Annotated in this window: 36 protein-coding genes and 2 pseudogenes (1 of these 38 running past the window's edge); 19 read left to right on the top strand and 19 right to left on the bottom strand. The window is 70.2% G+C overall.

Going from position 1 to position 57671, the window contains the following annotated elements; translation table 11 throughout:
- Together WAE60_RS21535 and WAE60_RS21530 are read right to left on the bottom strand one after the other, a co-directional pair.
- Positions 1 to 243 (bottom strand): annotated as a pseudogene (locus WAE60_RS21535) (histidine kinase) (its annotated part extends 566 nt beyond the left edge of the window); the annotation flags it as partial.
- The gene (locus WAE60_RS21530; RefSeq protein ID WP_029908031.1) at positions 240 to 959 is read right to left on the bottom strand and encodes a response regulator transcription factor; all 720 of its coding nucleotides are present in this window, start codon (positions 957 to 959) and stop codon (positions 240 to 242) included. The pseudogene WAE60_RS21535 and the gene WAE60_RS21530, both read right to left, overlap by 4 nt.
- Positions 960 to 1258: 299 nt before the next feature.
- Here WAE60_RS21530 and WAE60_RS21525 point away from each other — a divergent pair, with 299 nt between their 5' ends.
- Positions 1259 to 2191 (top strand): helix-turn-helix domain-containing GNAT family N-acetyltransferase, encoded by a 933-nt coding sequence (locus tag WAE60_RS21525; protein WP_337688653.1) that lies wholly within the window; start codon positions 1259 to 1261, stop codon positions 2189 to 2191.
- 105 nt (positions 2192 to 2296) lie between these two features.
- Positions 2297 to 2800: a YcxB family protein gene (locus WAE60_RS21520; RefSeq protein WP_337688652.1), complete on the top strand. Its 504-nt coding sequence runs from the start codon at positions 2297 to 2299 to the stop codon at positions 2798 to 2800.
- 19 nt (positions 2801 to 2819) lie between these two features.
- Here WAE60_RS21520 and WAE60_RS21515 read toward each other — a convergent pair whose 3' ends face one another.
- The 3 genes from WAE60_RS21515 to WAE60_RS21505 form a co-directional block, all read right to left on the bottom strand.
- The gene (locus WAE60_RS21515) at positions 2820 to 3545 is read right to left on the bottom strand and encodes a response regulator transcription factor (protein WP_337688650.1); all 726 of its coding nucleotides are present in this window, start codon (positions 3543 to 3545) and stop codon (positions 2820 to 2822) included.
- Between the two features lie 3 nt (positions 3546 to 3548).
- Entirely contained in the window at positions 3549 to 6791 is a 3243-nt protein-coding gene (locus WAE60_RS21510; RefSeq protein WP_337688648.1) for an autotransporter outer membrane beta-barrel domain-containing protein, read from the bottom strand.
- 229 nt (positions 6792 to 7020) lie between these two features.
- The gene (locus tag WAE60_RS21505; protein WP_337688646.1) at positions 7021 to 9720 is read right to left on the bottom strand and encodes a Tat pathway signal sequence domain protein; all 2700 of its coding nucleotides are present in this window, start codon (positions 9718 to 9720) and stop codon (positions 7021 to 7023) included.
- Between the two features lie 122 nt (positions 9721 to 9842).
- Here WAE60_RS21505 and WAE60_RS21500 point away from each other — a divergent pair, with 122 nt between their 5' ends.
- The gene (locus WAE60_RS21500; protein ID WP_337688644.1) at positions 9843 to 11087 is read left to right on the top strand and encodes an SGNH/GDSL hydrolase family protein; all 1245 of its coding nucleotides are present in this window, start codon (positions 9843 to 9845) and stop codon (positions 11085 to 11087) included.
- A 19-nt stretch (positions 11088 to 11106) separates the two neighbouring features.
- Here WAE60_RS21500 and WAE60_RS21495 read toward each other — a convergent pair whose 3' ends face one another.
- From WAE60_RS21495 to WAE60_RS21485, 3 genes are all read right to left on the bottom strand, one after another.
- Positions 11107 to 12795, bottom strand: coding sequence for a S8 family serine peptidase (locus WAE60_RS21495; RefSeq protein ID WP_337688642.1), 1689 nt, complete (start codon positions 12793 to 12795; stop codon positions 11107 to 11109).
- Positions 12796 to 12827: 32 nt separating this feature from the next.
- A complete protein-coding gene (locus WAE60_RS21490; protein ID WP_337688638.1) occupies positions 12828 to 14762 on the bottom strand; it encodes a S41 family peptidase in 1935 nt (644 codons plus the stop codon).
- Positions 14763 to 14954: 192 nt separating this feature from the next.
- The gene (locus tag WAE60_RS21485) at positions 14955 to 15968 is read right to left on the bottom strand and encodes a substrate-binding domain-containing protein (protein ID WP_029908022.1); all 1014 of its coding nucleotides are present in this window, start codon (positions 15966 to 15968) and stop codon (positions 14955 to 14957) included.
- Between the two features lie 127 nt (positions 15969 to 16095).
- On the opposite strand from WAE60_RS21485, the gene WAE60_RS21480 reads away from it, so the two are divergent.
- The 7 genes from WAE60_RS21480 to WAE60_RS21450 all read left to right on the top strand — a co-directional run bounded on the left by WAE60_RS21480 (position 16096) and on the right by WAE60_RS21450 (position 28661).
- Entirely contained in the window at positions 16096 to 17592 is a 1497-nt protein-coding gene (locus tag WAE60_RS21480; protein WP_337688636.1) for an MFS transporter, read from the top strand.
- 640 nt (positions 17593 to 18232) lie between these two features.
- The gene (locus WAE60_RS21475; RefSeq protein WP_029908020.1) at positions 18233 to 21610 is read left to right on the top strand and encodes a TonB-dependent receptor; all 3378 of its coding nucleotides are present in this window, start codon (positions 18233 to 18235) and stop codon (positions 21608 to 21610) included.
- Between the two features lie 75 nt (positions 21611 to 21685).
- Positions 21686 to 23251 (top strand): tryptophan halogenase family protein, encoded by a 1566-nt coding sequence (locus WAE60_RS21470; protein WP_337688633.1) that lies wholly within the window; start codon positions 21686 to 21688, stop codon positions 23249 to 23251.
- Positions 23251 to 24729: a tryptophan 7-halogenase gene (locus tag WAE60_RS21465; RefSeq protein ID WP_337688631.1), complete on the top strand. Its 1479-nt coding sequence runs from the start codon at positions 23251 to 23253 to the stop codon at positions 24727 to 24729. Before WAE60_RS21470 ends, WAE60_RS21465 begins: the two co-directional genes overlap by 1 nt.
- Before the next feature lie 14 nt (positions 24730 to 24743).
- Complete coding sequence (locus tag WAE60_RS21460; protein ID WP_337688630.1) at positions 24744 to 25769, top strand: cupin-like domain-containing protein; 1026 nt, start codon at positions 24744 to 24746, stop codon at positions 25767 to 25769.
- The gene (locus WAE60_RS21455) at positions 25766 to 26488 is read left to right on the top strand and encodes a DUF6445 family protein (protein ID WP_337688629.1); all 723 of its coding nucleotides are present in this window, start codon (positions 25766 to 25768) and stop codon (positions 26486 to 26488) included. Before WAE60_RS21460 ends, WAE60_RS21455 begins: the two co-directional genes overlap by 4 nt.
- A gap of 127 nt (positions 26489 to 26615) precedes the next feature.
- Complete coding sequence (locus tag WAE60_RS21450; protein ID WP_337688628.1) at positions 26616 to 28661, top strand: glycoside hydrolase family 97 protein; 2046 nt, start codon at positions 26616 to 26618, stop codon at positions 28659 to 28661.
- A 144-nt stretch (positions 28662 to 28805) separates the two neighbouring features.
- Here WAE60_RS21450 and galA read toward each other — a convergent pair whose 3' ends face one another.
- Together galA and WAE60_RS21440 are read right to left on the bottom strand one after the other, a co-directional pair.
- Positions 28806 to 31322, bottom strand: coding sequence for a beta-galactosidase GalA (gene galA, locus WAE60_RS21445; protein WP_337688626.1), 2517 nt, complete (start codon positions 31320 to 31322; stop codon positions 28806 to 28808).
- A 154-nt stretch (positions 31323 to 31476) separates the two neighbouring features.
- The gene (locus WAE60_RS21440) at positions 31477 to 34116 is read right to left on the bottom strand and encodes a TonB-dependent receptor (protein WP_337688625.1); all 2640 of its coding nucleotides are present in this window, start codon (positions 34114 to 34116) and stop codon (positions 31477 to 31479) included.
- Between the two features lie 307 nt (positions 34117 to 34423).
- On the opposite strand from WAE60_RS21440, the gene WAE60_RS21435 reads away from it, so the two are divergent.
- Positions 34424 to 35134 (top strand): DUF899 family protein, encoded by a 711-nt coding sequence (locus WAE60_RS21435; RefSeq protein ID WP_337688624.1) that lies wholly within the window; start codon positions 34424 to 34426, stop codon positions 35132 to 35134.
- Between the two features lie 88 nt (positions 35135 to 35222).
- Here the strand turns inward: WAE60_RS21435 and WAE60_RS21430 are convergent, their stop codons facing one another.
- From WAE60_RS21430 to WAE60_RS21415, 4 genes are all read right to left on the bottom strand, one after another.
- A complete protein-coding gene (locus tag WAE60_RS21430) occupies positions 35223 to 36578 on the bottom strand; it encodes an arabinogalactan endo-1,4-beta-galactosidase (RefSeq protein WP_337688623.1) in 1356 nt (451 codons plus the stop codon).
- Between the two features lie 165 nt (positions 36579 to 36743).
- Positions 36744 to 39056, bottom strand: coding sequence for an acyl-CoA dehydrogenase (locus tag WAE60_RS21425; RefSeq protein ID WP_337688622.1), 2313 nt, complete (start codon positions 39054 to 39056; stop codon positions 36744 to 36746).
- Positions 39057 to 39082: 26 nt separating this feature from the next.
- A complete protein-coding gene (locus WAE60_RS21420) occupies positions 39083 to 39781 on the bottom strand; it encodes a class I SAM-dependent methyltransferase (protein WP_337688620.1) in 699 nt (232 codons plus the stop codon).
- 207 nt (positions 39782 to 39988) lie between these two features.
- On the bottom strand, positions 39989 to 40684 hold the full coding sequence (locus WAE60_RS21415) for a helix-turn-helix domain-containing protein (protein WP_337688618.1): 696 nt from the start codon (positions 40682 to 40684) through the stop codon (positions 39989 to 39991).
- 152 nt (positions 40685 to 40836) lie between these two features.
- Between WAE60_RS21415 and WAE60_RS21410 the strand changes: the two genes are divergently transcribed.
- The 4 genes from WAE60_RS21410 (at position 40837) to WAE60_RS21395 (ending at position 46749) form a co-directional block, all read left to right on the top strand.
- A complete protein-coding gene (locus tag WAE60_RS21410) occupies positions 40837 to 41418 on the top strand; it encodes an RNA polymerase sigma factor (protein ID WP_029907993.1) in 582 nt (193 codons plus the stop codon).
- Positions 41382 to 42332, top strand: a complete 951-nt coding sequence (locus tag WAE60_RS21405; protein WP_337688616.1) for a FecR domain-containing protein — start codon at positions 41382 to 41384, stop codon at positions 42330 to 42332. The genes WAE60_RS21410 and WAE60_RS21405 overlap by 37 nt, the downstream gene beginning before the upstream one ends.
- 75 nt (positions 42333 to 42407) lie before the next feature.
- Positions 42408 to 45212: a TonB-dependent receptor gene (locus tag WAE60_RS21400; RefSeq protein ID WP_337688615.1), complete on the top strand. Its 2805-nt coding sequence runs from the start codon at positions 42408 to 42410 to the stop codon at positions 45210 to 45212.
- 73 nt (positions 45213 to 45285) lie between these two features.
- On the top strand, positions 45286 to 46749 hold the full coding sequence (locus WAE60_RS21395) for a CehA/McbA family metallohydrolase (RefSeq protein WP_337688614.1): 1464 nt from the start codon (positions 45286 to 45288) through the stop codon (positions 46747 to 46749).
- Between the two features lie 146 nt (positions 46750 to 46895).
- On the opposite strand, the gene WAE60_RS21390 is transcribed toward WAE60_RS21395, so the two are convergent.
- The 3 genes from WAE60_RS21390 to WAE60_RS21380 all read right to left on the bottom strand — a co-directional run bounded on the left by WAE60_RS21390 (position 46896) and on the right by WAE60_RS21380 (position 50862).
- Positions 46896 to 48659 (bottom strand): chloride channel protein, encoded by a 1764-nt coding sequence (locus tag WAE60_RS21390; RefSeq protein WP_337688612.1) that lies wholly within the window; start codon positions 48657 to 48659, stop codon positions 46896 to 46898.
- Between the two features lie 192 nt (positions 48660 to 48851).
- Entirely contained in the window at positions 48852 to 49364 is a 513-nt protein-coding gene (locus WAE60_RS21385; RefSeq protein WP_029907986.1) for a methylated-DNA--[protein]-cysteine S-methyltransferase, read from the bottom strand.
- Complete coding sequence (locus WAE60_RS21380; RefSeq protein WP_337688610.1) at positions 49354 to 50862, bottom strand: DNA-3-methyladenine glycosylase 2 family protein; 1509 nt, start codon at positions 50860 to 50862, stop codon at positions 49354 to 49356. Before WAE60_RS21380 ends, WAE60_RS21385 begins: the two co-directional genes overlap by 11 nt.
- A 327-nt stretch (positions 50863 to 51189) precedes the next feature.
- On the opposite strand from WAE60_RS21380, the gene WAE60_RS21375 reads away from it, so the two are divergent.
- Entirely contained in the window at positions 51190 to 52227 is a 1038-nt protein-coding gene (locus tag WAE60_RS21375) for a hypothetical protein (protein WP_337688608.1), read from the top strand.
- Between the two features lie 338 nt (positions 52228 to 52565).
- Complete coding sequence (locus WAE60_RS21370; RefSeq protein ID WP_337688606.1) at positions 52566 to 53597, top strand: hypothetical protein; 1032 nt, start codon at positions 52566 to 52568, stop codon at positions 53595 to 53597.
- A gap of 102 nt (positions 53598 to 53699) precedes the next feature.
- Here WAE60_RS21370 and WAE60_RS21365 read toward each other — a convergent pair whose 3' ends face one another.
- Both WAE60_RS21365 and WAE60_RS21360 read right to left on the bottom strand, forming a co-directional pair.
- Positions 53700 to 55007, bottom strand: a complete 1308-nt coding sequence (locus tag WAE60_RS21365; RefSeq protein WP_029907982.1) for an acyl-CoA dehydrogenase family protein — start codon at positions 55005 to 55007, stop codon at positions 53700 to 53702.
- Positions 55008 to 55120: 113 nt separating this feature from the next.
- Positions 55121 to 56110, bottom strand: a complete 990-nt coding sequence (locus WAE60_RS21360) for a transporter (RefSeq protein WP_337688604.1) — start codon at positions 56108 to 56110, stop codon at positions 55121 to 55123.
- Positions 56111 to 56341: 231 nt separating this feature from the next.
- Between WAE60_RS21360 and WAE60_RS21355 the strand changes: the two genes are divergently transcribed.
- On the top strand, positions 56342 to 56932 hold the full coding sequence (locus WAE60_RS21355; protein WP_337688602.1) for a GNAT family protein: 591 nt from the start codon (positions 56342 to 56344) through the stop codon (positions 56930 to 56932).
- 193 nt (positions 56933 to 57125) lie between these two features.
- Positions 57126 to 57671, top strand: a pseudogene (locus WAE60_RS21350) (hypothetical protein); the annotation flags it as partial.

Raw genomic sequence — 57671 nt, 5'->3', positions numbered from 1 at the left:
CAGGGGACGGTCGCTGTCGTTGTCGGGCACGGCGCCGCGCAGGCCGGAGGCGATGTCGGCCAGACTGTGGTGCATCGCCGGAGCCGGCGGCAGCAGCAGGGTCAGGCCCAGGGTCACGGTCTGGGCCACCATCAGGGCGGCCAGCAGCAGGGCCAGGATCTGCACGGCGATCGGCGGGCTGGGCCACCGCCTGGACAGTCCGGCCAGGAAGGAGCCCCTCGAAGCGCCCCCCCGGGCGATCATTCGACCGTCACCCTGGCGTCCAGCATGTAGCCCATGCCGCGATAGGTGCGGATCAGCGGGGCGTCGGACTGGGCCTCGATCTTGCGGCGCAGGCGGCTGATGTGCAGGTCGACGCGGCGGCCCAGGTTCTCGACCGTCTCGCCGGCGATGATGGTCAGGAGCTCGTCGCGCGACACCACCGAGCGGGCGTGGTCGGCCAGGGTGGACAGGATCGTGAACTCGCCGGGCGTCAGCAGCAGCAGCACGCCGTTGGGCGCGGTCAGCTGGCGGGCGGCGACGTCCAGGCGGAAGCCGGCGAACAGGCGCACGTCGCTGCGCGGACCCTGGCCCCCGGCCCGGCGGCGCAGCAGGGCCTTGACCCGGGCCAGCAGCTCGCGCGGCGGGATCGGCTTGACCACGTAGTCGTCGGCGCCCAGCTCCAGGCCGACGATGCGGTCGACCGGATCGCCCAGGGCGCTGAGCAGCAGGATGGCCGGGCCGTCGGACCCCGCCACCTGGCGGCACAGCGACAGGCCGTTCTCGCCGGGCAGGTTGACGTCCAGCACCATCACGTCGACCGAGCGGGTCTCCATCACCTCGCGCGCGGCGGCGACCGTGGGGGCCTCGCGGACGGTGTAGCCCTGGGTGTCCAGATAGCCGGCCATCTCCTGGCGCAGCACGTCGTCGTCCTCGACCAGCAGGACGGTGGCGGTTTCGGCGAGTGCGCGCAAAGTCATGTGGGCCCCATACAGCCAGATTATGGCCGCGGCTGGACCTTCGCCATGAGCGCCATGGGCGGGTCGTGCGTCCCATCTCCTAGGAGGACCGCGTTTGTTTCGCCCGGATTTCGGGTCGCGCCTCGAGGGCGGGTCATTTGTATCGATTGGTGTCGAGCGTGAAAAACAACGCCTGGATTCAGCGGTTTCGGGGGCGCGGCCGAACGTCGCGGCGGCCGGCGATCGCCTCCGTCGCGATGTGTTGACTCAGTCAAGATATCGATTATTTGACTCAGTCAATATACACCGAGGAGACAGCCATGGTCCCGGAGACGGAAATCGCCGCCCTGCGCGCGTTCAACCGGCTGTACACGCGCCGGCTGGGCCTGCTGAACCCCCGGCTGGACAACAGCTCGTTCTCGCTGACCGAGGCCCGGATCCTCTATGAACTGGCCCACCGCGACGAACCCAGCGCCGCCGAGATCACCCGGACCCTCGACCTGGACCCCGGCCAGTTGAGCCGCACCCTCAAGCGCTTCGAGACGCGGGGCCTGGTCGAGACCGCGCCCCATCCCGGCGGCGGGCGCAGCCGGTCGATCCGGCTGACGACCGCCGGCAGCGAGGCCTTCGCGGCCCTGGAACGCAACACCCGCGGCGCGGTCGGCGAGCTGCTGGACGGCCTGCCGGCGCCCAAGCGCGAGACCCTGCTGGCGGCGACCCGTTCCATCCGCCGGGTGTTCGACGAGACCCCCGACGCCGAGGCCTCGTCCGGCGTCGTGCTGCGCGACCTGCGGCCCGGCGATCTGGGCTGGATCATCCACCGCCAGGCGGTGCTCTACGCCCAGGAGTACGACTGGAACCAGGACTACGAGGCCCTGGTCGCCCGCATCCTCGCCGACTTCGTCCAGGCGTTCGATCCGGCCCGCGAGGCCGCCTGGATCGCCGAGGCGGACGGCCGGGTGGTGGGCTCGATCTTCCTGGTGCGCGGCGAGACGGCGGACACCGGCAAGCTACGGCTGCTCTATGTCGAGCCCGACACCCGCGGCCGGGGCGTGGGCGCGATGCTGGTCCAGGCCTGCATCGACCGCGCCCGGGCGGTCGGTTGCCGCCGCCTGGAGCTGTGGACCAACAGCGTGCTCGTCGCCGCGCGGCGGATCTACCAGCGCGCCGGCTTCGTCCTGGTCGCCGAAGCGCCGCACCAGTCGTTCGGCAAGGACCTGGTCGGCCAGACCTGGGCGCTGGACCTGGGGTAGGAGCCGCAACGCGCTTCCCGCGGGCCGCGTCGTGAGCTAGACGCGTCGGAGGGGGACGCGATGGAAGCTTCAGGGATCATCTTGGCGGGCGAAAGCGCGTCGGCCATGGCCTATATCAAGGCCCGCTGGGGCCTGTCGCCGCGCCAGGCCAAGGCCATCATCATGGTCTGCATGCTGGGCGTCGGCGTTCCCCTGTCCGTGTGGGCGTCGGGATCGTGGTTCTCGGCCTTCATGTCGGTCGAGTTCGCCATCGGCGGGCTGGTCGTGGGCATTCTCGTGGTCCAGAGACTGTCGGGCCCGAGCCTGCGGAAAGCGCTCGGCAAGCGGGGACAGCGGGCTGACCTGGCGCTCACCCTGCGCCTGACGCCCGAGACCATCGTCTATGACCTGGCCGACCTGACGACGACCGCCCGCTGGTCGTGCGTCACCGACCTCTATCGAACCCGCAAGCACTGGGTCTTCCTGGTGCAGAGCAGCGCCATGGTCCTGCCTCGGCGCTTCTTCGCGACTCCGGAGGCCGAGCGCGACTTCATCGCCGAAGCCCTGTCGCGCATGACGGACGCGGCCCGCGCGAGAAGCCCGGATGCGGTCGGGATGGTCGACGGCTAGCTGGCTTCCCGCCCGCCCCCTACTCCTGCACCCGGTCCACCCGGGTCGCGAAGATGTAGCCGACGTGGCGCACCGTGCGGATCAGGTAGGCCCCGCCGTCGACGCGGCCCAGCTTGCTGCGCAGGCGGCTGATGGCGACGTTGACCTGCTGCGGGGCGGGGCGCGCGTGGGCGTCGGGCGGACCCTGGCGCAGCTCGTCGCGGGTCAGCACTTGGTTGGGCCGATCGACCAAGGCCCACAGCACCAGGAACTCGGCCGTCGCCAGCGGCACGGTCCCGCCGCGCGGGTCCAGCAGGGTCTGGGTGGCGACGTTCAGCCGCCAGCCGTCGAAGCTGAAGACCGGGTTGGCGTCGCGCGCCGGCTCGTCGGGGCGGCCGTCGTCGTGACGGCGCAGCACCGCCCGGACCCGGGCCAGCAGCTCGCGCGGGCGGTAGGGTTTGATCACGTAGTCGTCGGCCCCCAACTCCAGGCCCACCACCACGTCGCACTCCTCGCCCGAGTCCGAGACCACCATGATCGCGGGCGGGGAGGGCAGGGTCAGCAGGCGCGAGCAGACCGACAGGCCCGAGGCGTCGGGCAGCACCATGTCCAGCATCACCAGGTTGACCTGGGTCTCGCGGAGGATCTGCTCCATCTCGCGGGCGGTGCCGGCGCCTAGGGCCGTCAGGCCGTAGCCCGAGAGGAGGCCGGTCATGTCGTGACGGGCGACGGGGTCGCCGTCGAGGATGAGGATGCGCTTTTCCACGGGCTAGAACATCGCCCTCCCTGTCAGCCGCATGGTGTATTTGGTCTGCTTGTGCGAGGCCTCGGCCCCGCCTTCGAGGGCCACGTAGGACAGGGCCGAACCGGCGCGCAGGGCGAAGCCTAGGGTCACCGCCCCGTCCCGGTCGTTGTCGGCCAGCAGGGTGAAGGGCGTGCCGCCCGTGAAGCTGGCGATGGTGTCGCCCATGGCCCCGGCCAGGGTCTTGCGATAGCCGACCCGCAGCTCGGGCCGCACCCAGACGTCCTTGCCGTACGACTTGCCCAGCACCAGGCCCACGTCGCCGCTGAGGTTGTCGGCCTCGCGCGAGGCGACGGTCAGGTCGAAGCCGGCGCCCCCGCCGTGCTCCTTGCGCTCGCCTTCCCACAGCCAGACATAGTCCAGCCGGCCCTCGGGGCGCAGGTAGACGTCGCCCAGCCGCGCCTCGTAGGCCACGCCGGCGAAGGCGTTGGCCACCATGCCGTTCCAGGCGGCGGTGTTGGTAATGCTGACGTCGGCCGTGCCGTCGCCGTCGACGTCGGCGGTGACCAGGCCGCGGTCGCCGTTGAAGCGGCTGTAGCCGGCCCCGCCGCCGAGGTTGAACCGCCAGCCGCCGACCGAGCGCCGCCAGTAGAGGCCGGCCTGCAGGATCGAGGCGGTGGTCTTCTCGCCCAGCTTGGCGACCGTGTCGTGTTCTTCCAGGCTGACCGCCGCCAGGGTCACGCCCAGCGCCCCGCCGGCGTCGCCCATCGCCTCGTAGCCGGCGACCATGCCCAGGGCCTGGGTGTCCGACCCCTGGGTGTCGCCGTCCTCGCGGCGGACCAGGACGTTGATCTCCTGGAGCCAGACGCTGTCGGGCCCGTAGCGGTCGCCGGGATCGGGACGGTTGGCGGTGGCCGCAGAGATTTGCTGCTGCACGGTCTGCAGGGCCGCGAACAGGCCCTCGCCCTGGCTGGGCAGCATCTGGTCGTAGACGCTGAGGAAGCCGTCGCGGGTGCTCTGGTTCAGGAAGGCAGTGGCGATGTCGTCGTCGTTGGACAGGGCCGCGAACACCGCGTCGTAGGCGGCGGTCTGGCTGCGCGACAGCGAGGCCTCGGCGGCCGTGCGCCGCCGCACGTCGATATTGACGTCGTTGCCCGAGGCGTAGCCGTTGGCGACGTACATGTAGGCCACGTGGCCCAGCAGGTCCTGGTCGATCGTCCCGGCGGTCAGGTTGTTCGCCTGGATCACGGTGTAGGTCGTCGGCGTCGTCAGCAGGCTCTTGAAGTTCAGGCCCAGCGAGGCGCCGGTCTCGACCGTGGCGGTGTCGGCCACCAGCTTGGTCTGGGTCCCGGCCGCCGGGTCGACCGTGAAGACCAGCACGCTGTCGGCGCCCAGGGTCAGGCTGGTGGCCTTGATGGTCTCGGTATTGGTCAGGCCCAGCGAGCCGTTGCCCACCTTGATGTCCAGCAGGCCGTCGCTGTCGTGCAGGGCGCCGATCATGTAGCCGGTGCCGTCGATGGTCAGCTTGTCGGCGCCGTCGCCGAACCAGACGTCGCCGATCAGGCCGCCGTTCAGGATCGACAGGCTGTCGGCGCCCGAGCCCAGCACCACCCGGCCGCGGATCATCGGCTCGTCGGCGTCGTCCACGCCGTCGCCGTCCGTGTCGGTGTCGGCCACCCCGTCGTCGCCGTCGTCGCCGTCGTTGACCCCCGACTGGACGATGGTCACGCCGGTGGTGTTCTTCGACACGTCGATGGCCGTGGCCAGGCCGTGGATCACCTCGTTGCTGGCGTCGGTGTCGTCGTCGTCGGTGTCGTATTCGTCGTCCGTGGCGACCACATAGGCCGCGATCGAGCCGGTGTTGGTGATGGTCTTCAGGCCGCCGGTCTCGTCGATGATGGCGTAGGACGAGCCGCCTTCGCCGCCGACGGTGGCGCTGATGACCCCGGCGTTGGTGATGCTGGTCATCACCGACCCGGCGCCGATGCTGACGGCCTTGGCCGTGACGGCGGTGTCGCCGGTGACCGAGGCGGCGATCGAGCCGGTGTTCCACAGGGTGTCGGCCACGGCGCCGGCGTTCAGCTTCAGGGCGACGGCGTCGCCCTCGTAGGCGCTGGCCGCGATCGAGCCGCTGACCTTCACCCCGCCGGTGATCAGGGTCGACTGGCCGGCGTCGCCGCCCAGCTGCACGCCGGTGGCGCTGATCCCGTCGTGGACGCCCGCCGCCGTCACCGAGCCCCGGATGATCAGGCCGTAGGCGTCGTCGCCGGTCCCGACCGCGCCCAGGGTGACGGACCGGGTGTCCGAGCCGATCAGCAGGGCCGGGGCCGAGCCGTAGGCGGTGATCGCGGCCGAGCCCTCGCTGCTGTCGGTGGTCCCGTCGCCGTCCTCGTCGTCGGAGGTGTCGTCGTTGGTGTCGGTGGGCGGGACGTCCAGCAGCACGCCGCCGGCGACATTGGCCGTGACCTTCACGCCGCCGCCGCCCTGCAGCAGGTCGTCGGCGTCCAGCAGGGCCTCGTCGTCCGGATCGGTGTAGCGGCTGGTGACGCGGTAACCGGTCGAATAGATCGTGCCCTGGATGGCGAGCACGCCGCCGACGTCGCCGTCGACCGCCAGGCCGACGTCGCCGGCGCCGGTCACGCTGATCGAGCCGCTGCTGGTCAGGTTGCCGCTGATCGTCCCCGTCGTGTGGACGCCGTAGCTGCGGTCGCCGACCACGCTGATCGTCCCGGCGTGCAGCAGCGAGCCGGTCAGGGCCGTCTCCAGGCTGATGCCCGCCGAGTCGTTGCCCTCGATGGTGATCGCGCCCGTCGAGTCGTTGGTGATCGTGCCGACGAACGGATCGGTCCCGGTCACCCGGATGCCGTAGCGGCCCGAACCCTTGGCGAACAGGCCGTCATAGTCGCCGTCGTCGTCGTCGTCGGTGTAGTCGTAGTCCTCGGTCAGGCTGATCGTGGCGCTGTTGAGCAGCGTGCCCGTATGGCCGCCCAGCACCAGCACGCCGATGGAGTCGTTGACGCCCACGCTGCTCAACGAGCCGGCGTTGGTCAGGGTGTTGTCGCTGTCCAGCGTGGCGATCGCGCCCGAGCTGGAGAGGGTGATCGCGCCGTCGCTGGTGATCTTGACGTCGTCGGCCGCCCCGGAATTGGCGGTGGAGGTGGCGATCGGCGTGGTGCGCGAACTGCTGGTGACCTGGGTTTCGGCGACCGCCTTTCCTCCGCAGATCAGCAGAGGGGCCAAGGCGGCCGTAGCGAGGAATTTGCGGGACATGGACGGCCTGTGCTGCGTGCCGTCCCTGGCTAGAGCGCCGCCGTGGCTCCTGGATGACCCCTCGGTATCGACGTCGATAAGCTGGGCTGTCCGAAAGCGATGAAGTGTTTCGGAAGTGTGTCGCTGGATACCGAGCCGAGGCTGGGGACGCGCCCTTGCGGCGTGTCCCCATCGTCAAGCGCGGCGCCTGGATTTGGGGGCACGCCGCAAGGGCATGTCCCCGGCTCAGTTACCCCTCGCTCGCCGGAAGGGCGTCGGCCACCAGGGCCAGGTTCATGATCGCCGCCAGGCCCCATTGCGCCGTGCCGTTGGTGGTGACCCCGGCGGCCTCGTCGATGGGGTTGAGGACGTCGGGTCCGGCGTAATGCCTGGTGGCGGTCGACAGGTTCAGGTCCTCGACCACGCCGCGGCCGAAGAACTCCTTCCAGGCCCGCTGGGCCAGGGCCTTGTCGCCCAGGCGCGAGGCGGCGTAGGCGGTAAGGCGGGAATGCCCCTGGCGCAGGCCGTTGCCGCCCAGCGCCTGGCCGAACTGGGCCGTCTGCTCCTCGCGCGAGGCGTTGTACCAGCGGCAATAGTCCAGCCACGCCTTGTCGTAGGCGGGCTCGCGGATCAGCGACAACATCTCGACATGGATCTCGGGGGCGCCGAACGCCGCGTTCAGATGCGAGACCGCCAGCTTGTCGCCCGCCCCGGAGAACCTGCCGGTCTTGACGTCGTAGGTGGCGCTGCCGGCGAACCACTGCTTCTGCAGGGCGGCGATGGTCTTCATGCCGCCCACGATCCGGTCGCGCCAGCGCGGGTCGCCGGTGCGTTCCCACTCGGTGAACCAGGCGCCGCACAGCGAGCTCCAGTCGGTGCCGAACGAGGCGCGGACCTCGCCCTTGGGCCAGCCGTCGTCGCCCAGCTTGCGGCCGATGTCGACGCGGGTCAGCGACTCGTCGCCGTCGGTCAGGGCCCGCATCAGGTCGCCCACTCGCTCGTCGGCGGTCAGGTAATAGTAGATGCGGCGGTAGATGGCGTTGCTGACCCGGGGCTGCTTGGAGCTGTCGCCCCAGTGCTGCACGCCGTGCCGGGTGCCCAGGCCCCGGTAGGGACCCACGTGATAGACGTCGACCTCGCCGGTGTGGCGGGTCATGGCCTCGGCCATGCGGAACACGTCGGCCCGGCCGCCGCGCAGGTAGCTGAGCCACAGCCACAGGTCGGTCGACAGTTCCGAATTGTCCCAGGCGAAGCCGCCGATGTCGTAGCGCCAGACATGGCGGTCGACGTCGTAGCTGTGCATGAAGTCGCCGTAGTTCCAGAAGCCGTACCAGCGGCGCTGCTCGATCTGGCCCAGATAGTAGTTCAGCAGCTGGTCCTGGCGGTCCTCGATCCGGGCCCGGGCCGGCGTGCTGCGGTCGACCAGGCTCCAGGCGCCCAGCACCCCGGCCGCATGGAGGCGCTCGGGCGTGGTCATCAGGCGGGGCGGCTTGTCGTTCAGCTGGGCCATCTTCGGGAACTGGTCGCGGGCCGGCGTGGTCTCCAGCGCCCACAGCCGCAGCTCCGAGGTGCGGGCGACTCCGGTCGGCGTGCCCCAGTTCTTTTCGTAATCCTCGTAGGTGATGTTGAGGCCTTCGGTCTCCTGGGCGTGCGTCTCCATGCCCATGCCGTCGTGATAGAACCGGGTGTCCATCACCGGGGCGTCGGGCGACCACAGCCAGGCGGTCAGGCGGGCGGTGTCGCCGGCCGCGCCCAGGACCTCCAGGGCGGTGGGCGGGGCGCGCCAGAAGTTGCAGAGGCCGATCGCCGCCCCGCCGCCGGCGCCGCCCACATAGGCCACGCCGCTGGCCCGCTGGCCGCCGTCGGACGGGATCCAGGCGTGGCCGGGCGCGGTGCGCTTGCGGATGGTGAAGCCGTCGGCGGTGGGCTGCGACAGCAGGAAGTCGCCCCAGTCGGGGATCAGGTGCAGGGACGAGCGCACCGGGGCGGCCATCTGGTCGAGGGCCGGGACCTTGCGGCCGGCGATCTGGGCGTCGCGGAACGCCTTGCCGGGATCGCGGCGCAGGCCGGTCAGCGGCTTGACCGCCTCCGCCCACAGGCCGCCGTCCTGGCCGGTGAAGCGGACGTGCCGGTCGTAGGCCGCGTCGGTCATCGGCACGTCGGCGGTGACGCCCAGGCCGCAGATGAAGTCCTTGGCCGCGTCGCCGTCGAAGATGAAGGTGTGCAGCATCCGCAGGGAGTCGGCGCCGGCATAGGCGTAGAACCGCACGATGAACGGGGCCCAGGCGCGACCTTCGTTCTTGTGGCGGCCCTCGATCCGGATCACCGCGCGGACGGGACCGGACTGCTCCACGGTCACCTTGTCGAGCACGCTCTCGAAGGTCTTGCGGCCCACGGGTGACTGCTCGATCTCGGGGGCGTCCTGGGTCTGGAGGACGAGGCGGACGTTGCGCAGCACTTCGCGGCCGCCCCGGGTCGCCGAGGCGATCAGGGCCGAGCCGTCGCGCGGGAAGCGCCAGGTCGCCGGGCCGGTCGAGACCTCGACGGCGGCTGGGGTCTCGATTACGCGGACGCCGGCGGCCGCAAGGCCGGTCTTGCCCGGCGCGATCGTCAGGCGCTGGCCCAGGTCGCCCGCCGGGACCGCGTGGCCGGTCCACTTCAGCGAGCCGTCCGGCCAATAGGCCAGGGGCCAGGTCTGCAGGGCCACCTCGGCCCCGGCCGCGTCGCGGGCCAGGAACGGCTGCTTGGGCTTGAACGCGCCCTGCGGCCACGGGACGCCCCAGGTCTGGCCGGCGTTCAGCCCCGGCGCCTGGCCGTCGATCCAGCGGACCTCGGTCGGCGGGAGCGGCGCGCCTTTGGCCGGGGCGGCCAGGGCCTTGCCCGAAAGGCTGACCAGGGCTCCGGCCAGGGCGGTTTGCACCAGCACGTCGCGTCGTGTGGGGGTGTTCATGGCGCGCTTCCTCTTCGTGCGCCGTCTTCGGCGCCGACGGCCGGAAAGCGCGATCTTGCCAGCGACGCTAATTCCATATTCTGTGACGTCAATCCATTTTATGAGATATCGGGGAGGGCGCGATGCGTCGGATCGGTTCGGGTCTTCTGGTTCTGGCCCTGTGCCTGGGGACGGCCTGGCCGGCCGTCTCGGCGTCGCGCTGGATCGGCTCGTGGACGACGGCCTCCGTGCCGTCCGAGGCCGCGGCGACCCTGCCGGGATCGCCGAGCGGCGAGGTCACCCTGCGCCAGGTGGTGCGGCTGACGGCGGGCGGCCCCCGCCTGAGGCTGCGGGTCTCCAACCAGTTCGGCACGGCGCCGCTGCGGATCGACGGCGCCCACGTGGCCCTGTCGGCGGCGCTGGCCGGCTCGGCGGTCGCGGCCGGGACCGACCGGGCGGTCACCTTCGACGGCGGCCAGGCCGGCGTGACCGTGCCGCCCGGCGCGACCTGGCTGTCCGATCCGGTGGACCTGCCGACCCAGGGCCTGGCCCGCGTCGCCGTCAGCCTGCGCCTGCCCCAGCCGCCCGACCGGATCACCGCCCACCGCGCCGCCCGCACCACGGCCTATGTCGCCGCCGGCGACCAGCTGGCCGCGCCGGACCTGCCGGGCGCGGCCACGTGGCTGCAATGGGCCCAGCTGGCGGGCGTCGATGTCGAAGGGGCGGAAAAAAGCGCGGGCGCGATCGTCACCCTGGGCGACTCGATCACCGACGGCACCGGGGCGGGCGTCGACGTCTACGAGCGCTGGCCCGACGTGCTGGCCGCCCGCTTGCAGGCCGATCCGCGCACGCGGGGCGTCTCGGTGCTGAACGCCGGCATCGGCGGCAACCGCCTGCTGACCGACAACACCAGCCCCAACGCCCTCTCGCGTCTGGAGCGCGACGTGCTGGCCCAGCCGGGCGTGCGCGCGGTGATCGTGCTGATCGGCATCAACGACATCGGCGGCCTGTCGCGCGAGGGCCCGGTCACGGCCGAGAAGCGGGCGGCGGTGGTCGCGGGCTTGATCGCCGGCTACCGCCAGGTGATCGCCCGGGCGCACGAGCGCGGGATCCGCGTGGTGGGCGCCACGATCCTCCCGTGCGGCGGGACCAAGGTCTACCGCTCCGACGCGGACGCCGACGCCGACCGCCAGGCGGTCAATGCCTGGATCCGGACCTCGGGCGCCTTCGACGCGGTGATCGACTTCGACGCCGTGACCCGCGACCCGGCCCATCCCGAACGGCTGCTGCCGGCCTACGACTCCGGCGACCAGCTGCATCCGTCGGCGGCGGGCTACAAGGCCATGGGCGAGGCCGTGCCGATCGCGGCGCTGCTGGCGGCGAGGTAATGCGCCGTCGCCGAGCCGGCTATCGGGCCAGGTCCCTCAGCCTGGGCTTGCCCGCCAGGGCGGCCTCCAGGTCCGGAGACGGGGGCGGGCCGTTGAACCGTGTCAGCTGGACGCCGCCCATCGCTCCGATCACGTCCTGGCCCGCGATCGCGGCGGTCCGGTCGCGGGCCGAGCCGCGATAGAGCCGCCACAGCGCTTCGGCGGCCAGACCTTCGTCGAGGCCGGCCGCCTCCAGGCCCGCCAGGCCGTCGATCTCGGACGCCGTCGGGCCCAGGAACCGCTTCAGCGGCGTGACGTGGTCATCGGCCAGCGGCACGTCCGCCAGGAGCGCCGCGGTCTCGGGCAGCGGGCGCGACAGCAGTTCGCCGGCGTTCACCAGCCCCGCCCCCATGCCCTTCGGCCATCCGCCGGACGGCTTGCTCGCACTGGCGGCGATCAGCCGGTTGAACATCGCCTGCACGGTCGTGCCGGCCGCGGCCGCATGGGCCTTGAGGGCCGCGCGCCCGCCGTGCCGGGCGACCCAGAGCGCGGCGACGCCGGCGGTCAGCGACGTGGCCAGCGTCGTGCCTTCCGAGCGCGCGACGGCGTTGTTGGGCGAGGCCTGGTCCCGTTTGCGGGCACCCCACACGGCCTCGCCAAAGGCGCTGACGGTGACGGAGTCGCCCTTGGACGTCCGTTCCCAGGGGGCCTTCAGATAGTCGACGGCGGCGACGGCGGTGGATAGTCCCAGGGGCGCGAAGCGGGCCGGGAACACCACCAGGCCCACGCAGTTGCCGGCGGCGCAGACCACCACGATCCCCTGGCGCACGGCGGCCCGCAAGGCCACCTCGACGGGTTCGATCGGGAAGGGGCTGCCGAGGGCCATGACGATCACGTCGCAGTTCTGGGCGATCGCGTGCTCGATGGCGGCGGGGATGCGCGACTGGCGCAGGTCCACGACCGACCGGATGGCGCGGATGGGCAGGATCTCGGCCTCGGGCGCCGCGCCGGTGATCTCGCCGGGCCCCGTGGTGTTCCCCTCGGCGTCGATGTCGCCGCGGCTGGCGGCGACGCTGGCCACCAGGGTGCCGTGGCCGGGGTTGTTGAACGGGACATTGGTCGAGAACGGGTCGCGCGCGTTGGCGTTGTTCTCGACCAGGTTCAGCTGGGGCTTGGCGCTGATCACGCCCTGCAGCTCGACGTGATCGCTGTAGCCGGTGTCGATCGAGGCGATGGTGACGCCCGCGCCCTTGCCGTGCGCGTCCCAGGCCGCCTTGACGCCCAGGGCCCACGGCGCCCAGCCCCGGGCCTCCGGACCCATGTTGTCGCCCTTGCAGGTGAAGAAGCCCACGAGGCCCGCGGCGCCGGCCACGGTGGGATCGACCATCGCCTGGCCGATCAGGGAGTCGACCAGCACGGGGCGGCAGGACTCCAGACCCAGCTCGCTGGCCAGGGCCCGGGCGACCTCGAAGGCCAGGGTCTCGCCCCGCTGCGCGTCCAGGTCCGGGAAGGTGAGGATCCAGAAGCGGCCGCCGGTCTCCTCCGCCAGCGCGCCGAGGAAGGCGGGCGTGACCACGGGGTCGTGGCCCGGTGCGGCGGCTTCGACGAGCGCCTGAAGCGCGTCGGCCGTCGTCTCCCTCCCCGCGACGATGGAGAATTGCGCCGCGCCGTCCTCGGCGGGCGGGCCGAGCGTCGCCCAGCGGGCCAGCAGTTCGTTCAGGGTCGCCATGGGGGTTCCTCCGGTCGGAAATGGGGACGGGTTCAGATCGTCAGAAGCCGCACGGCGGCCAGCTGACCGTTCGCAAAGCCGTCGATCTGCAGGGTGGACCCGACGGACGCCGGCACGGTCAGCTGCGTCGAGGCGGTGGTGACGTCCTTCGACAGGTTCGGGCGCCGGTCGACGAAGATCTCCAGCCGGTCGATCCCGGTCGTGACGATGTCCAGGGTGACGGAAGCGCCGTTGCGGGTGATCGTGACCGGCAGGCCGGCGGTCGAGGTTCCGGACAGCACCAGGCACGCCCGGTCCAGCAGGTCCCTGTCGTCGTGGAGGATGTCGTCGAGGGTCGGCTGGTGGATGATGTCGGACGGCGCGCCGAGGTCCTCGATCTCGGTCCCGGCTTCGGGGCCTACGCGCAGGGTTCGACGGATCGCCACCCGCATGCCCACTCCGGCGTCCATCTGCGCCAGGGGCGTGGCGACGCCCGCGGTGAGGCAATGCTGCCGCACCAGTTCGTGGTCCCAGACATTGGCGCCGCCCGCGCCCGTGGTGGCGTCCAGGCCGATGATCTGGCCGATCTCGTGGTCCAGGAAGCCGCAGGCGAACATGTCGGTGGTGCTGTAGCAACGGGCGTCGGTCAGCAGCACGGCCGGACCGAAGTAGCGCTGGCCGATGTCGTTGCAGCGCGCGAGGTCGGTGATCGGGAAGGCGGCCGAATAGATCGCGCCGGTCTCGAAGGCGCGCGCCATCGACGGCTTCCACGCCTCCAGGATCGGATCGGCGCCGCAGAGCTCCACGGCCAGCGGCGTGGCGACCAGCTGGGCCCGCGTCGGTTCGATGCGGCGGGACGTGAACAGCTGCAACAGGCGCTCGCCCGCCCAGATCAGCCCGCCGCCGTTGCCCCGCACGTCCAGGATCACGCCGGTCTTCGGGAACAGCGGGTGCTCTAGCAGGCGGATCGCCTCGACCAGGCACGCATCGTCGTCCACGTCGAAGGTCTGGATACGCAGGTAGCCGAAGGTCTGGCCGCCGTGGCTGACGGCCGCCGCGGTGAACACTTCCGGCAAGTTGGACTTCAGGCCGCTGGCGGCGCTTGCGACATCGCCGCCCGCCGCCTCCGCGACGGCGGCCCGTCGCTTCGCCGCGGCCGGGGCATAGAGCAGGGTGGTGAGACGGCGCCGGGAGTCGCCTTCCAGGTCGATGCCCATGAACTCCGCCATCGCCGGCGCGGCGGCGACGCTTTCCGGGCGGCGCGGCAGTTTCATCACATTCCACTCGACATTGACCTCCCGCGCCTGGTTGTTGGCGTCCAGGTAGCCGACGATCACCCATTCCTCGTCCGGGGGCGGCCACAGGTTCATGGCGCGCGTGGTCAGCAGGTCCACGCCCCGGGCGTGACGGGCGGCCGGATTGCTGCCCGCGTGGTAGCTGGCGGCGATCTCGACCGCGCGGTCGATCGGGATCGCGTTCCAGTGGGTGAGCTTCACACCGGGCCGGAAGTTGGGGTCCGAGACGCCGGCCACCAGGTCGGACACGACGTACTGACGATCGCCCCGATGGTAGCAGGGTTTGACCTTGAACGGCAGGAAGGCCACCGCATCGGCGAAGTACTTCGGCAGGATATAGTTGGTGTGCAGGTCCCGCAGCGAGGTGAAGATGGTCGTCATCTCGTGGTGGAACTGGACCTCGGACTCCACCATGTGCAGGCGGCGCTTCAGGAGTTTCAGCCGCTGGATCGGATCCACGGCGTGCATCGCGCGCTTGAGCGGCAGGTGGGCGTAGAAGCCCTCCAGCAGGCAGATGGCCTGCTCGACGATCTCGACGCGGGCGGCATGGTCCAACTCGTCGATGGTGTTGAGGAACTGGCGCAGGCCGTGCGCGCCGACCAGGGCGCCGCGCACGCTGTCGTCGGCGCCCGCGATCAGATCGCTCAGCTGGTAGCGGCGCGTGGCCGGCGGGTCGTTCAAGGTCAGGTCCATCACGAATCCTCTCCGCGAGGTGAGCTGCGACGCCGCGTTCCGGGCGCCCGCGCCAAGGCGGAGGCAGGCCGTTCGACGTCCGCCATGGGAATGGCCAGCTCACTCTGGGAGCGTCGGCCCCAGGCGGCGGTGTCGAACGGCACAGCTCGTTGGTGAGTTTCGCCACACTTCGGCGAGAAGGCTCCGGCTGGCCTAGCCCCCGCAGCTTTCCCGCACGATCAGGTCGGTGGCGAGGCGCTCGGGCCGGTGGTCGCCGTCGGCGTCCAGCACGCGGGCCACCAGCAGGCGGCCGGCCTTGTAGGTGTCCTGCTTGATGGTGCTGAGCGCGGGGGTCGACAGGCGGCTCAGCAGCATGTCGTCGTAGCCCACCACCGAGACGTCTTCGGGCACGCGCATGCCGGCCCGGCGCAGGGCGCGGATGGCGCCCAGGGCGATCAGGTCGCTGGAGGCGAAGATGGCGTCGAAGGCGGCCTTGCGGCGGACCAGGGTGCTGACGGCGGCCTCGGCCGATTCCAGCTCGAAGTCGACGGGGCAGATCAGGGCCGGGTCGGCCTCGAGCCCGCTCTCCTTGAGGGCCTCCAGATAGCCGGCCTTGCGCTGCAGGGCTTCCGGCTCGGTCTCGCCGAGGAAGACGATGCGCTTGCGGCCCAGCCGGGCTAGGTGCAGCGTCGCCCGCCGCCCGCCCAGCAGGTTGTCCGAACCGATCGAGCAGTACCTCTGGCCCGGCAGCTGGGCGCCCCAGACCGCGAAGCGGGCGTCGGCGGCGGCCAGTTCGTTGAACGCCTCGTGCAGGTTGCTCTGGCCCAGGAAGATCACGCCGTTGGCGCGGCTGGTGGTGGTGACCGTCAGCAGGTCGTCGTAGCTGGCCGGGGCGGTGTGGCTGACCGTGAAGTCGCAGCCGCGGTCGCGCGCCGCCTCGCCGATGCTGGCCAGCAGCTCCAGGAAGAACGGGTGCGACAGCGGCAGCGGGCGGCCGTGGGTGCGCGGCGTGACGATGGCGATCGAGCCCTCCGACCCGATCGGCCCCGCCGGCATGTAGCGGCGGAACGGATAGTCGTGCTCCTTGGCCAGGGCCCAGATGCGCTGCTTGGTGCGGGTGCTGATGGACGGGTGGTCGTTCAGGGCGCGCGAGACGGTCGAGGCCGAGACGCCCGACAGCTTAGCCAGATCGTCCAGCGTCGTGCTGTTGTTGCTACCGCTGCCCATTGCGTCCAGATACTGTCAGGAGAACCACGTTCTGCGCCTTAATGCACATCGAAGGAAAGCCTTTGCAAGGCAGCCGCCAAGACCTCGCCCCCCAAGACTTTTTTGGGCGACGCGGGACCCGCGCCGCATGACGAAGGCGCGGCTGTCCTTTGCGCAGATCTGGAACATGTGTTGCGGTCTGTTCGGGGTGCAGATCGTCTGGGGTCTGCAGAACGTCAACACCAGCCGGATCTTCCAGACCCTTGGCGCGGACCTCAACGAGCTGGCCATCCTGTGGATCGCCGCGCCCGCCACGGGCCTGCTGGTCCAGCCGATCATCGGCCATCTGAGCGACCGCACCTGGGGCCGGCTGGGCCGGCGGCGGCCCTATCTGTTCTACGGCTCGATCCTGACGGCGGTGTCGCTGTTCCTGATGCCCAATGCGTCCAGCGTGCTGACCGCCAGCCTGATGCTGTGGGTGCTGTCCGCCTCGATCAACGTGGCCATGGAGCCGTTCCGCGCCTTCGTCGCCGACACCCTGCCGGAGGAGCAGCGCACCACCGGCTTCGCCATGCAGGTGTTCTTCATCGGCGCGGGGGCGGTGTTCGCCTCGGCCCTGCCGTGGGTCCTGACCCACTGGTTCGGCGTGTCGGGCCAGGCCGTCGCCGGCCAATTGCCGCCGTCGGTCCACACCGCCTTCTACGTGGGCGGCGTCACCCTGCTGGTCGCGGTGATGTGGACGGTCTTCACCACGCACGAGCATCCGCCCGAGACCCTGGCCGACGGCGCGCGGGTCCAGCCCGAGCACCGCACGCCCAGCGCCGAGGGCGCGGCCCTGATGCTGAAGAGCGGGGCGCTGTGGACCATCGCCGGGCTGGTGGCCTGCGCCCTGGCCTTCGCCAGCGGCTGGGCGCGCGAGGTCTACGTGCTGGCCGGCTCGGCCACCGCCTTTGGCGCCGCCCAACTGGCCGCCACCTGGCTGCGCCGCCAGGGCAAGGCGTCGCTGGGCGTGCTGGAGGTGGTCGAGGACATGCTGCACATGCCCCAGGTGCTGATCCGCCTGGCGGTGGTGCAGTTCTTCACCTGGTTCGGCCTGTTCGCCATGTGGATCTACACGACCCCGGCCGTGACGGCCCGGCACTACGGCGCGACCGATCCGGCCTCGGCCGCCTACAACCAGGGCGCCGACTGGGTGGGGGTGCTGTTCGCCGGCTACAACGGCGTGGCCGCCCTGGTCGCCCTGCTGCTGCCGGCCCTGGTGGCGAGGATCGGGCTGCGGGTCAGCCACGCCCTCTGCCTGGCCATGGGCGCCCTGGGCTTCGTGGGCTTCGTGGTGATCGACGACCCGGCCCTGCTGTGGATCCCGATCGTGGGGATCGGCGTGGCCTGGGCCTCGATCCTGTCGGCGCCCTACGCCATGCTGTCCAGCGCCGTGCCGCCCCACAAGATGGGCGTCTACATGGGCATCCATAACCTGTTCCTGGTCCTGCCCCAGCTGATCGCCGCCGTGGTGCTGGGTCCGGTGGTCGGACGCCTGTTCAAGGGCGAGGCGATCCAGGCCCTGGGCCTGGCGGCGGGCGCCTTCGCCCTGGCCGCGATCAGCGCCCTGGCCGTCCGCGATCCCGCCCGAGATCCGATTCGATAGCCGGACGCCCCGTCCGGCGGGGCGGGGCAAAGCTTGCACGCGCGTCGTGGGGATTGCGCTCATCCCTTCGCCTTTCGAATTTACGCAAGAATTGCGTGGAATGAGCCGCTCCGCAAGGCCTCTCGAGAAAATCCATCGTTCCAAAAATGCCACAACTGGCGATTCTGCGGGAAAGTTAGCGCTAACGGCACGAAATTTCGCAAAACAACGCTCTTGCGTTTGACGCAAAAGAACGCAAGATTGCGCAAGTCGAACGGTTGGGCGGCGCGCGGAGGCTTATCCGCGTCCCTTTCCAGGCGCTCGGCGCCGCAAATCTTGCGAGAGTCGGCCCCCGAGGGGCGGCGCTGGCGGCGGACCGGACAACGGCGAACGCCGTGACGAAGAGGAGGGGAGGAGGGGGATGACGGGGCCGAGCGCCCCGCGAGCGATCCCGGTCGGGGAGACCGGACGCTCATCGCGTCGAACGCGCCGCGCGGCGCCGACGCCTTTCAACGGAAATCACCGGTTCGACGCGTCCCCCGCGGGGCGCGGACGGGACCGAGGGTGCAGGGGTCTCCGCGACGCTCCGGGAGGGACGGCGCGGCTTCATCAAAAAAACCCCGCGCGACCAAGGCGCGGGCAGAAAATTAGGGAGAACGGGATGAGCAAGTTCAATGTCCGCCGCAAGGCGCTTCTGCGCGGCGGGGTGTCGCTGGCGGCGATCGCGGCCCTGGGCGTCCTGGGGGGCGTCATGGGCGCGGCCGCGCCGGCCTTCGCGCAGGACAAGTCCGCCAACGACGCCGCCACGGTCGACGAGGTCGTCGTCGTGGGCGTGCGCAAGTCGCTCGAGACCTCGCAGCAGATCAAGAAGAACGCCGACACCGTCGTCGACTCCATCACCGCCACCGACATCGGCGCCTTCCCCGACAAGTCGGTCGCCGAGGCGCTGCAGCGCGTGCCGGGCATCACGGTGTCCCGCCTGCAGTCCAGCGACGACAGCTCGCACTTCTCGGCCGAGCCGGCCGGGGTGCTGATCCGCGGCCTGACCCAGGTGCGCACCGAGTTCAACGGCCGCGACAGCTTCTCGGCCGACGCCGCCCGCGGCCTGAACTTCAACGACATCTCGCCGGAACTGATGGCCGGCGTCGACAGCTACAAGAACCAGACGGCCGAGATGATCGAAGGCGGCATCGCCGGCACGGTCAACCTGCGCACCCGCCTGCCGTTCGACGCCAAGGACCAGGTGATCTCGCTGTCGGGCAAGGCCAACTACGGCGACCGCTCCGACAAGGTCACCTACGAATATTCGGGCATCGTCAGCAAGAACTGGGACACCGACTTCGGCCGCATCGGCGTGATGGCCGACTACGCCTATTCCCACGTGCTGACCCAGACCGAAGGCGTGGTGATGCAGCGCATCGGCACCTTCTGCTCGGCCGGCATGAACGACTCCAGCGGCAAGGCGATCGTCAACGCCGACGGCTCGATCCCCTGCACGGCCAACCCCTACGGCGGCACGGGCTGGGTCTACATGCCCGACCAGGTCAACTACTCGCAGGTCGAGTATGACCGCGTCCGCAAGGGCACGGCCCTGGCCGTGCAGTACGAGAACAACGACGGCACCGTCCGCTTCAAGGCCCAGTACAACAACTCCAAGTACAAGAACGCCTGGCTGGAGCGCAGCACCAACGTCGTGCTGTTCGGCCTGTGGGCCGCGTCGGCCTATTCGCCGCAGACCTCGGCCGTCATCGCGCCCGCCCAGGGCTCGCCGGCCTTCACCTTCGGCCCGAACGGCATGCTGACCTCGGGCATCCTGACCCAGCCGACCGGCGACTGGGGCACCAGCACCCAGGACAACATCAACCGCGGCTCGGCGGTCCCCGGCCTGCCCTTCGTCAACTACTGCGGCGCCGGCTCGGCCTGCGCCACCCAGCGCGAAGGCCTCTACATCGAGAACCAGGCGCGCAACTTCGACCACTCCGAAGGCACCAGCGACTTCTCGGCGAACCTGCAGTGGGACGTCAACGACCGGCTGCACACCAGCTTCGACGTCCAGTACATCGACGCCAACACCAACAACTACGACATCCTGGTCGCCAACCGCACGATGGCGGACGCCCAGTACAAGGTGAACGACAAGGGCACGCCGCAGATCACCCTGCAGCCGGGCTCGAACGTCAATTACGCCCCGGGCTTCCTGTCGAACCCGCACAACTACTGGATCCCGTTCATCCAGGACCACTACGAGGACAACGACGCCCACGAACTGGCCCTGCGCGCCGACGGCGAGTACGAGTTCAACGAGGGCGGCTGGCTGAACTCGCTGAAGGTCGGGGTGCGCTACGCCGACCGCAAGCAGAAGGTCCGCTACTCGACCTACAACTGGTCGCCGGTGGCCGCGCCGTGGAACTGCAACGGCCCGGGCTTCAACGTCGACAACACCACGCCCCAGCCCTATCCGGCCGCCTGCGGCCACGCCGGGAACTTCCAGGGTTACGGCGCCGGCATCTGGAGCGTCGCCGGCCTGGGCGACTTCTATGACGGCAAGGTGTTCCCCAACAACGACCTGGTGTTCCTCAGCAAGGGCACGCTGGCCGACCACGACGGGCTGATCAAGGCGCTGAGCGGCGCGACCACCAACTCGCCGATGGCCTGGACCCCGCTGTGCCAGCGCGCCAACAACACCGAGGGCTGCTTCATCGATCCGGAAATGGTCGATGTCGAGGAAGAGACCATGGCCGCCTACGGCATGTTGCGCTTCGGCGGCGACGACATGACGATCTTCAACGGCATCACTGTCCAGGGCAATGTCGGCCTGCGCTTCGTCCAGACCAAGACCACCAGCTCGGGCGGCGTCGCGTTCCCGACCAGCACCTGGTACACCTCGGCCGCCACCACGCCGTGCAACGCGCCGCTGGGTCCCAACTCGGTCACCAACATCTCGTGCTGGCTGACGCCCGACCTGCTGAACTTCAGCAACGGCGGCGGCGCGGACAACGACTTCAGCGGCAAGCACGACAACTGGCTGCCCAGCCTGAACGTCCGCTTCGGCCTCAGCGACAAAAGCTTCGTGCGCTTCGCCGCCTCGCGGGCCATGTCGCGGCCTGACTTCGGCCTGCTGCGCAACTTCGTCGGCATCCAGGTGCCGTCGACCGACACCTCGCCGAACTCGCAGTACGTGATCTGGAACGACCCGAACGCCCCGCACGTGGCGTCCAACGTCAAGGGCTTCAACTTCCAGTTCAACGCCGACTCCGGCTTCGGCGCGCTGAAGCCGATCACCGCCGACCAGTTCGACCTGGCCTTCGAGCACTACTTCACCGAAAGCAGCTCGTTCACCTTCGACGTCTTCTACAAGAAGCTGAACGGCAGCATCGCCTACGGCGAGTTCCTGCGCTCGTTCACCAACAACGGCTCGACCCAGAACGTGCTGGTCCGCGGCCCGCGCAACGGCAACGGCGGCGGCGAACTGACCGGCTTCGAAGTGGCCTACCAGACCTTCTTCGACTTCCTGCCCAGCCCGTGGGACGGCCTCGGCATCCAGGCCAACTACACCCACACCAAGCAGGAAGACATCCACAACTCCAACCTGGCCACCCAGCCCGGCTACGCGGCCGGCGGCACCGTCGCCTTCGGCGGCGGCCTGCAGGTCAACGGCGCGGTCATGGACAGCCATCGCCTGGCCGGCATCTCGGACGACGCCTACAACATCGTGGGCCTGTACGAGAAGGGCCCGATCGCCATGCGCCTGGCCTACAGCTGGCGCTCGGCCTTCCTGACCAACAACCTGGACTGCTGCATCGGCCTGCCGATGTACCAGAAGGGCGCGGGGTTCCTGGACGGCTCGATCCGCTACCAGGTCAGCGACAACATCGAAGTGTCGCTGGACGGCTCCAACCTCCTCGACACCACCACGGTCTTCCAGCAGCAGGTCTTCGGCGACTCGGCCCTGACCCCCGGCGCCAAGCCGGTGAAGATCGACTCGTCGTGGATCCGGAACGACCGCCGCATCCAACTGGGCATCCGCTTCAAGTACTAATCCCCCGATCGGACCACGCCGTCGCGGATCCTCCGCGGCGGCGTCGGTTCCGGCGTAGACGGGAGGCCAGGACCAATGCACACGGACAAGGGCGCGACCCTCAAGGTCGTGATCGTCGGCGGCGGCACGGCCGGCTGGATGTGCGCGGCCGGCCTGGCGCGGCTGCTGGATCCCAAGGCCTACGACCTGACCCTGATCGAGTCCGACGAGATCGGCACGGTGGGGGTCGGCGAAGCCACCCTGCCGCACATCAAGACCTACAACGACATGCTGGGGATCGACGAGGCGCAGTTCCTGCGCGAGACCCAGGGCTCCATCAAGCTGGGCATCGAGTTCCGCGACTGGAACCGCCCCGGCGACCGCTACATCCATCCGTTCGGCACGTTCGGCGAGCCGTGGAACGGGGTGGACTTCCAGCATCACTGGGTGCGGGCCAGGAACGCCGGGCGCGAGGTCGCGCCGCTGCAGGCCTATTCCTACGCCGTGGCCGCGTGCCGGGCGAACGCCTTCGAGTTTCCCAACCAGGACGACAAGTCGATCCGCTCGACCTACGCCTACGCCTACCATTTCGACGCCGGCCTCTATGCCGGCTTCCTGCGGCGCTGGGCGACCGCGCGGGGCGTGACGCGTATCGAGGGCCTGGTTTCCGACATCGCCCGCGACACGGCCGGCGGCCAGGTGCGCAGCCTGACCCTGAAGTCGGGCGCCGTGATCCCGGGCGACCTCTTCATCGACTGCACCGGCTTCCGCTCGCTGCTGCTGGCCGGCCAGATGGACGTGGCCTGGCAGGACTGGGGCCATTGGCTGCCCTGCGACCGCGCCCTGGCCGTGCCCTGCGCCACGGGCGGCGACGGCCTGACGCCCTATACCCGCGCCAGCGCCGACCTGGGCGGTTGGCGCTGGCGCATTCCGCTGCAGCACCGCACCGGCAACGGCTACGTGTTCTCCAGCGCCTTCCTCGACGAGGACCAGGCGCGCGAGACCCTGCTGGCCAAGCTGGACGGCCCGGCGCTGGACGAGCCGCGCCTGCTGCGCTTCAAGGCCGGCCGCCGGGTGCGGGGCTGGAGCGGCAATGTCGTGGCCATGGGCCTGTCCAGCGGCTTCCTGGAACCCCTGGAGTCGACCAGCATCTTCCTGATCCAGGCCGCCGTGATCGACCTGGTCAACCTGATGCCGACCCCGGGCGAGGGCGACCGCATGGACCCGCGCCTGGTCGCCGAGTTCAACCGCCTGTTCGAGATCCAGTACGACCGGGTCCGCGACTTCCTGATCCTGCACTACCGCGCCAACAGCCGGGTCGGAGAACCGCTGTGGGACCATGTGCGGACCATGGCGATCCCCGACAGCCTGGCGGCCAAGCTTCTGTTATTTGAGCGCCGCGCGGCCCTGCCCAACTACCAGTACGGCCTGTTCTCGCGCGACAGCTGGCTGTCGGTGCTGGAGGGGCAGGGGCTGGTTCCGCGCGCGTATGACCGCCTGGCCGAGAGCCTGACGCTGGACGACCTGGAGGCCCGGCTGGCCGACCTGAAGGCGCGGATCGACGGCAATGTCGCGACCATGACCAACCACGCCGACTTCCTGGCCCGCTACGCGCCCGGGGACCTGGGCGGACCGGTCCAGGCCGTGCGGGCGGTGTCGTGATGAGCGCGCCCGTCAGCATCGTCGTGGTGGGGCGCGATGCGGCCCTGTGGCTGTCGGCCTGCGTGCTGCGCGCGGCCCTGCGGCCGGCCGGGGTCGGCGTCACGGCGGTGGAGCTGCCGACCCGCCTGACGCCCGCCGACGTCCACGCCAGCCTGCCGCCGCTGGAGGCCCTGCACGGGATGCTGGGCCTGGACGAGGCGGCCCTGCTGCGCGCCACGCGCGGCGCCTTCTCGCTGGGACAGAACTTCGCCGACGTCTCGGGCGCGACCCCGGCCTTCTTCCACGCCCACGGCGCCTATGGCGCGCCGATCGACAACCGCGACTTCTTCCCGTTCTGGCTGAAGGCCCGGGGCCTGGGGCTGAACGTGGCGCTGGACGACTTCTCGCTGACCGCCGCCGCCGCCCGCCAGGGCCGGGTGCTGCTGCCCGACGAGGAGACCGAGGTCTTCGGCCGCACCGACTACGGCTACCACCTGCCGGCCCTGGCCTACGCCGCGGCGCTGAAGGGCCTCGCCAAGCGGCTGGGCGTCGAGCTGCACCAGGCCCTGTCCGTCGCGCCGACCCTCGACGCCGACGGCGAGATCGCCGCCCTGGACCTGGGCGAGGGCCGCAGCGTGCGGGGCGACCTGTTCGTCGACGCCACGGGCGGCGAGGCCGTGCTGATGACCGCCCTGGGCGTGGCGCGCGAGAGCTGGCGCGGCCATTTCCCGGCCGACCGGGTGCTGCGCGCCCAGGGGCCGCGCTTCGCTTCGCTGCCGCCCTACGCCGACATCCGCGCCTGGGCGCGCGGTTGGGTGGGGCTGCACCCCAGCCAGGCGGCGACCCATGTGGTCCAGGCCTATGCCGGCGATCTGTGCACGGACGACCAGGCCCTCGAGATGGCCGGCCGCATCTCGGGCCTGGCCCTGGCCGACGCCGTCGTCTCGGTCAGCGATCCGGGCCGTCGCGTCCAGGCCTGGAGCCGAAACTGCGTGGCGGTGGGCGAGGCGGCCTGCGCCTTCGATCCGGTGCACGGCGTCGACCTGCAGGCCGTGCAGCTGGGGCTGGTGCACCTGCTGCCGCTGTTCCCGGTGGCCGCCGACTTCGACGCCGAGCGGGCGACGTACAACGCCACGATGCGCGAGGTCTACGAGCGCCTGCGCGACTTCCAGTCGGCCCACTACGTCGCCAACCGCTACGCGAAGGCGCCGTTCTGGGAGCGGGCGCGGGCGGCCACGGCTTCGGACGTGCTGGCCCACAAGATCGCGACCTTCCAGGCGCGGGGCGACATCCCGCCCTCGGAACACGAGACCTTCGTCGCCGACAGCTGGCGGGCCCTGCTGACCGGTCACGGCGTGACGCCCGAGACCCACGCGCCAATGATCGACCGCACCTCGCCCGAGGTCGTGAAGGGCGAGTTCCGGCGCATCCTGTCCTTCATCAAGGACCAGGTGCTGAAGCAGCCGAGCCATGACCTCTATCTGGAAAGCTTCTGCTGATGGACGGCGGCGGCATGATCCAGCCTTGCGACATCGACGCCCTGCCGCGCGTGGCGACGGCCGCCTGCGCCTCGCCGGCGGACTTCGACGCGATCGTCCGCGCCGAGCGGCCGGTGGTGATCAAGGGGCTGCTGGAGGCCTGGCCCGCCCTGGCCGCCGGCCGCCAGGGACCCGCCGCCCTGAACGCCTACCTCAAGGCCATGGACGCCGGCGCCCCGGCCCCGGTCATGGAGGCGCCCGCCGCCACCGGCGGCCGCTTCGGCTACGGCGCCGACCTGCGCGAGTTCGCCTTCTCCAAGCGCCAGGCCGGGATCGGCGAGACCCTGGACCGCATCGAACGCCTGCTGGGCGAGCCGGACGCCCCGTTCGTGGCCATCCAGATGCTGCCCCTGGCCAGCCACATGCCGGAATTCGTGCGCCGGAACCCCAGCCCCCTGCTGCCGCCGCAGGTCATGCCGCGCCTGTGGGTGGGCGGGGCCGTCCGCACCCAGACCCACAACGACCGCGACCACAACCTGGCCGGCGTGATCGCCGGCCGCCGCCGCTTCGTGCTGTTCCCGCCGACCCAGGTCGCCAACCTCTATGTCGGCCCGCTGGACAATCCGCCGCCGCTGTCGCTGGTCGATCCCGAGGCCCCGGACCTGGCCCGCTTCCCGCGCTATCGCGACGCGTACGCCGCGGCCGAGGTCGCGTGGCTGGAGCCGGGCGACGCCCTGTTCGTGCCGAAATACTGGTGGCACCACGTCACCTCGCTCGCGCCCTACAACGCCATGGTCAACTGGTGGTGGGGCGACACGGGCGCGGGGCTGGAGCGGGCCAACGACGTCTTCCTGACCGCGCTTCTGGCCTTCAAGGACCTGCCGCCGGGCGAGCGCGCCTACTGGAAGGCGATGTTCGAGGCCTATGTCTTCGCCGGCGACGGCGAGGCGACGGCCCACATTCCGGACGGTCTGAAGGGCGCGCTGGGGCCGATGAGCCCGTCGTTCCGCGCCAACCTGGCGCGCCAGCTGAAGATGGCCTTCCTGAAGGGCGGCGCATGACCGCAGCCATCGCCGTTCCCCCCTTGCTGCTCGGTCGCCAGATCCGGCTCCAGCTCCTCCACCTGGGCGAGGAGCGCCAGCCGCTGCTGGTGGTCGACGACGTGCTGGACGATCCGGACGCGATGATCGAGGCCGCGCGCCAGGCCGACTTCTACAGCCCGCCGCACACCAACTATCCGGGGCTGAACGCCAACCTGCCGGAGTCGTACTACCGCACCGTGGTCACCGCCCTGCGCGGGCCGATCGCGGCGGCCTTCGGCCTGCCCAGCGAGGTCTACGTCAAGTATTTCGGCTATTTCGGCCTGGCCACGACCTCGGCGCGCGACGCCCAGCCGGTGCAGAAGATCCCGCACCACGACGGGCCCGACCCGAACCGGCTGGCCATGGTCCACTACCTGAGCCGGGGCGATCACGGGGGCACCGGCTTCTTCCGCCACAAGGCCACCGGCTTCGAGAGCGTCGACCAGAGCCGCCATGCGACCTACGTGGCCGTGGCCCAGGCCCAGCTGGCCGAGCGCGGCGTCGGCACGGCCGTCTATCCGGGGGCCGACATGGCCGACTACGACCTGATCGGCCAGGCCGACGGCGTGTTCAACCGGCTGATCGTCTATCGCAACCACGTCCTGCATTCGGCCCTGCTGAGGCCCGAGGCGGGCAAGGCCGATCCGGCCCAGGGCCGGCTGACCGCCAACGGCTTCATCGAGGCGGTGAGCTCCTGATGCGCCGTTCCTTCTCCCTCATCGTCGTCCGCGCGCGGGCGACGCGACCAGTCCTCCCCTGCGTCTCGGCTTTGGCCTGCGGAGCCGAGACGCCCTTTTTTCTTCTTCTGACGAAAGAGACCGTTCGATGATGTTGCGAACCCCGGCCCTGTTCGGCGCTCTGCTGAGCGCCCTGGCCGCCCCTGCCGTCGCGGCCGCCGCTGACCGCGAATGCGCCCAGTCGCCGGGCAAGGTGATCGAGGTCTGCGTCTTCACCAAGGACGGCTCGGCCTTCTACGAGGTGTCGCGCGGCGGCAAGCCGGTGCTGGCGGCCGCGCCCCTGGGCCTGACCTTCGCCGGCGAGCCCGCCGCGCGGATCACCGCCCTGACCGGCGCCAGGCGCTCGGCCTCCGACAGCAGCTGGGAGCAGCCCTGGGGCGAGCAGCGGGTGATCCGCGACAACCATTCGGAGTTGACCGTCTCGCTGGCCGGCGACACGCCGCTGAGCAAGACCTTCGACGTCACCTTCCGGCTGTTCGACGACGGCCTGGGCTTCCGCTACGCCTACGGCGCCGTTCCCGCCGGCCAGAACGTGTCCGTCACCGACGACCGCACCGCCTTCAAGCCCGTCGGGGCCTATGACGCCTGGTGGTACGAGGGCCTGGGCCAGGAGCGCGACGAGTACCTCTACAAGCAGACCGACGCCCGCCGGATCACCCTGGCCGAGACGCCGCTGACCCTGAAGCGCACGGCGGGCAACGAGGCCGGCGGCCTGTACCTGTCGTTCCACGAGGCGGCCCTGGTCGACTTCCCCAGCATGCTGCTGGCCGGCGACGGGGCGGGGACGCTGAAGGCCCGGCTGATGCCCTGGCAGGACGGGACCCTGGCCAAGAAGACCGGTCCCTTCACCACCCCCTGGCGCACGGTGCTGATCGGCGAGACCGCCGGCGCCCTGGCCGACAGCCGCATCGAGCTGAACCTCAACGAGCCCAGCAAGATCGCCGACACCTCGTGGATCAAGCCGGGCAAGTACGTGGGCATCTGGTGGGAAATGCACCTGGAGCGCTCGACCTGGGGCAGCGGTCCCAAGCACGGCGCCAACACCGCCAACACCAAGCGCTACATGGACTTCGCGGCCAAGTACGGCTTCGACGGCGTGCTGGTGGAAGGCTGGAACGAAGGCTGGGACGGCGACTGGATCAGCAACGGCGAGAAGTTCAGCTTCACCAAGGCCTATCCGGACTTCGACCTGAAGGCGATCACCGACTACGGCAAGTCCAAGGGCGTCAAGCTGATCGGCCACAACGAGACGGCCGGGGCGGTGCCCAACTACGAGGCCCAGCTGGAAGACGCCATGAAGCTCTATGAGAGCGTCGGCATCTCGCAGGTGAAGACCGGCTATGTCCGCCACAGCGGCACGATCCTGGACCAACAGGGCGAGCAGCAGTGGTTCGCCGGCCAGTACATGGTCCGTCACAACCTGCACGTCGCCCAGGTGGCGGCCCAGCACCACATCTCGATCGACGCCCACGAGCCGGTCAAGGACACCGGCCTGCGCCGCACCTGGCCCAACATGCTCAGCCGCGAAGGCGCGCGGGGCCAGGAGTTCAACGCCTGGGGCAACCCGACCAACCCGCCCGAGCACACGGTGATCCTGCCGTTCACGCGCATGCTGGGCGGGCCGATGGACTTCACGCCGGGCGTCTTCGACGTGGTGCACGGCAAGACCGAGCTGACCCGCCGCGGCCAGTCGACCCTGGCGGTGCAGCTGGCGCTGTACGTGGTGCTGTACAGCCCGATCCAGATGGCCGCCGACCTGCCGGAGAACTACGAGGCCAGGCCCGACGCTTTCCAGTTCATCCGCGACGTGCCCACCGACTGGGAGACCTCGAAGACGCTGCAGGGCGAGATCGGCGACTACATCGTGACGGCCCGCCAGCCGCGCGGCGGCAAGGACTGGTTCCTGGGCGCCCTGACCGACGAGACGGCCCGCAAGCTGACTCAGAAACTGGACTTCCTGGCCCCCGGCAAGCGCTACGAGGCCCAGATCTACGCCGACGGTCCGGGCGCGGACTACATCACCAACACCACGGCCCTGACGGTGTCGAAGAAGGTGGTGACCAGCAAGGACACGCTGGAGTTCGACATGGCCCCGGGCGGCGGCGCGGCGGTGCGGTTCAAGGCGCTGGATTGATCGCACAATCCGTTGTCATCCCGGAAAGCGCGCAGCGCTTGTCCGGGCCCCAGGGGCGGCTGCACGACCTAGGCCCAGTCACCTGGGTCCCGGACAGCCTCTGCGAGGCTTCCGGGATGACAACTTTTGTTGAGGTCAGAGTCTCTAGGTGCCCGCCGTCAAGCTGACGCTTGCTGTCTTCAGCCCCGGCGCCGAGGCCGCCACCCGCACTTCGCCCGCCTGACCGCGCCGCGTGCGGACGATCGCCTGGCAGAGGCCGTTGAAGGCCTTCCTCTGGCTGGCGACGTCGGCCTCGTGGCTGGTGGGATTGCCGTTGCCCACCCCGATCACGTCGCCAGGACCCGCGACCGCGAAGGTCACCAGGTCGTCGGCGCGGGGCACGATGCGGCCCTTGGCGTCCAGCACCTCGACCTTCAGCACAGCCACGTCCTGGCCGTCGGCGGCGTAGCGCGAGCGGTCGGCGGTCAGTCGCAGGGCGGCGGCCGGGCCGGCGGTCTCGCGGCGCTCGCGCAGTACGACCTTGCCGCCCTTGTAGCCGTGGGCCTCGATTACGCCGGGCGCGTAAGGGACCGACCATTCGACGTGGTGGTTGGGTTTCACGTCGCGCACGCCCTGGCTCTTGCCGTTCAGGAACAGCTCGACCTTGTCGCAGTTGCTGTGCGCCCAGACCGCGATCGGCTGGCCCTCGCGGCCTTCCCAGTTCCAGTGCGGCAGCAGGTGCAACAGCGGCTCGGGCCGCCACCAGGCGCGGTAGTAGTAGTAGTTGTCCTTGGGGAAGCCGCAGGTGTCGAGCGCGCCGAAGTGCGAGCTGATGCTGGGCCATTTGTTGAAGGGTGTCGGTTCGCCGCGATAGTCGAAGCCGGTCCAGATGAAGCCGCCCGCCACCCACGGACGGTCGGCCGCGTGGCTCCACCACTTTTCGGCCGTGGTCGCCCACCAGGGGTGCTCGGTGTCGTAGGCCGGCACGTAGAGCTTGGCGTCGTCGCGGGCGTATTCGCCGCGCGTGGCCACGGTGCTGGCGCTCTCGGTGCCGATCACCGGCACGTTCGGGAAGCGGGCGTGGAACTCGTCCATCTTCTCGTGGCGGTAGTTGAAGCCCTGCACGTCGATGACGGCGCTGATGCCCTCGCCGAAGCCGGAGTCCATGGCGGCGATGACCAGGCGGGTCGGGTCCAGGCGGTTGACCAGTCGCTTCATGGTCGCGGCCACCTTGGCGCCGCGGGCGGTGCCCTGCTGCGGCTCCTCGTTGCCGATCGACCACAGGATCACCGACGGGTGGTTGCGGTCGCGGCGGACCAGGCGCTCCAGCTCGTCCATCGACGTCGGGTCGCTGGACATCCGGCGGGTCTCGTCGATGACGACCATGCCCAGGCGGTCGCAGGCGTCCAGCAGCTCGGGCGTCGGCGGGTTGTGGGCGGCGCGATAGGCGTTGCAGCCCATCGACTTCAGCTGCTCCAGCCGCCAGACCTGCAGGGCGTCGGGAATGGCCGCGCCCACGCCGGCGTGGTCCTGGTGGTTGCAGGTCCCCTTCAGCTTCACGCTCTGGCCGTTCAGCAGGAAGCCCTTTGCGCCGTCGAAGGCGATCGACCGGAAGCCGAAGCGGGTCGCATGGCGGTCCACGACCGCGCCGCCGACCTTCACCTCGGTGACCAGGGTGTAGAGGTGCGGGGTCTCCAGCGACCACAGCACGGGATTGTCCAGGGCCACGGTCAGGGACAGCGACTGGCGCTCCCAGGCCGGCAGCCGGTCGGAGGCGGCGGCGGGGGTCAGCACCGGCTTGCCGGCGGCGTCCAGCACGGTGTGCAGCAGTTCGAACTCGGCGCGGGCGTCGCCGTCGTTGACCAGATCGGTGTCGATGGTCAGGGTCCCGTCGACCTTGGCGCGCACGAACACGCCCCATTGCGGCACGTGGACCGGGGCGGTCTTGACCAGCCAGACGTGGCGGTAGAGGCCCGCCCCCTCGTAGAACCAGCCCTCGCCCAGGCTGGCGTCGACGCGCACCACCAGACTGTTTTCCTGGCCGATATTGGCGATGTCGGTGATGTCGACGCGGAACGGCGAATAGCCGCTGTCTTCCTGCTCGAGGATGTAGCCGTTGACGATGACCAGGGCGTCGCGCATCGCGCCGTCGAACTCGATCGACAGCCGCTTGCCGGCGTCGGCGGCGGGCAAGGCGAAGGTCTTGCGGTACCAGCCGACGCTGGTCTCCGGGAACTCGCGGCCCAGGGGCTTGTAGCCGTGGGCGGCGCGCAGGTCCTCGTCGTCGGGCTTGCCGGACGGCACATAGGCGGGGTTATCGACGAAGGGCAGCTCGACGGCCCAGTCGTGGGGCAGGGTGACCGGCGCCCAGGCGCCGGCGTCGAAGGCGGGGTCGGACAGCCGGCTGACCTGCCAGTTGGCGGCGGTCGCGCCGGCCTTGGCGAAGGTGCGCTGGTTGGCTCCGAAACCGAAATCCTTGGCCGGGTCCTGGGCGTGGCCCAGCTTGAAGCGCCAGTCGAAGTCCAGCGACAGGCGCTCGCGCGGGGCCAGGTCGATGACGGGAAGGACGGGGCGGGAGGACGCGGCGGGCGCGCTCTTCGGCGCGGCGCGGGCGGACGCGGCCGCGAGGGCGGCGGCGCCGGCGGTGGCGGCCAGGGCTTGGCGGCGGCTGAAATCGACCATGGGGTCCTCACGCGGAAAGCAAAAAAATGGGGAGGAAGCGCGGATGGCTTCCTCCCCAGGTGCAGGATGTCATCGGGGAGGTGTGATGAATCCCAGCTTGGCAAGACGAGCTTGCCGCCGCCACCCCCGCAGGACGAAGGGGTGGCGGAAAGGGTTAGAACTTCAAGGTCACGTCGGCGAGGTAACGACGGCCGTAGACGTCATAGCGACCGATCCGGTTGGGATCGTTGTCGCGGTACATCCGCAGTTCCTCGTTGGTCAGGTTGTTGGCCTGGAAGCGGACCGTGACGTGGTCGTTGATGTTGTACGACGCGCTGAAGTCGAGGGTCTTCTCGCTCTCCAGGGTCTGCAGGTCCGCGCCGTTCCAGCCGTAGATGACCGTCATCGGCGAGTGGTACTTCCAGCCCAGGCGCGCTTCGACCGGACCGTTGGCGTACCAGAGGTCGACCGTGGCGGTGTGCTTGGCCAGGCCGGTCATGTCGAGCGGGTTGTTGACCGGCGAGAACTCCTTCAGGTCGGAGTCGACATAGGCGTAGTTCGAATAGACGCCGAACTTGTCGAACGGACCCGGCAGGAAGAAGAACGGCGTCTGGAAGGTCAGTTCCAGGCCCTGGATGTAGCCGTCGCCGCCGTTGGTCGGGCTGGAGACGGCGTAGGTGGTGCCGCCGTAGGCGATCGGGGTCTGCTTCCAGCCGATGTAGGAGCTGACGTCCTTGTAGTAGTACGAGGCCGCGATCAGGGCTTCCGGACGGAAGTACCACTCGGCCGAGGCGTCGAACTGCACCGCCTCGAACGGCTTCAGCGTCGGGTTGCCGGCGCTGCCCGTGTAGGGCGACCAGGTGGTCAGGGTGCGGCTGGCGCGCAGCTCGTCCAGCGGCGGACGGGCGATCACCTTGGCCAGGCCCAGGCGGAACACCTTGCCGTCGCCGAAGTCGAACTTCACGTTCGCCGAGGGCAGGATGTCGGTGTAGTCGTTGTCGATGGACACCGGCGAGAACACGCCCAGGGTGTCGGCCTGCTGACCGTCGCTGCTGGTCTCGGTGTGCACCACGCGGACGCCGATGTTGCCGGTCGCCCACGAGCCGCCGATGCTGTCGGCGGCGAAGTTCAGCTTGCCGTAGCCTTCGAAGACCTTCTCGTTGACGCTCCACTGCTGGGCCAGGTTCTCCGAGCCGTGGCTGGGGTCGAAGGCGTTCGCGCCGTACAGGACCGCGGCCAGGGCGTCGAAGTCGCCCGTGACGACCGCCGGCACGTCGAAGGCCCTGACCTTGTAGTAGCTGAGCATGCTCGCCGGCACGACCGTCCCGGCGTTGGCCCAGGGGTAGAACTGGAACATGCTGTGGTCTTTGGTGCGGTTGGAGGCCCGCGCGCCGAACTGGACGCTCTTGAACGCTCCGCCCGCCAGGTCGCGGGTGAAGTCCAGCGCGCCGGCCGCCAGCTCGTCGTTCAGGTGTTCCGGACCGTCGTTCTGGCCGCCCTTCCACGAGTTGTACTGCGGCAGGGTGGTGATGTCCTGGGTCAGCTTCACGGTCGGCTTCACGCCGGCGCGGGTGTCGAACGACATCGTCGACGGATAGGTTTCCAGGCGCACCGCCGCCCAGTTGTTCTCACGCTCGGCCTTCGAATAGGACAGGTCGCCGACGACGGTCCACGCGTCGTTGGTCCACTTGCCGTTCAGGCCGGTGACGAACAGCTTCTTGTCCTCGGTGTAGCGCGCGATCACGCTGTGCACCGCGTTGTTGGACACCAGGTTGGCGGCCACGACCGTGTTGTTGATCAGGGTGTAGGACGCGCCCGGGGCGTTGTAGTCGCCGGCGTTGCCGTTGGCCCAGTTGCCCCAGTTGTTCCAGCCGTAGATCGCCTGGTCCTGGTTCTCGTTGATCTTGATGTCGGAATAGAGGGCGTCGAACTTCAGTTCGAAGTTGTCGCTGGGCTTCCACTGCAGGCCGGTGGAGACGCCGTTGCGCTTCTGGTTGAGCTTCTTGACCTCCAGCTGCGCGCCCCACGGGGTGGCGTCCAGCTTGCCGTCGCCGTTCAGGTCGCCGCTGGAATCGCTGGCGCCGGCCGGCTGGCGGATGGTCGAGTCGTTGTAGCCCCAGCCCTGGAACGAGACGTAGCCGTTCTTCTGCTTCTGGCTGGTCAGGCCCAGCACGATGGCCAGGTCGTCATTGATCTTGTGCACCCACGAGCCCGAGGCGCGGTAGCCGGTCTGGTCGTAGTTGGGGATGTCCTTGCCGCCGTCGTAGAAGACCGGGCCGGCGCGCAGGACGAATTCGGGGCCCTTGTAATCGAGCGGGGCGATCGTATCGATGTTGATCGTCGCGGCCACGCCGCCGGCGATCAGGTCGGCCGACTGCGACTTGTAGACCTGGACGCCCTGGACGACTTCCGAGGGGTAGATCTCCCAGCGGACGTTGCGGTCCGGCTCGGACGAGGCGACTTCGCGGCCGTTGACGGTGCCCAGCACCAGGCGGGCGCCCAGGCCGCGCACGACGGCCTGGCTGTCGTTGCCGCGGTCGCGGGTGGCGTTGACGCCCGGCAGGCGGGCGATGGATTCGGCGATGGTCACGTCGGGCAGGACGCCGATGTCCTTGGCCGAGATGGCTTCGACGACCTTGTCGGAACCACGCTTCACGTCGAGGGCTTCACGCAGGCTCTTGCGCACGCCGGTGACGACGACTTCGTCGACCTGCGACGAGTCGGAGGCCGGGGCCGGCGCGGTTTGCGCATGGGCGCTGGCGGCGGCCATCAGGGCCAGGCCGCTGGCGGCTGCAAGCAATTTGTAGTGGGTCATCGTTGGTTCCCCCAGGGACGACGGCGCCGCGTTCGCAAAGACGCGGCTGCTCTGTGTTTGTGATGCGGTGAACTCTCCGGCGCGAAAAAGGCGGCCGGTTCGAGGTGGGCGCGGGGTCCGCGCCGTTGCGCTTCTGGCGAGCGCTCCCGTCCTGGCGCGAGCGCCAAGCGGAGCCTTTATTTATCATATCAATCACACATGACAAGCCTCAGCATGTGGGACGGCCGATTTGTCGGACCGCTGTGTCGCAAAGAACCCACCTCGCGCGTCTTCAGTTATGTCGACATCAGAAACGGAGGCCGTCGCCATGGACGCCCGACCAACCCTCACCCCCGCCGCCGAGCTCGCCGCGCGCAGCCCGGTGCGGTTCCCCAACGAGAGCCCCGAATACCGGGCCGCCCGCACCGCGCTGCTGGCCGAGGAGCTGGAGCTGCGCCGCCATCTCGAGCGCGTCGCCCAGCAACGCCGCGACCTGCCGCCCGGCGGCGAGGTGCGGGGCGACTACCAGTTCGAGGGCGAGGAGGGCCGCGTCGACTTCGCCGGCCTGTTCCGCGACAAGCAGACCCTGGGCGTCTACAGCTACATGTTCGGACCGCAGCGCGAGCGGCCCTGCCCGATGTGCACGGCCCTGCTGGGCCCGCTGGACGGCAACGCCGCCGACCTCGACCAGAAGATGTCGCTGGCGGTGGTGGCCCGCTCGCCGCTCGACAAGCTGCTGGCCTTCAAGCGGGAACGCGGCTGGCGGAACCTGCGGCTCTACACCGACCTGAACGGGAACTACTCGCGCGACTATTTCGGCCTGCTGCCGAACGGCGACGAGATCCCGGCCTACAACGTCTTCACCCGCCGCGATGGGGTGATCCGCCACTTCTGGTCCGGCGAGATGACCGGCGACAGCGCCGATCCCGGCCAGGATCCCCGCGGCGCCCCCGACTTGGTCCCGCTGTGGAACTTCCTGGACATGACGCCGGAGGGGCGCGGCGGGGATTGGTATCCGAGCCTGGATTACAGGAAGTAGCGGGGTTCACCCAAAACCGTTGTCATCCCGGACAGCCCCTGCGGGGCTTCCGGGATGACAACCTTTGAGTGGCTGAGGGGAGGGGTATTTACTCCCCCACCCGCACCACGCTGGCTCGCTGTCCCACCGTCGCGGTGACCGCCGAGGCGTCCGCCACGCCCGCCGCCGTCGTCGCCGTGGCCACGGTCACCGAGGTCCCGGGCGCCAGTCGCGTGCGGTAGACGAAGGCGTCGCCCTCGCGGGTCATGGGCCTGGGGCCGACGCCGGCCAGGAAGTCGCCGTCGATGAAGGCGGCTTCGCTCGTCGCCTTGGTCTTGAACGTCACCTCCACCGGCAGGACGTAGGCGTGCTTCAGCCAGGCCTCGGCGCTGCCGTTGTCCTGGCCCTTGTAGTCGAACACCGCCGCGTTCTCCCAGTTGGAGCCCTTGCCCCAGCGGGTGCCGCACGACTTGGTCGAGACCCAGGCCGGCTCCCAGTAGAAGACGCCCGTGCCGCCGCTGGACAGCACCAGCTGGGTCAGGTCGACCAGATATTTCTGTTGGCCCGCCGGCGTGGCCGGATAACCGGCGATCAGCGAGTCCTCGCCCAGCAGGTTGGGCGAGGTGTCGGCGTTCTCGGTGGTGAACGGATAGGCCGTCTCGACCACCAGGACGTCGGCCGCGTAGGTGTGGCGCAGCCGGTCGATCGTCTGGCCCAGCTGGGCCATCGAGCGCTTGGACCACTTGCTGTAGTAGCTGAGGCCGATGATGTCGTAGTCGGTGACGCCGGCCTTGGTCGCCGCCGCGAACCAGGGCTCGGCGTTTTCGGGCTGGGCGATATGCAGCATCACCCGGGGCGGCTTGCCCGTCTCCTTGCCGGCGTCGCGCACGGCCTTGATCCCGGCGTTGAACAGCAGGGCGTTGCGGTTCCAGTGGATGGGTTCCTTGGCCTTGGCCAGGCTGGAGACGATCTCGCCGTTGGTCTCGTTGCCCACCTGCACCAGCTCGGGCATCAGGCCCTCGCGGTCCAGTTCGACCAGGGTGTCGTGGGTGAAGGCGTACAACGCCTTGGCCTGGTCCTGTGTCGAGAGCTTGGCCCAGGCCTTGGGGGCGATCTGCTTGTCGCCGTCGGCCCAGTCGTCGGAATAGTGGAAGTCCAGCAGCACTTGCATCCCGGCCGACTTGGCGCGTTTGATGCTGCGCTTCACGTCGGCGAGGTTGGAGTACTTGGTCCAGTCCGGATCGTTCCAGATGCGGATGCGCGCGACGTTGGCGCCCGCCGACTTGAAGAACCGGAACTGGTCGACGCTCGCGCCGCCGGATTTGTAGACCGCGCCGCAGTCGTCCATCTCGTTGGCGTAGGAGATGTCGACGCCGAGATAGATCGGGGGCTCGGCCGCCTGGGCGACGCTGAGGCTCAGCAGGCTGGCGGCCGTCCCGGCGATGATGAAGCGGTTGCCCCGCATGACGTTCTCTCCCGACGTTTACGCGCCTCGCTGAGGAGGCGGGCGGAAGGTCGCCGCAATTATATTATAAATCAAGCGCAGAGTTTGAAGGCGGGGACACACACTCACCCTGAGACCTTGCCGACCTGGCGAAGCCCATGGGTGAGTGTGTGTCCCCCAAGTCGTCTACGGCCCCACCCCGCTGAACGTCCGCTGCTCCTCGAACCCCGGCCGCGGCGTTACGCCGTCGGTCCAGATCGGGGGCGCGGGATGGGCGTCGGCGACGCTCCGGGTGCTCAGCCCGTCATGCGCGAAATCGTCGACGGCGATCACCGCCGCCACCGCCTTGTCGGCCGCCTCCAGGGCCGCGATCTCCTCCGCCGACACCCAGCCCTGCTCGACCCCGTCCCGCCAGTGGCGGACCTTCTGGGCGCGCAGGCGGTCGTGGATCGGCTGGGTGGCGACCACCCGTTCGAAGGCGTCGATGAGCTGGCCGACGGCCTCGTCCTGGCCGCCCACATAGACGTTCTCGATCAGCCGGTCGCGGGTCTCCGACGGGTGCAGCAGCAGCTCGGCGCAGGCGCTGGTCACGCGGTCCGACGGTCCCCGGCGGCGCGGCCCCAGCGGCAGGATCGCCGCCCGCAACAGCCAGCCGGCGAGCTGGTTGGGCAGGTTGGCGAACACCTCGTCGAAGCGCTGCTCGATCGTGGCGAAGCCGGTGTCCATGCACCATTGCAGCAGCGGGAAGTCGGCGTCCTGGCGGCCCTCGTCCTCCCAGCGCTTGAGGGCGCCCGACAGGAAATAGAGCTCGGCCAGGATGTCGCCCAGGCGGCCCGACAGCATCTCCTTGCGCTTCAGGGCGCCGCCCAGGGTCAGCAGGGCGATGTCCGAGGTCAGGGCGAAGGCGGCGCTGTAGCGGCCCATCCGGCGGTAGAACTGACTGGCCCGCCCAGCGTCCGGCGCCGGGGCGAAGGCCCCGCCGGTCCAGCTGCGGCTCCAGGCCCTCAGCCCGGTGCGGATGCTGTGGGCCACGTGCTTCCAGAACACGGCGTCGAAGTCGGCCAGGCCCTTGGCGCGGTCTTCTTCGCCGATGGCCAGGATCTCCTGCAGCAAATAGGGATGCGCCCGGATCGCGCCCTGGCCGAACACCATCAGGCTGCGGGTCAGGATGTTGGCGCCCTCGACGGTGATGCCCACCGGGATAGCCCGGTACTGCGAGCCCATGTAGTTGCGCGGCCCCTCGATCACCGCCTTGCCGCCGTGCACGTCCATGGCGTCATTGACGACCACCCGCATCCGCTCGGTGGCGCCCGACTTCAGCAGGGCCGAGATCACCGACGGGTGATGGCCCAGGTCCAGGCCCGCGCAGGTCAGGCGGCGGCCAGCGTCCAGCAGGTAGGCGTTGCCGGCGATGCGGGCCAGGCGCTCCTGCACGCCCTCGAACTTGCCGATCGGCACGTTGAACTGGCTGCGGACGCGGGCGTAGGCCCCCGTGGTCAGGGCGCTGAAGCTGGCCGCCGCGCCCGACAGGGCCGGCAGCGAGATGCCCCGACCCGCCGCCAGGGCGGTCATCAGCATCTTCCAGCCCTGGCCCACGCGCTCGGCCCCGCCGATCACCAGGTCCATCGGAATGAAGACGTCCTTGCCCCAGTTGGGACCGTTCTGGAACGTCTGGAAGGCGGGCAGATGGCGGCGGCCGATCTCGACCCCGGCGGTGTCGGTGGGCACCAGGGCGCAGGTGATGCCGATGTCCTCCTCGCCGCCCAGCAGGCCGTCCGGGTCGCGCAGCTTGAAGGCCAGGCCCAACACCGTGCAGACCGGTCCCAGGGTGATGTAGCGTTTGTGCCAGTTCAGGCGGATGCCGAGGACCTCCTGGCCCTTCCATTGCCCGCGGCAGACCACGCCCTCGTCGACCATGGCCCCGGCGTCGGACCCCGCCTCGGGGCTGGTCAGGCCGAAGGCGGGCACCTCGCGACCGTCGGCCAGGCGCGGCAGCCAGTGGTCGCGCTGGGCCTGGGTCCCGAACTTCATGATCAGCTCGCCCGGACCCAGGCTGTTGGGCACCATGGCCGTCACCGCCGCCGACACCGAGCGGGTGGCGATCTTGCGCACGATCTCGGCGTGGCCGAAGGCGCTGAAGCCCAGGCCGCCGTAGTCCTTGGGGATGATCATGCCGAAGAACTTCTGGCTCTTCAGATAGGCCCAGGCCTGGGGCGGCAGGTCGCGCGTCTCCCAGGTCATGGTCCAGTCGTCGAGCATGGCGCACAGGGTGTTGACCGGCCCGTCGATGAAGGCCTGCTCGTGCGGGCGCAGCTTCGGCGTGGGGAAGGCCAGCAGTTCGTTCCAGTCCGGATCGCCGGTGAACAGGGCCGCGTCCCACCAGGTGTCGCCGGCGTCGATCGCCTCGCGCTCGGTCTGGGACAGGGCGGGCATGACGCCGCGCGCCCATTGCAGGATCGGCCGGGAGATCAGGTCCCGGCGGAAATCGAAATCGGTCATGACGCCACCTCGGAAACAGATGGACGTCAAACGCGGGGAAGGGCTTTGGGCTCCGGTCTGGTCGCCAGGTAGAGCGAGATCGAGCCGGTCAGGGTGGGGACCACGCGCCGCTCCTCGACGCCCGCGAAGCCGGCCTGGGCCATCAGCGACGGCAGCACGCCCTTGGCGTTGGGCTCGGTCAGGGCGAAGCCGTCGACCATCTGCACCTGACGGAACAGCAGCCGCATCAACGCCGTGCGCTGCAGGCCGTAGTCGCCGACGATCATCGCCCCGCCCGGCTTCAGCGCCGCGTGCATGGCCTGGAGAATGGCCAGCTTCATCGGCAGGGGGCACTGGTGCAGCACCAGGCTGGAGACGACCTTGTCGGCCGATCCCGTCGGCGCGACCTCGGCCAGCCGGTCGCCCATGGCCCGGCGCCAGTCGATCTCGACCCCCGCCCTGCGCGCCTTGGCGGCCGCCAGGGCCAGGACGGCCGGGTCGGGATCGGCGCCGACGATCCGCGCGGCCGGGCAGGCGGTCTTCAGCATCACCGCCAGGGCGCCGGTGCCGCAGCCGACATCGAGGATGGTCTCGCCGGGCCGGGGATCGATCAGGGCGACCAGGGCCGAGCGCCAGGTCCGCTCGCGGGTCGCCAGGGCGACGACGTGGTCGTAGAGACCGGTCAGTTCGGGCCGGCCGAGGGCGGGGACGTAGGGGCGGGTGTCCGGGGGGCGGGTGTCGATCATGAGGGCAGCATGGCCGGCGGCGGAGGAGGACGATTGAACGTAGCGGCTAGGGGGCTCACTTAGCCGCCATCCCACGGTTGTCATCCCGGAAAGTGCGCAGCACTTGTCCGGGACCCAGGGGCGGTCGCACAGCATTCGCCCAGTCCCCTAGGTCCCGGACAGCCTCTACGAGGCTTCCGGGATGACAACGATTTTGGTGCGGCGGCCTCAAACCGGGATCTGCGTCGCCGTCACCCCGAACATCCCCTTCAGCGTGCGGGCGAAATGGGCGGCGTCGGCGAAGCCCGCCAGGTGGGCCGAGGCGGTCACGTCCTCGCCGGACTTCAGCGCCACGAAGGCCCGCTGGACCCGGCGCCACAGCAGGTAGCGGCGATAGGGCAGGCCCAGGGCCTCGACGAACAGGTGGCGGTAGCGCTCGGGCGACAGGTTCGCCGCCCAGGCCGCCACGGCCAGGGGCACGGGTCCTTCGGCCAGCCGCGCGTCGATCACGGCCAGCGAGCGCGCGAGGGCCTCGGGCAGCGGCGCGGCGTCATGCGGTTCGGGATCGGTCAGGATGCGCCGCCAGGCCTGGAGGCGCGGATTGGGCGAGCTGAGGACCAGCGCGTCGGGCAGGGGGCGCAGGGCCGTCAGCATGGCCACGGCCTCGGCGCTGGGGGCCATGGCCTCGACGAAGACCTGGCGGGCCTGGTCGTGCGGCTCAAGGCGATGCTGAACCAGGGGATCGACCAGCACGGCCCGGGCCTCATGCCGCCGGCCCAGGCCGTCCACGACGCCCACCGGCGTGTCGCCCAACACCAGCTGGGCGGCCAGGTGGCGGTGCGGGACGCTGGCCCCGATGGAGCCGGTCCACACCGCCCAGCGGTCGCCGAGGTCCAGTTGGCCATGCCAGAGCCGATCGCTCACCACCGGGGTCCCTCGCGCTGCGCCGCCCCTCACACCTAAGCCCATCCGCGCCGTCGGCAAGGCCCCGGGGCGCTGTCAGCAAACCGACACACGATGCGGCTAGTTCAGCGCCTCGAGGATCCGGCGCAGCGATGAGGGGGCGGACGTCTTCCATGGCTTGGCTACGCGACATCGACCGCTGGTTCGCCGCCAGCGTCCTGCCCTACGCGGCCAACTACCGGGCCTACGCCCGCAAGCTGGTCGGCGACGAGGGCGACGCCGAGGACCTGGTGCAGGAGGCCTACGCCAAGGTGCTGGGCGTGGCCGAGTGGCGACGGCTGGAGACGCCCGAGCGGTTCGTGATGACGATCATCCGCAACCTGGCCTTCGAACGCTTCCGCCGCGCCAAGGTGGTGGGCATCCGTCAGATCGGGGTGCTGGAGATGGACGCTCTGCCCGACCCGGCGCCGGACGCCTATGCGGTGACCAGCGCCCGCCAGGAGCTGGACCTGGTGCTGGCCGCCCTCGAGCGGCTGCCGGTCCAGTGCCGAAAAGTGCTGACCTTGCGAAAAATGCACGGCCTTTCGCCCGGGCAGATAGCGGTTAGGTTGAACTTGTCCGTCTCTACAGTCGAGAAACACCTCGCCAAGGGCCTGAAGCTCTTGACCAAGGCCCTGGCCACGGGCGATGGCCGCAGTATCGGGAAACGATCGAGTTCATGGGCAAACCGGGCGATCAAGACAGAGACGCGCTGATCGCCGAGGCCTCGCTGTGGCTGGCGCGCCTCGACGCCGGCCGTGCTTCCGAACAGGACCTGGACGCCTGGCGCGAGGCCGATCCGCGCCGCGCCGCCGCCTTCGCCGAGGTGGCCACGGCCTGGAGCCGCCTGGACGCCCTGCGCGAGGCCGAGGACGAGGCGACGCCGCGGCCCAGCCGCCGCGCCTGGCTGACCGGCGGCGGGGCGGCCCTGGCGGCCGGCCTGGCGGGCGCGGCCTATCTAGGGCGTGATGTCCTGCTGCGCGACCGCGTGACCACCGGGGTGGGCGAGCGCCGCACCCTGGCCCTGCCCGACGGCAGCTCGGTCGAGCTGAACACCGACACCGAGGTCTTCTGGCGGTTCGACCGCAAGCGGCGGCGGCTGTGGCTGTCGCGCGGCGAGGCGGCGCTGATGATCGCCCACGACCAGTTGCGGCCGTTCGAGCTATTCACGTCTCAAGGCCTGGCGCGTCTGGCCGCCGGCCAGTTCAACGCCCGCCTGCGCCCGGCGGGGCTGGACCTGATCGTGCTGGCCGGCCAGGCGGCGGTCGAGACCGCCTCGGGCGCGGCCCGGGCCCAGGTGGTCGGGCCCGCCGACGCCCGCCAGGCCCTGGAGGTCACGCCGCACGGCGTCGCGGTTGTCGCCACGCCCGAGGACGAGGTCCAGAGCGTCCAGGCCTGGCGGCGCGGCGAGATCGTCTTCGAGGGCCAGCCCCTGTCGGTCGCGGTCGAGGAGTACAATCGCTACCTGACCCGCAAGCTGGTGATCGCCGACGACAAGGCCGGGTCCCTGCGCCTGGGCGGCCGCTTCCTGACCGGCGATCCCGACAGCTTCCTGGACGCCCTGCGCATGACCTTCGGTGTACGGATCGTCGAGGACGGGCCGTCGCGAATTCTTCTTAAATCTCGATAGGGGTTTTGCCCCGCTCCCCCGTCTTGCCGTTCGAGACGCCGATCACGGCGATCAACGACAACAGGGGGCTCTCCTATGATCAAGACCTTGGGTCTGCGCCTGGGCGCATGCGCGTTGCTGGCCACCACGGCGCTGGTTTCCGTCGTCCCGGTGAAGGCCGTGGCCCAAGCGGCCGCGCGGGTGACCTTCGACATCCCGGCCGGCGACACCGCCACCGCCCTGAACGCCTTCTCGCGCCAGGCCGGCGTGCAGCTGATGTTCCCCTACGACGTCGCCGCTCGCCACCGCACCGCCGGGCTGAAGGGCGCCTACGGCCGCGAGGAGGCCCTGCGCCGGCTGATCGACGGCGGCGAGCTGGAGATCGCCTCGGCCAACGCCCAGGTCATCACCCTGCGCGAAAAGGGTTCGGCCCCTTTGGCCGCCGGCTCGGCGGCCGCTGACACCGTCGCCGAGATCATCGTCACCTCGCGCGCCGGCTCGGACGCCCGCACCCGGCTGGAGACCAGCTACGCCGTCACCACCATGAACGAGGAGTCGCTGCGGATGCGCGCCCCGATGGGCGTGGCCGACGCGCTGAAGGCCGTGCCCGGCTTCTGGGTCGAGGCCTCGGGCGGCGAGGCCAGCGCCAACATCCGCGCCCGCGGCATCCCGCAGGAAGGCTATTCGGCCATCGCCCTGCAGGAGGACGGCGCGCCGATCCAGCACGACGGCGGCCTGGGCTATCTGAACGCCGACCAGTCGTTCCGCCTGGACGAGACCATCGACCGCATCGAGGTGGTGCGCGGCGGCCCCTCGTCGATCTTCGCCTCCTACGCCCCCGGCGGCACGGTCAACTTCATCACCCGCAAGGGCGGCGACACGCCGGAAGGCATCGCCAAGGTCCAGATCAGCGACTACGGCACCAAGCGCGTCGACCTGTTCTACGGCGGCCCGCTGGCGGCCGGCTGGCACGCTTCGATCGGCGGCTTCTGGCGCGAGGAAGACGGCATCCGCGACCCGGGCTTCGACGCCAACAAGGGCTATCAGTGGCGGATCGAGGCCGGGCGCGACTTCGAGCGCGGCAGCATCGAGTTCAACCTGAAACACCTGGACGACAACGTCATCCTGTTCGCGGGCGTGCCGCTGAAGTTCAACGCCGCCGGCGAGCCCAGCGCCGCCCCCGGCTTCGACCCGCTGACCGGCACCCTGGCCGGGCCGGAGACCGCCCACCTGACCCTGCGCGGCCCGACCGGCCCGTTCAACTGGGACCTGACGCGCGGCACCGAGGTCGAGCTGACCCAGGCCACGGCGGTGTTCAAGTACGAGCCGTTCGACGGCTGGCATTTCCAGGACACGCTGCGCTACCGCACCTCGGAGTCCAAGCGCATCGGCCTGTTCCCCAACACCCCGGTGCTGGGCAGCGCCCGCATCGCCCAGTACCGCGCCGCCCTGCTGGCCGCCACGCCCGGCGCCACCGATGTGCAGCTGCGCTACACGACCAGCGGCGAGGTGTTCAACACCGCCGGCGCCGGCCAGAACGGCAACGGCCTCGTGCTGGACGGTTCGCTCCGCTACGTCTCGGTGCCGCTGGACGAACTGATCAACGACGCCCGCTTCCTGCACAAGTTCGAGTTCGGCGAGCAGAGCCATGACGTGGCGTTCGGCGTCTACACCGCCCACGTCGAGGAGGCCTTCAACCGCTACTCGGCCAACGCCCTGCTGGACGTGCGGAGCAATGCCCGCCGCCTGGACCTGGTGGCCGTCGACGCCACGGGCAAGGTGCTGTCCAGCCTGACCGAGAACGGCATCAGCCGCTACGGCGCCGAGTTCGCCAACGGCGACGGCAAGTCCAACACCGTGGCCCTCTACCTGACCGACGAGTGGAGCATCACGCCCAAGCTGCGCGTCGACGCCGGCGTGCGCTGGGAGAAGATCGAGTTCGAGGGCCGCAGCGAGCGCTCGACCACAATCAATCTCGGCCAGTCCCCCACCCCGGCCGACGACACGGTGCTGGCCGGCACGGGCGTCTATGACCGCCTGGACCGCAAGTTCGACCACGCCGGCTGGACCCTGGGCGTCGACTACAAGTTCACCGGCGATATGGGCATGTTCGCCCGCTACACCTCGGCCTTCCGCCTGCCGTCTCTGGGCGACTACATCACCAACGCCACCAACTCGACGGGCATGGTCCAGACGATGGACCTGTCGGAGCTGGGCTTCAAATGGGTGACTCCGAAGATCGAGCTCTACGCCACGGCCTTCCAGACCACCTACGACAACCTCGGCTTCGGCAGCCTGGTGTTCAATCCGACCACCGGCGCCTACGTCAACCAGACCAGCATGACCGGCACCAAGACGCTGGGCCTGGAGCTGGAAGGCACGGTGCGCCCGGTCTCGTGGTTCGACCTGAACGTCAGCGCCACGATCCAGAACCCCGAGTTCGGCGACTACAAGTTCGAGGAAAGCTGCACCGTCGCGGCCTCGGACCCGACCTGCCAGGTCAAGCCGCCGGCCACGACGGCCAGCCGCACCCGCGACTTCACCGGCAACCAGCTGATCCGCGTGCCCAAGACTTCGTTCCGGGTGACGCCGGGCCTGAACCTGCTGGACAGCAAGCTGCGCCTGCAGGCCACCGTCGAGCGCTACGGCGATCGTTATTCCGACGCCGCCAACACCTCGAAGCTGCCGGCCTACACCCTGCTGGGCGCCACGGTCCGCTACAACATCACCGACGCCCTGACGGTCTACGCTTACGGCAACAACCTCACCAACGAACTGGGCCTGACCGAGGGCAATCCCCGCGCCGGCCAGATCATCAGCGGCGAGGCCGGGGCCCTGTACGGCATCGGCCGTCCGGAGTTCGGCCGCTCGTTCCGCGCGGCGCTGATGTACCGGTTCTAGTCCTTCTTCCCCGCATTCCCCGCGACTGGGCGGCCGGTTTCGACCGGTCGCCCGCCTTTTTAGGGAGCCGAACATGGTCCGTTGGCTGGCGCTGATCTTCCTCTTCCTGGCCTCGCCCGCCTGGGCCGCCGACGCGGGCAAGCCCGACCTGGTCCTGACCGGCCAGGTGCTGGGCGCCGACCACCAGACCTACAAGCCGGTGACCTTCGACGTACCGGAAGGCGTCACCCGCCTGACCGTCGAGGTCGACTACGCCCGCGACCAGAAGACCGTCGTCGACCTGGGCCTGCTGGACCCGGTGCGGTTCCGCGGCTGGAGCGGCGGCAACAAGAAGCGCTTCACGGTCTCGGCCGAGGACGCCACCCCCAGCTACCTGCCCGGTCCGCTGCCGGCCGGCCGCTGGACCCTGCTGCTGGGCGTGCCCAACGCGCGACCGAACTCCAACGCCGCCTACGAGGCCAGGATCACCTTCGAGCGCCGGCCCGGCGTCACCGGCTTCGCCCCCGGGCCGCTGAAGGCCGCGCCCGGCTGGTATCGTGGCGACCTGCACATGCACACCGCCCACAGCGACGGCTCCTGCCTGGCGCAGTCGGGCGTCCGGGCCCCGTGCCCGGTCTACCGCACCGTCGAGGCCGCCAAGGCCCGGGGCCTGGATTTCATCGCCATCACCGACCACAACACCACCAGCCACTACGAGGCCATGGCCGAGCTGCAGCCGGCCTTTGACCAGCTGCTGCTGATCCCCGGCCGCGAGGTGACGACGTTCCAGGGCCACGCCAACGTCTTCGGCCCGACGGCCTTCATCGACTTCCGGCTGGGCGACCCCAGCGTGCCGACGATCAAGGCCCTGCAGGACGCGGTGGCGGCGGCCGGCGGGGTGTTCTCGATCAACCACCCGAGCTCGCCCTCGGGCGAGCAGTGCATGGGCTGCGGCTGGACCGTTCCGGACACGGACTATGACCAGGTGCAGTCGATCGAGGTCGCCAACGGCGGCTCCCAGCGCGCCCAGGGCGGCGTCGAAGGTCCGCTGTTCGGGGTTCCGTTCTGGGAGGCCCAGCTGAACGCCGGCCACCGCATCACCGCCGTCGGCGGCAGCGACAACCACGACGCCGGCCTGACGCCCGACACGCCCGGGTCCGTGGGCCGGCCGACCACGGTGGTCCATGCTGAAGAGCTGTCGACGGCAGGGATTCTGGCGGGCGTGCGCGCGGGCCGGGTGTTCATCGATCTCGACGGGACCCGGGACCGGATGCTGGACTTCTCGGCCAGGTCCAAGGCGGGCGCGGCCGCGATGGGCGGCGTGCTGACCGCGCGCAAGGGCGAGGCGGTGGCGTTCACGGTGTCCGTGACCGGCGGCGAGATGGCGGGCGTCGAGGTGATCCGCGACGGGGCCAAGCTGCCGGTGGCGGTGGGGGCGAACGGGGCCTTCACCGTGAAGATGGGCGACAAGGCGTCGTGGGTGCGGCTGAACCTGCGGGATGCGCAGGGGCGGCTGCTGCTGATCGGGAATCCGATTTATTTGATCCCTCTTCCATAGGGAGAGGGAGGGGCCCGCCGCGTAGCGGCGGGAGGGTGAGGGGGTAGGAACGGTTGACGGCGGGCCGGCACGCCGGTCGAGGGTGTAACCCCTCATCCTCCCACGACTTCGGCGCGGGCCCCTCCTTCTCCCTCTGGGAGAAGGTTTTAGGAGACTTCCCCCGTCAGCTCCCGCCGCGCCTTGTCCAGTTCCTCGGCGTACCGCCGCGTCGCATAGGCTTCCGACAGGATCCCGATCACCTCGCGATTGCCGTCGATCACCGCCAGTTCGTCGGCCTGGGTGTGGTCGAAGGCGCGCATGACCTCCTTGATCGACTGGTCGGCCGTCAGGGCGGTGTCGGTGTACTGGGCCAGGGACGCGACGGCCTCCTCGCTCTCGTCGGGATGGGCGTAGGCCAGGGCGGTGCGGACGATGCCAGCGTAGCGGCCCGTGGCGTCCAGGGCCACCACCCGCTTGGTGGAGCCCAGCGGATAGCGGCGGCGGAACTCGGCCAGGGTGGCCTCGGCGGGGATGGTCTTGGTGTCCTTGCGCATCATCCGGCCGGCGGTCAGGGGGCGCATCCAGCTGACGTCGTGGGCGCTGCGGATGGTCTCGCCGCGCAGGTGCAGCCGCCAGGTCGAGAACGAGTAGCCGAACGTCTCGCGCACGATGGCGCTGGCGATCAGCGAGGCCACCAGGGCCGCGGCGGCCACGGTGAAGTCGCCGGTCGCCTCCAGCACCAGGAACGACATGGTGAAGGGGCCGCCGACGACCGCCACCCCGAACGCCCCCAGCCCGACCAGGGCCGCCACCGTCGGGTCCAGCGACGGCAGCCAGGGCACGAAGACGGTCAGGGCCGCGAAGATCTGGCCCACCAGCACGCCCAGGAACAGCGAGGCGAAGAACAGGCCGCCCCGGAAGCCGAAGCTCAGCGACACCACGCTGGCCAGGGCCTTCATGAAGAGCAGGATCACCAGCATCTTCAGGCCCAGGTCGGCGGTCAGGTTGACGTGCACCGCCCCGTGGCCGGCCGACAGGGTCTGGGGGGTGATCATCGCCATGGCCGCCAGGGCCAGGCCCCCGACCATGGGGCGGAAGGTCTTGGGCAGCTTGGTCTTGCCGACCAGGCCCTCGGCCGAGGCCACCAGCCGCATCAGGGCGATGCCGGCGAAGGCGCAGACCACGCCCAGCAGGGCGTAGAGGCCGTAGTCGAACCACGACTGCACCGCCGGGGTCGAGGTCTTCAGCAGATAGGGCAGGCCGCCCATCCGCCCGGCCACCAGCACCGCGGCCAGGGCGGCGGCGGCCACGGGGGCCAGGTTGGCGACGGTGTAGGCGCCGATGACGATCTCGAAGGCGTAGAAGGCCCCGGTCAGGGGCGCGCCGAAGGCGGCGGCGATGGCCGCGCCCGCGCCCGCCCCGACCAGGGTGCGCATGTCGGCCCGCCGCAGGTTCAGCCGTTGGCCGACGAACGAGGCGATGGCGGCGCCGGCCTGGGCGTAGGCGGCCTCCAGCCCGACGGAGGCGCCGACCCCGTTCGACAGCAGGGTCTGGCCGCAGATGAAGGTGCTGTCGCGGACCGACAGGTGGCCGCCGTGCAGGGCGTTGGCCTCGACCGGGTCGACGGCGGGCTTGGGGCGGTACTTCAGCCAGGCCCAGGTGGCCGCGCCCAGCACCAGGCCGCCGATCGGGATGGCCCACAGCCGCCAGGGGGCGATCACGCTCTGGGCGCTGAGCCGCTCGTCCATGTCGATGGCGAACAGCATCACCTGCAGGCCATGGGCCAGCTTGGCCTGCAGCACCGCCAGGGCCCCGGCGCCCGCCCCGATCAGGATGGCCACCGCGATCAGCCACAGCTCGCTGGACCGGATCCGCCGCCGCAGCCAGCTGAGCCAGCGGACGGAGGTGGTGGTCGGGAGGGACAGCTGCATGGGGCCTGGGGGTTCCGCGGGACCCGGCCATCTTAGGGGATGTGAGGGGCGGGGGAACCTTTGAAATCCGCTCATCCCGGCGAATGCCGGGACCCAGATGGAATGGCTTTGGAGCTGACGCCAAAAGCGCTGATCAGCCACATCGCCATCGGATCTGGGGCCCGGCATTCGCCGGGATGAGCGGGCCTTCGGTTAGGCGCGGGCGCCTTCATGTTCCAGCAGCCAGCGCTTGCGCTCCACCCCGCCGCCGTAGCCGGTCAGGGACCCGCCGGTTCCGATCACCCGGTGGCAGGGCACGACGACGGCGATCGGGTTGGCGCCGTTGGCCGCGCCCACCGCGCGCATCGCCGAGGGGCGGCCCAGCCGCTGGGCCAGGCCGGCATAGGTCGTCGTCTCGCCGGGCGGGATCTCGACCAGCGCGCGCCACATCCGGTGCTGGAAGTCCGTGCCGCCGATCGTCCAGGGAACGGTCCGCAGCGCCTCCAGCTCGCCGGCGAAATAGGCGGCCAGGCCATCGCGCACGGCCGCCGGCGCGGCGCCGGTCTCCACGGTCTGGCCGCGGTGGTGCAGGCGCAGGGCCCTGGCCAGGCGCTCGGGCTGGTCGTGGAATTCCAGCACCCGCAGGCGGCCTTCCGCGTCGGCGACCACGTCGATCTCGCCGATCGGGGTGGACAGCACGCTCAGTGTCAGGACCTCAGGCCGCACGCTTGACCTTCCGGATGGGCGGCGCGCCTTCGTCGGCCAGCGACGCCCATAGGTGCAGGGCGGCATAGGCCCGCCAGGGGCGCCAGGCCTCGGCCTGGGCCAGGAGTTCATCCGCCGTCGGACGAACCCCGTCGGGGTCAGCCAGGGCGCGCATCAGGGCGACGTCGGCGGCCGGGAAGGCGTCGGGTTCGCGCAGCTGGCGCATGGCGATGTACTGGGCCGTCCATTCGCCGATGCCGGGCAGGGCGCGCAGGCGGGCGACCATCTCGGCCAGGCCGGCGGTCGGCGACAGCAGGTTCGGATCGTCGGCGACGGCGGCGGCCATGCTCGACAGGCAGCGGATGCGCGCGCCGGGCATCTTCAGGCCCGACAGGTCGGCGGCGGCCAGGCGCTGGGGCGTCGGGAAGGCGTGGGTCAGGCCGGGCTCGGCCCAGGGGTCCGAGAGCGCCTCGCCATGCGAGGCCACCAGGTCGCCGGCCAGCTTGCGCGCCTGCACCACGGTGATCTGCTGGCCCAGGATCGCGCGCACGGCCAGCTCGAACCCGTCCCAGGCGCCGGGCACCCGCAGGCCGGGGCGCGCGGCGACCATCCGGGCCAGGCGCGGGTCGCGCGACAGCACCTCGCCGATGCCGACCGGGTCGGCCGACAGGTCGAACACCGCTCGCACCCGGGCCAGGATGCGGGGCAGGGCCGAGGGCTTGGGGAAGCGCACCGCCACGCTCAGACGGTCGCCGCCGATCGGCGTCACGGCGAGGGTCCCGGCCGCGCCGTCCAGGGCGATGGTCCGGCGGTAGACGTTGTCCCGCACCACCTCGACGCCGGGGATGGCGCGCATGGCCAGGAAGGCCAGCATGCCGTCCCAGTCGTAGGGCGGGCGATAGCGCAGGGTCAGGGAGATGGCTTCGCCGGGCGGAGCGGCCCCATGGGAAGAGGGGAGGACCTTGCGCCGGCGCAGGGCGGCGGGCGGCCGGTCGTACAGCTGCTGGAAGGTCTCGTTGAAGCGGCGCACGCTGCCGAAGCCGGCGGCCAGGGCCACCTCGCCCATCGGCAGGTCGGTCTCGTGGATCAACTGCTTGGCCAGCAGCACCCGCCGGGTCTGGGCTACCCCGACCGGCGTGGCGCCCAGATGCTGCAGGAACAGCCGCCGCAGCTGGCGGCCGCCGACGCCGACGCGCTCGGCCAGGGTCTCGACGTCCCCCTCATCGAGGGCGCCGGCCTCGATCAGGGCCAGGGCGCGGCTGACGGTGTTGGACGCCCCGTTCCAGGCCCCCAGCTGCGGCGAGGTCTCCGGGCGGCAACGCAGGCAGGCGCGGTAGCCGGCCTCCTGGGCCGAGGCGGCGGTGGCGTGGAAGGTGACGTTCCGGCGCAACGGCGTGCGGGCCGGGCACACCGGCCGGCAGTAGATGCCCGTCGTCTTCACGGCCACGAACAGCCGGCCGTCGAAGCGGGCGTCGCGGGTCTGGATGGCGCGGTAGCAAACGTCGGGGTCGAGGTCCATGCGCCCGATCATAGCCCCGGAAGGGGCGCCGTCTCGCGGTTTTCGGACGTCGTCATGGCGACGGGCGCGCGCCACCCGTCGTCGTTGCCATGCAGTGTTCCTCGCTTTGAGGTTTCAGTAGTGGAAACTGTCGGCTGCTCGACATTCGTTCATATAATTGTCTATTGTAAGTAATGTTCCTGAATGTGAAACGCGAAGTGCGACAAAATGCGCGTCAAAACTAGTCCAATACTTGTATCTTAACGGTCGATTAAGGGTGAAAATTACGACCTGATCAACCGCGATGATCGCCCAATAGGCCTCAAGTTCGGTCTGGGGCCATCCATCATGAAGTATCCTGTTCTCTGGGCGACGAGCGCGCTGATCGCCGTCGTCGCCGTCTCCGGTTTCGCCGTCGCCCGCCAGGAGCGCGGCGAGCCCGGCGTCAGCCTGGCCCACGACGTGGTCGCCGCGGCCAGCGCCTTCGAAACCTACACCCGCGGCGCGGGCTCGATCTCGGCCGCGTTCGAAAGCGGCGGCGGCGTCGCCGACGCCCTGGCCAAGGGCGCGGCCTATCAGCCCCAGCAGCTGGACGCGGGCATGATCGCCTACGGCGCCATCGCGGCGCTGCAGGAGCAGGCCTTCATCGACGGCGTCCGCCAGGCGGCCCGCGAGACCTCGGAGCAGGCGCTGATCGAGCGCCTTGAGGCCAATCCGGAGAGCGTCCTCGAGATCGACGGCGTCGGGGCCGCCGCCGGCCGGGCCCAGGCGGCCCTCCTCAAGCGCGGCGCGCCGCTGGGCGTCACGGGCAAGGCGGTCAAGAAGGCGGCCTACGACATCCAGCGCCAGGACTGGTCCAAGGGCACGATCGTCGACGCCGCCGGCCGCCTGGCCAAGGTCAAGGCGATCTCGGCCGCCTTCTTCATCCCCGGCGACGACGACGCGGGCCGGCTGATCCAGGCCGCCACCGCGCCGCGCGAGGGCGACGCCTTCAACGGCGGCGGCGAGGGCGGGGCGGCCTTCACCCCGGTGACGACGCGCGCCGCGGCCCTGGCGGCCCTGGCGGTGCTGGGCGCGGCCGGTGACGACGACGTCGACGGCCTGGACAAGGTCATGCACGACGAGCGCAGCGGCCAGTGCATGAAGATGGCCAAGCTGAACCTCTACCAGTGCCTGGCCGTCGCCGGTCCGCACTACGAGGACGTCTTCTGCCTGGGCCAGCACGCCCTGATCGACACCGCCCAGTGCGTCAACGAGGCGGCGGGCGGCGGGACGCTCCCGACGACGGCGCCCGGTCCGGCGGCCCGTCCGTCCCGCGGGTTCACGATCCCCGTGGCGGGTCAGGCGGTGGCGGCGATGTCGTCGCCGATCCCGGTCGGGAACTGAGGCGAATCCCGACGGGAGCGGCCGGACCGCTCCCGTCGGCGGTCCAGCCCGCCGCGGGCGCGGCGGTGCGCTCCGGGCTTTGAATACTGACGTTTGGAGAAATGTCGACTTTCCGACATAAGGTCATTCCCGTAGTGAACTAGGGTGAAGACCTTATTTTTAAGATTAACGCACCGGAGGCGTGTAGTAAAATAGTCCAATACATGAACCATGTCTCTCGCTATGGCGAAAATATTGGGGAATGCTCCAGTTGAGGGACGTTCAGTAGGGCTGAAGTTCGGCCTGGGGCTATCAAGATGAAACACCCTGTCATTTGGGCGACGAGCGCGCTTGTCGCCGTGGTCGCCGTGTCCGGTTTCGCGGTCGCTCGTCAGGAGCGGAGCGAACCCGGCGTCAGCCTTGCCCGCGACGTCGTCGCGGCGGCCAGCGCCTTCGAAACCTACACCCGGGGCGCGGGCGGCATCTCGGCGGCGTTCGCGGACGGCGGCGGCGTCTCCGAGGCCCTGGCCAAGGGCGCGGCCTACCAGCCCGAACAGCTGGACGCCGGGATGATCGCCTACGGGGCCATCGCGGCCCTGCAGGAGCCGGCCTTCATCGACGGCGTGCGGCGGGCCACCCGCGACACCCCGTCCGAGGTGCTGGCCGCCCGCCTGCAGGACGACCCCGAGAGCGTCCTCGACATCGAGGGCGTGGCGGCCGCCGCCAGCCGGGCCCAGGCGGCCCTGCTCAAGCGCGGCGCGCCGCTGGACGCCACCGGCAAGGCGGTGCGCAAGGCGGCCTACGACATCCAGCGCCAGGACTGGTCGAAGGGGGCGATCGTCGACAGCGCCGGCCGTCTGGCCAAGGTCAAGGCGATCTCGGCCGCCTTCTTCAATCCCGACGACCACGATACCGGCCGGCTGATCCAGGCGGCGACGGCGCCGCGCGAGGGGGGCGAGCGCACCTTCGGCGGCGGGGGCGAGGGCGGCGCGGCTTTCACGCCTGTGACCGTCCGGGCCGCGGCCCTGGCGGCCCTGGCCCTGCTGGGCGCGGCCGACGACGACCATGTCGGCGAGCTGGACAACGTCATGCACGAAGAGACCAGCGGCCAGTGCATGAAGATGGCCAAGCTGAACCTCTACCAGTGCCTGGCGGTGGCCGGTCCCCAGTACGAAGACGTCTTCTGCCTGGGACAGCACGCGCTCAGCGACACCGCCCAGTGCGTCAACGCCGCGGCGGGCGCGCCCCGGGCTCCGGCCACGCCGATCCCGACGGCCGCGCCGCGCCGCATGCCGGGCTTCACGATCCCGGTCGGCGGCCAGGCGGTGGCGTCGGTGGCGACGGTGGACGACGACCCCGACGGCGGGTGGGGCCCGGCGTCGGCGAAATAGCCGCCGGGGTCCGATAGCGGGAGGGGACGTCCAGAACTGAAGAAGGCCTCCCGGATCGCTCCGGGAGGCCTTCGCCGCTTGACCGCGTCGGGGGTGGCGCGGCTAGCGAATGCCGGGCACGTGCAGGGCGGCTTCCTTCTCGGCCTTCTGCTTGAAGACCAGGTCGCCGTACTTGCCGTACTCCATGCGGGCGATGGTGCGCTCGTGCACCTCGTCCGGGCCGTCGGCCAGGCGCAGGGTGCGGATGCCGGCATAGGCCTTGGCCAGGCCGAAGTCGGTGGTCACGCCGCCGCCGCCGTGGGCCTGGATGGCGTCGTCGATGATCTTCAGGGCCAGCCTGGGGGCGGCCACCTTGATCATCGCGATCTCCAGACGCGCCGACTTGTTGCCGGCCTTGTCCATCATGTCGGCGGCCTTGAGGCACAGCAGGCGGCACATCTCGATGTTGATGCGGGCCTCGGCGACGCGCTCCTCCCAGACCGAGTGGTCGGAGATGTACTTGCCGAAGGCCTTCCGGCTCATCAGCCGCTTGCACATCTTCTCCAGCGCCACCTCGGCCGTGCCGATGGTGCGCATGCAGTGGTGGATGCGGCCGGGGCCCAGGCGGCCCTGGGCGATCTCGAAGCCGCGGCCCTCGCCCAGCAGCAGGGCGTCCTGGATCGGCACGCGCACGTCCTTGAGGATCACCTCGGCGTGGCCGTGCGGGGCGTCGTCATAGCCGAACACCGGCAGCATGCGGACGATCTCGATGCCGGGGGCGTCCATCGGCACCAGCACCTGGCTCTGCTGCTGGTGGCGGCTGGCGTTGTCGGGATCGGTCTTGCCCATGACGATGGCGACCTTGCAGCGCGGATCGCCCACGCCCGAGCTCCACCACTTGCGGCCGTTGATCACATAGTGGTCGCCGTCGCGCTCGATGCGGGTCTCGATATTGGTGGCGTCCGAACTGGCCACCGCCGGTTCGGTCATCAGGAAGGCGCTGCGGATCTCGCCGTTCATCAGCGGGCGCAGCCAGCGCTCCTTCTGCTCCAGCGTGCCGTAACGCATCAGCACTTCCATGTTGCCGGTGTCCGGCGCCGAGCAGTTGAAGACCTCGGAGGCGAAGCCGATCTTGCCCAGCTGTTCGGCGATCAGGCTGTATTCGAGGTTGGTCAGCTGGACGCCCTCGAACTGGAAGGTGTCGTCGACGTGCGTCTGGCCGCTGTGCGGCGGCATGAAGAAGTTCCACAGGCCGGCGGCCTTGGCCTTGGCCTTCAGCTCCTCGACCACCTGGACGACCTTCCAGCGCTCGGCGCCCAGCACGTTCATCTCGGCCTCGTAGACCGGGACGGCGGGCTTGATGTGCTCTTCCATGAACGCGGTGACGCGGTCCAGGAACTGCCGCTGCGTGGGGGAGATGTCGAAATCCATGGCGCTTCCCGATCCCGTTCTTTTTCTGCGTGTCAAACAAGTGTTTGAACGCAAGCTAGCGCCGGTTGCCGTCCAGGGCAAGCTGGGAAAACCGATAGGGTCGGGGCCAGGAGCTACAGCACGTAGTTCACCGCGATCACCGGGGTCACCGAGGCGGTGACGTTGCGGCCGGCCGGGACGATGCGGGCGCCCATGATCACGCCCACGGCGGGGCTGAAATTGTACTCGACGGCCGGGGCCAGGATCAGGGCCTGGCTGACCGGCGAGCGGCGCGCGTAGGCGACGCCGGCGCCGTCCACGCCGCTGACCTTGGTCGAGGCGTCGCGCTGATAGGCCAGGTCCAGGGCCGCCACCCACTGGCGGGTGATGCTGTACTCGAAGGCCAGGTCCACGTTGAACGAGTCGCCCGGCTTGGCCCGGCCGTCGAAGCCCGTCGGCGTGCCGTAGACGCTGACGCCCTCGACGTCGGCGTGGCCCGAGACCGTGTAGGCGACGTTCAGGCGCGTGCGCAGGATGCGGCCGTTGGGCGTCCAGAAATAGGTCTGGGAATTGACCCCCAGGGTGGTGGCGTAGGCCCCGCTGCCGAAGCCGTCGTGCGGGCGGTCGTCCAGCCGGTCGTAGCGGCCGATGGGCAGGGTCTCCTGCAGCAGCACCGAGATCGTCGGGGTGCGGCCGCCTTCCTTCCACTGGGTCAGGCGGTACTGGCCCTGGACGGTGAAGTCGCCCAGCTGGACGCCCGAGCTGGAGCCGGCCTTGGTACGGGCGTAGCCGAAGCGCGGGATGACCCCGGCGGTGAAGGTGTCGGTGACGCCGTACAGCAGATAGGTCAGCGAGCCGAAGCCGTCGGCGTCCGGGACGTCGTGGCGCTTCCCCTCGCCGTCGATCGCGCCGTAGGGCTTGGCGTCGTAGAGATAGGGCTCGATCAGGGCGTGGCCCTTGGGCAGGGTCGAGGCGCCCGAGGCCAGGATCGGTCCGGTCCACCAGGCGTCGGACACGGCTTGGCGGGCGGCCGGCGCATCGGTCGCGAAGGCGGGGGCGGCCAGGGCCAGCGGACCCAGCAGCGCGGCGAGCCCGGCCGCGACCCGGCGTGGGTTGGAAGTCATCGGTCTCTCCCCGTGTGCGTCGCGGTCCAAGGCGGCCGCGCGTCGTCGTTAGGCGGTCAGGTGCGCGACCGCCGCCCGGAACTTGCGGCCTGTTGGTGTCAGGATGTGTCAGCAGCGTCGCGCCGCCCGCACTCTCCCCGCCGCCGCCCTGGGCGCAAAGAGCCAGACCGATGGAAAAGAGGGGCGCCAGATGCTTGCGCGGGGCCGCCGGTCGAGGCCATCCTGCCGGCCATGAACATCCAGATTCACCCCCTCGAAGGCCGCTACGTCCGGCTGGAACCGATCACCGCGGAGCTCCGCGCCGAGCTGAAGGGGGCGATCGACTGCGACCCCGAGAGCTGGGAGATCATGTCGACCAACGGCTGCGGCGAAGGCTTCGCCGACTGGTGGGGCGCGCTGAAGGGCGAGACCGAGCGCGGCGAGCGCATCGGCTACGCCATCCGCCGCCTGAGCGACGGCAAGGTGGTGGGCACCTCCAGCTACCTCAACATCCGCAAGCTGCATCGCGGGCTGGAGGTCGGCTCGACCTTCCTGCACCCCGACGCCCGCTCGGGCCCGATCAATCCGGAGTCCAAGCGGCTGCTGCTGGGTCATGCCTTCGACGCCGGCGCGATCCGGGTGGAGTTCATGGTCGACGTCCGCAACGCCCGCAGCCAGGCGGCGGTCGAGAAGCTGGGCGCCGACCGCGAGGGCGTGCTGCGCAACCACAAGATCACCTGGACCGGCCACGTGCGCGACACCGCCGTGTTCTCGATCACCGACGCCGACTGGCCGGGCGTGAAGCAGCGGCTGGATTTCCGGCTGCAGGAGACGTTCGCGTAGCTCCGCTCGTGATCCTGGGAACAAGTCCGAGGATGACGGTCTTATGGGGCGAACCTCGCCATTCCGCGCCCAATTGTCACAGTTCTGCGAAGAACGTTGATCTTTGAGGTAAAGATGGCGTTAGCTATCTTCACGTAAAGATTTCGCCAAGCTTTCGCGCGTAGTTTCCCGGCCCATGACGGCTATTGCGTGCTTGAGAATTCTGGTCGCCGGGACCGCCAGTCCGTTGGGCGAGGCGGGTCGGAACATCCCGGTCTCCCAGGTGGAAGCCGCCGCCGACCTGTACCTCAAGCATCGCTGGAAGGCCCCGCGCCGCTACGGCGCCGTCGCGCCCCTGGCCTTCGTGCTGGCCGACACCAAGGCCGAGAGCCTGGACCCGGTCGAGATGCAGACCCTGGCCGTCGAGCTGGAGGCCGGCCTGTTCCCGGACCGTCAGGCGGGCCAGGTCTGCCTGCTGACCTTCGAGGGCGACGAGACCTCGGTCCTGCAGTTCGCAGCCCTGTCCCAGGCGTCCCTGGCCAGCCTGATCGCCGGCCGCGGCTACGCCGGTCCGGCCGGCCACGTCCAGGTGATCACCGCCGCCGAGATCCGCGCCGTGCCCAGCGCGCCCAGCGAGGCCGTGGTCGACGAGCAACTGCAGGCCGCCCTGAACGAGACCGCGCCGGCCAAGGCCGCTCCGGCCGTCGCCGAGCCCGCGGCGGAAATCGTCGAGGCCGCCGAAGCCGTCGCCGACGCCGCG

Origin of the sequence: Caulobacter sp. CCG-8 (assembly GCF_037402475.1) — a bacterium.
Taxonomy (GTDB): domain Bacteria; phylum Pseudomonadota; class Alphaproteobacteria; order Caulobacterales; family Caulobacteraceae; genus Caulobacter.
The sequence above is the reverse complement of the archived record's forward strand: the minus strand, read 5'-3'. Positions and strand labels throughout refer to the sequence as shown.

What these genes read in the sequence shown, in the direction of transcription:
- WAE60_RS21530 (WP_029908031.1), bottom strand. Translation starts at nt 959, where the DNA reads ATGACTTTGCGCGCACTCGCCGAAACCGCCACCGTCCTGCTGGTCGAG.
- WAE60_RS21525 (WP_337688653.1), top strand. Translation starts at nt 1,259, where the DNA reads ATGGTCCCGGAGACGGAAATCGCCGCCCTGCGCGCGTTCAACCGGCTG.
- WAE60_RS21520 (WP_337688652.1), top strand. Translation starts at nt 2,297, where the DNA reads ATGGCCTATATCAAGGCCCGCTGGGGCCTGTCGCCGCGCCAGGCCAAG.
- WAE60_RS21510 (WP_337688648.1), bottom strand. Translation starts at nt 6,791, where the DNA reads ATGTCCCGCAAATTCCTCGCTACGGCCGCCTTGGCCCCTCTGCTGATC.
- WAE60_RS21505 (WP_337688646.1), bottom strand. Translation starts at nt 9,720, where the DNA reads ATGAACACCCCCACACGACGCGACGTGCTGGTGCAAACCGCCCTGGCC.
- WAE60_RS21500 (WP_337688644.1), top strand. Translation starts at nt 9,843, where the DNA reads ATGCGTCGGATCGGTTCGGGTCTTCTGGTTCTGGCCCTGTGCCTGGGG.
- WAE60_RS21495 (WP_337688642.1), bottom strand. Translation starts at nt 12,795, where the DNA reads ATGGCGACCCTGAACGAACTGCTGGCCCGCTGGGCGACGCTCGGCCCG.
- WAE60_RS21490 (WP_337688638.1), bottom strand. Translation starts at nt 14,762, where the DNA reads ATGGACCTGACCTTGAACGACCCGCCGGCCACGCGCCGCTACCAGCTG.
- WAE60_RS21485 (WP_029908022.1), bottom strand. Translation starts at nt 15,968, where the DNA reads ATGGGCAGCGGTAGCAACAACAGCACGACGCTGGACGATCTGGCTAAG.
- WAE60_RS21480 (WP_337688636.1), top strand. Translation starts at nt 16,096, where the DNA reads ATGACGAAGGCGCGGCTGTCCTTTGCGCAGATCTGGAACATGTGTTGC.
- WAE60_RS21475 (WP_029908020.1), top strand. Translation starts at nt 18,233, where the DNA reads ATGAGCAAGTTCAATGTCCGCCGCAAGGCGCTTCTGCGCGGCGGGGTG.
- WAE60_RS21470 (WP_337688633.1), top strand. Translation starts at nt 21,686, where the DNA reads ATGCACACGGACAAGGGCGCGACCCTCAAGGTCGTGATCGTCGGCGGC.
- WAE60_RS21465 (WP_337688631.1), top strand. Translation starts at nt 23,251, where the DNA reads ATGAGCGCGCCCGTCAGCATCGTCGTGGTGGGGCGCGATGCGGCCCTG.
- WAE60_RS21460 (WP_337688630.1), top strand. Translation starts at nt 24,744, where the DNA reads ATGATCCAGCCTTGCGACATCGACGCCCTGCCGCGCGTGGCGACGGCC.
- WAE60_RS21455 (WP_337688629.1), top strand. Translation starts at nt 25,766, where the DNA reads ATGACCGCAGCCATCGCCGTTCCCCCCTTGCTGCTCGGTCGCCAGATC.
- WAE60_RS21450 (WP_337688628.1), top strand. Translation starts at nt 26,616, where the DNA reads ATGATGTTGCGAACCCCGGCCCTGTTCGGCGCTCTGCTGAGCGCCCTG.
- galA (WP_337688626.1), bottom strand. Translation starts at nt 31,322, where the DNA reads ATGGTCGATTTCAGCCGCCGCCAAGCCCTGGCCGCCACCGCCGGCGCC.
- WAE60_RS21440 (WP_337688625.1), bottom strand. Translation starts at nt 34,116, where the DNA reads ATGACCCACTACAAATTGCTTGCAGCCGCCAGCGGCCTGGCCCTGATG.
- WAE60_RS21435 (WP_337688624.1), top strand. Translation starts at nt 34,424, where the DNA reads ATGGACGCCCGACCAACCCTCACCCCCGCCGCCGAGCTCGCCGCGCGC.
- WAE60_RS21430 (WP_337688623.1), bottom strand. Translation starts at nt 36,578, where the DNA reads ATGCGGGGCAACCGCTTCATCATCGCCGGGACGGCCGCCAGCCTGCTG.
- WAE60_RS21425 (WP_337688622.1), bottom strand. Translation starts at nt 39,056, where the DNA reads ATGACCGATTTCGATTTCCGCCGGGACCTGATCTCCCGGCCGATCCTG.
- WAE60_RS21420 (WP_337688620.1), bottom strand. Translation starts at nt 39,781, where the DNA reads ATGATCGACACCCGCCCCCCGGACACCCGCCCCTACGTCCCCGCCCTC.
- WAE60_RS21410 (WP_029907993.1), top strand. Translation starts at nt 40,837, where the DNA reads ATGGCTTGGCTACGCGACATCGACCGCTGGTTCGCCGCCAGCGTCCTG.
- WAE60_RS21405 (WP_337688616.1), top strand. Translation starts at nt 41,382, where the DNA reads ATGGGCAAACCGGGCGATCAAGACAGAGACGCGCTGATCGCCGAGGCC.
- WAE60_RS21400 (WP_337688615.1), top strand. Translation starts at nt 42,408, where the DNA reads ATGATCAAGACCTTGGGTCTGCGCCTGGGCGCATGCGCGTTGCTGGCC.
- WAE60_RS21395 (WP_337688614.1), top strand. Translation starts at nt 45,286, where the DNA reads ATGGTCCGTTGGCTGGCGCTGATCTTCCTCTTCCTGGCCTCGCCCGCC.
- WAE60_RS21390 (WP_337688612.1), bottom strand. Translation starts at nt 48,659, where the DNA reads ATGCAGCTGTCCCTCCCGACCACCACCTCCGTCCGCTGGCTCAGCTGG.
- WAE60_RS21380 (WP_337688610.1), bottom strand. Translation starts at nt 50,862, where the DNA reads ATGGACCTCGACCCCGACGTTTGCTACCGCGCCATCCAGACCCGCGAC.
- WAE60_RS21375 (WP_337688608.1), top strand. Translation starts at nt 51,190, where the DNA reads ATGAAGTATCCTGTTCTCTGGGCGACGAGCGCGCTGATCGCCGTCGTC.
- WAE60_RS21365 (WP_029907982.1), bottom strand. Translation starts at nt 55,007, where the DNA reads ATGGATTTCGACATCTCCCCCACGCAGCGGCAGTTCCTGGACCGCGTC.
- WAE60_RS21360 (WP_337688604.1), bottom strand. Translation starts at nt 56,110, where the DNA reads ATGACTTCCAACCCACGCCGGGTCGCGGCCGGGCTCGCCGCGCTGCTG.
- WAE60_RS21355 (WP_337688602.1), top strand. Translation starts at nt 56,342, where the DNA reads ATGAACATCCAGATTCACCCCCTCGAAGGCCGCTACGTCCGGCTGGAA.